This window comes from Variovorax sp. GW823-FHT04F07 (genome assembly GCF_058795995.1).
Window position 1 is genome coordinate 1 of record NZ_JBXAIG010000002.1, and the last position, 53,860, is coordinate 53,860.

Below are 53,860 nucleotides of genomic sequence, written 5' to 3' on the forward strand. Positions count from 1 at the left end.
CTCGCAGCTGTTTGAGCGAAGCGAGTTCTGCGAGACCCCGCGAAACGTGAGCACCGCAGGTTGCCCGTAGCGAAGCGGAGGGACGCAGACAGTGGGGTCGCCTTTTCTTTGCTTACTTTCTTTTGGCGAAGCAAAAGAAAGTAAGTCGCCCGCCGGGGCGAGTCCCGGCCTCGGAAAGCAAACCCACAACAGGAATTCAACGAGCCAGCAAAGCAGGCAAAGCCGAAGCCAACATAGCAACCCCAGACAACGTCAACAAGCTCAACACGATCTTGCGAAACGCCGCTTCACTGATCCCGATATACAACCGAGCCCCTAACAACACCGGCACTGCAACAGCCGCAGCAACGAGCACCAGCAACGGCACAACTGAACGCCCAATGCTCCCGCTAGCCACATGCACCGCAAAGGCCACAGCCAACATCGAGAGATTGAAGTTCTGGATCACAGCACGTTGCGTGTCGCGCTGAAAGCCGCGCAGCGTGCACCACAACGTCGGCACGACGCCCGAGAAGCCGCCGATGCCCGCCATCACACCGCCGATGGCACCCGCCACGCCGTCCGCTGCGCGACCGCCAAAAGTGATCTTCGGCAAGTGCTGCGACATCAGCATCGCCGGGCACCACAGCACCAACAGCGTGCCCAGGCACACCTTGAACAGCACGATGTCCAGGTGCGGCAGCAGCCAGACACCGAACGGCACGCCGACCAGGCCGCCGAGCACGAAGGGCCAGAGGATGCGCTTGTCGAAAGTCCGCCGCACCGTGAGCGCCGCGATCACCTGCCCCGTCAGCGCCCCGAACAGGGCGAGCACGGCGGCCAGTTGCGGCTCCAACGTCCAGGCCCACACAGACATCGCGACCATGCCGAAGGCAAAGCCCGACAGGCCCTGCACGAACCCCGCCAGCACAGCGCCGACGATCACATAGACATACAAGGCTTGCATGCGGCCGATGATAGGGGCCGCTGCCTCGCCCTCCGGGGGCTCAGGCCGACGCAGGCACCAGCGCCGTGCGCCGCACGCGCCGCACATTGAAGGCGCTGGCGATCAGCACGCCCTGCACCAACGCCAGCCCGACGATCACGCTCGTGTACTGGCCATGGTCCATCAGGCGGCCGAACACCAGCGGCGCCACGGCCTGGCCGATGTCCAGGCCCGCGTACACCACGCCGTAGACGCGCCCCGTCGCATTGGGCGGCGTCGACTTCTTCACCAGCAGGTCGCGCGACGGCCCGGCAACGCCCGAGACGAAACCCATCGCGCCGAACAGCACCGGCACCATCACCGGCGGAAACTGTGCAAAGGCCAGCACCAGCGCCAGCGCCGCCGCCACGCCGAAACCCGCGCCCACGATGCGCTCGCAGCGCGACGGGTCGGAGGCCAGGAAGCCCCCCACCACCATGCCGGCCGCGCTCGCCACCATGTAGACCGTGAGGCACACCGCCACCAGCGCCACCGGCACCGCATGCAGATGGCCTGCGGCCACGGGCGCGAAGGTCTGCACCACGCTGATCACGGCGGCGTAGAAAAAGAAGAAACCGAAGCACATCCACACAGCCGGGATGCGCAGGAAGTCGAACTCGCCGCCCACCGGCGCGGGCTCGCCGTGCCCCGTGGCCTTGTGCACGGCCGCTGCGTCGAGCGCCAGCACGCTGCGGTAGATCCACAGGATCAGCAGCACCACGATCGCCACCACACCGGCCGAGGCCAGCGCCACGCGCCACGAGAAGGCGATGGCGATCGGCACCACGAAGGCCGGCGCCAACGCCCAGCCCAGGCTGCCGGTGATGCCGTGCACGCTGTAGGCATGGCCCAGCCGCGTGGGCGCGACCTTGCGGTTGAACAGCGTGTAGTCGACCGGGTGGAACACGCCGTTGCCGATGCCGCCGACCACCGCGCACGCCAGCAGCATCCAGTAGCTCTGCGCCATGGCATAGCCGAAGGCCGCGAGCCCCAGCGCGCCCAGCCCGACGAACAGCACCGGGCGCGGACCCAGCTTGTCGACGATGAAGCCCGAGGCCGCCTGCACGATGCACGAGACCACGAAGAACACCGTGAGCACCGCGCCCAGCTCGGTGTAGCTCACGTTGAACGCGTCCTTCAGCCAGGGAAACAGCGGCGCCAGGATCAGCTGGCTGAAATGGCTCACCGCATGCGCCAGGCCGACCAGCCCGATCAGTTGGGCGTCGGTGCGCAAAGTGGTGGCGGGAACGGCTGTCGAGGAAGTGGATGACATGGATTGCTACAAAAAACCGGTGCGGGCACCGATGCTATGCGGCACCGACGCGGCAGAATGGCGATACAGCGACAACATTTGTCGAAACCATGCCAAGCGCCGTTCCCCCCCACGCTCCGCCCGCTCCCGAGCCCGCCTCCCCCGCCAAGGCGCGCGGAACGCCCACCGCGCCGACCAACAGCGTGGGCCCGCTCACGCCGCACCTGTACGCCCCCGACGCGGTGCGCCCGCTGCGCGCCAAGGAACACTTTCTGAGCGCCGACACGCTGGTCGAACTGCACGAGCACCCGTGGCCGCAGCTCACGTTCTCGACGCGCGGCGTGATCCGCCTGAGCACGCAAGATGGCAGCTACATCGTGCCGCCGTCGCGCGCGCTGTGGGTGCCGGCCAACATGCCGCACAGCATCACGTTGATCGAAGACGCCGAGCTGCGCACCGTCTACCTGCACGCCTGGATCGCGCCCACCTGGGAGAAGTGCGAGGTGCTCGAGATCAGCCCGCTGCTGCGCGCCCTCATGCTCGCGCTCGACACCACGCCCGACGGCCTGCCCCCGGCCGACCCGCATGCGCCGCAGCGCGAACGCATGATCGCGCCGCTGCTGGTCGACGAGGTCGAGCGCGCCACGCAGATCCGCATCGACGTGCCGCTGCCCTCCGACAAGCGCCTGCGCCAGCTGTGCGAGACGCTGCTGCGCAACCCGGCCGACCGCGCCACGCTGGCCGAGCGCGCCGCCGCCATCGGCGCCAGCGAGCGCACGGTGGCGCGGCTGTTTCGCGACCAGCTCGGCATGAGCTGGCAGCAGTGGCGCCAGCAGGCCGTGATGGCGCACGCGCTCCCGCTGCTGGCGCGCGGCATGGCCGTGAGCCAGGTGGCGTCGGCCAGCGGCTACGCCACCGACAGCGCGTTCTGCGCCATGTTCAAGGCGGCCACGGGGCGCTCGCCGACGTCGTTCCAGCACCGCAAGCGACCGGCCACCCTTTGATGCCGCAGGGCATGGACCGGGCACGCCATGGTGCTCTGGCAAGATCGGCGACCGACACCGACACCATGCACTCACCGATCCCCCTGCACATCGCGGCCGAGGCCAGGCCTGCAACGTGGACCGCCGACATCTGGCTGCGCATCCGCCGCCATTTCCTGCTGAAGGCGGTCGGCACCACGGCCTTCACCTGGCTGTTCTTCATCGGCTACTTCCACCTGCTGCGCAACCCGGCCTTCCCGGTCACGGTGATGCCGCTGACGCCGCTGGACCACCTGATTCCGTTCCAGCCCTACACGCTCGGCGCCTACCTGTCGCTGTGGGTGTACGTGGGCTTTGCGCCGGGGCTGCAGCTCACCTTTCGCGAGCTGGTGGTCTACGGGCTGTGGATCGGCGCGCTGTGCCTGAGCGGCCTGGGCCTCTTCTACTTCTGGCCGACGCAGATCCCGCCGCTGGACATCGACGTCTCGGGCTACCCCGGCTTCGCGATGCTGCAGGGCGTGGACGCGGCAGGCAACGCCTGCCCCTCGATGCACGTGGCGGTCGCCATCTTCACCGCCGTGCGCCTGGCCGACGTGCTGCGCGCGGCGCGCACGCCGTGGCTGTTGCAGGCGATCAACTGGGCCTGGTTTGCCGCCATTGCCTATTCCACGCTGGCGGTCAAGCAGCATGTGGTGCTCGACGCGGTGGCCGGCGCGCTGCTCGGGCTGGCCTTCGCGCTGCCCTCGTTGCGCTGGCGCCCCGGCCCCCGTTGATCCGGGGCCGCCCCGAGGATTTCCCTAAGGTCGAAGCGGATATCATCAATCACCATTGATCATCAACACAGGCCGAACGAGGAAGGGATCGACCCCGTGGCCCGCCACCCGCAAGGGACAGGCAGCCCATCGATCAACGGCGGCACAAGACGACAGGCATCGCAGATGAGTTCGCTGAAGGAATTGCAGGACCTGATCCACGAGAAGTACGGCATCGAACCGTCCAAGCTCGACCCCCACGCCTCGATGCGTGAAACCGGCGGACTCGATTCGCTGGCACTGGCCGAATTCCTGTTCGCCATCGAAGACCATTTCGGCATCACCATGCCCGACGACGACGCGAGCATCGACACCCTGGCCGAACTCGCGCAGCTGGTCGACAAGGTCCGGGCCGCCAAGACAGCGTGAGCACGTACGAAGTCGCCGTCACCGGACTGGGCGTCATGGCGCCGCATGGCGACGCGCCCGACGCACTGTTCGATGCGCTCTTGCAGGGCCGCTCGGCCATCGCACCGGTCTTTCCCGAACTCCCCAAACCCGCCGCCGCCGCCACGGTCGCCTTCGACGAGACGCGCTGGTTCACCAAGCTGCAGCTCGCGGGCGTCGACCGCGTGAGCCAGCTGGCCGTGGCCGCCGCCGACCTCGCCCTGCGCGATGCTGGCCTGGCGATGAGCGATACCGGCGTCGATGCCGAGCGCGTCGGCGTCTATGCCGGTTGCGGCATGGGTGGCGCCGCCGCGCTCGAAGCCGCCTACCGCGGCAACGGACGGGTCTCGCCGCTCACCATTCCCGCCTTCATGCCCAACGCGCCGGCCGCCCACGTGGCGATGCGCAACGGCGTGCTGGGCCCGGTGCTCACGTACTCGGTCGCCTGCGCCTCGTCGTCGGTGGCCATTGCCGAGGCCGCCAAGGCGGTGCAGCGCGGCGAGGTCGACATCGCCATCGCGGGCGGCAGCGAAGCGCTGATCGTCCCGGGTGTGGTGCTGGCCTGGCAAGCCATGCAGACGCTGGCCGGCTTCCAGCCCGGCGAAGCGGCCGGCGCGGTGCGCCCCTTTGCCACCGACCGCAGCGGCTTCGCACTGGGCGAAGGCTCGGCCTTCCTCATTCTCGAATCGGCCGAGCGCGCACGCGCACGCGGCGCCCGCCGCTACGCCACGTTGGCCGGCTGGGGCCTGAGCAGCGACGCCACCCATCTCACCAAGCCCGACGCACCGGGCCAGGCCCGCGCCCTGCGCGCCGCGCTGCGCCTGGCCGGCCTGCAGCCGCGCGACGTGGGCTACTGCAATGCGCACGGCACGGCCACGCGCATCGGCGACGTGGTCGAGCGCAACGCGCTGGCCGAGGTCTGGGGCAGCGATTTCGATGCCCTGCGGGTCAGCTCGACCAAGGCGCTGCACGGCCACATGCTGGGCGCAGCCGGGGCCATCGAGGCGCTGATCACCGTGCTGGCGCTGCACCGGCGCGAGCTGCCGCCCAACGCGAACTGCAGCGCCATCGACCCCGACTGCCAGATGAACCTCGTCGCCCTCGGCGACAGCGCCGCGCCCACGCTCGACGCCGCCATCAGCAACTCCTTCGCCTTCGGCGGCACGAACTCGGTGCTGCTGTTCCGCCGGGGCTGAGTGCTTTTGCGGGCCCTGCGCACCCCGTGCCGCTGTGCCCCGCGCGATAGAGACATTCCGGGCGCTCCGGTATGCTGGTGGGCGCTTCTCCCCCCATGTCCGTCCCAGGAGGCCACCATGCACGTTCGCTCCACATTCGTCGCCCTCGCCCTGCTTGCCGCAGGCGCCTCGGTGCAGGCCAACAACCTGCTCGACCAGCTGAAAGAACAGGCCGGCGCGGCAGTCAATTCGCAAGGCAGCAGTAGCAGCACCGGCAACAGCGGCGGTGGCTCTGCACTCAGCGGCCTCAGCCTCGGCGGCTTCAAGATGCCCGCCGTCGGCTCCAGCACCATCGGCAGCGCCGCCGGCGTGCTCGAGTACTGCGTCAAGAACAACTACCTCGGCGGCGATGCCGCCTCCGTCAAGGACAAGCTGCTGGCCAAGATCACCGGCCAGAAGAAACAGGAAAACGACTTCGCGAGCGGTGCCAAGGGCCTGCTCAAGGGCGGCGACGGCAAGTCGCTCAACCTCAAGGGGCTGTCGTCGAAGGTCAAGGAAAAGGCCTGCGACTACGTCCTGAAAAACGCGACCTCACTGATCTAGGCTCTTTCTCTCTCTCCCGCTCTCCGCGCGCGGCGTGCCCGCCGTGCGCGCGCCCCGCTTCATGAATCCGGCTTCCCCCTCCTCTTCCCCCGCACCGTCTCTTCGCCAGCGCCTCGCACGCTGGGTTCCCTGCCTTGGCTGGCCCCGACCGTCCGCCGCGCTGCTGCGCAACGAGGCCATGGCCGGCATCACCGTCGCGCTGATGGTGCTGCCGCAGGGCGTGGCCTACGCGGCGCTGGCCGGCATGCCGCTGGTCACGGGCGTGTACGCGGCGCTGTTCCCGGCGCTCATCGCCGTGATGTTCAGCTCGTCGCAGCGGCTGTCGGTGGGGCCGACCGCGCTCACCAGCCTGCTGGTGGGCGCGTCGCTCGCGCCGCTGGCGGTGGCGGGCAGCGACGAATGGGTGGCGATGGCGGTGTGGCTCACGCTGATGTCGGGCGCGATCCAGATCGTGCTCGGCGCGGGGCGCTTCGGCTGGCTGCTGCGGCTGGTCAATTCGCCGGTCCTGATCGGCTTCACGCAGGGTGCGGCGGTGCTGATCGCGATCTCGCAGCTGCCCGCGCTGCTGGGCTTCACGGGGCGCACCATTCCGCAGGTGCTGCAGGGCGGGCCGCTGCCCGACCTCACGGCCATCGCCTTCGGCCTGGGCAGCATCGCCGTGCTGTGGCTGGGCAAGCGCTGGGTGCCGCGCTTCCCGACCACGATGGCGCTGGTGGCCGGCGCCGCGGCCATCAGCTGGAGCATCAACTACGCGCTGCGCGGCGGCGCCGTGGTGGGCGCCCTGCCCTCGGGCCTGCCTTCGTTCTACTGGCCCGGCCTGCTGCCGGCGCACACCTTCAGCGCGCTGGTGCTGCCCGCGCTGATGATCACGCTGGTGAGCTTTCTCGAAACCGCGTCGAGCGCCAAGGTCGACAACGGCCGCGCCGGCACGCTGTGGAACGAAAACCAGGACCTGATCGGCCAGGGCCTGGCCAAGCTGGCCTCGGGCTTCACGGGGTCGTTCCCCACCAGCTCGTCGTTCTCGCGCTCGGCCATCACGCTCTACGCGGGCGCGCAGACCGGCTGGGCGACACTGTTCAGCGTGGCCGTGGTGGCCGGTGCGCTGCTGTGGCTCATGCCACTGCTGTACCACGTGCCCCAGGCCGTGCTGGCGGCGGTGGTGGTCACGGCCATCCTCGGGCTGGTGAAGCCGTCGAGCTTCACGGCGCTGTGGCGCATCTCGAAGCTGGAAGCCGGCATCGCCTTCGGCACCTTCGTGCTCACCATCGCCACCGCGCCGAGCATCTACTGGGGCGTGCTGGGCGGCCTGCTCGCCAGCCTGGCGCACTACATGTACCGCCACCTGCACCCGCGCATCATCGAAGTGGGCCTGCACCCCGACGGCAGCCTGCGCGACCGCCACCTCTGGAAGCTGCCGCCGCTCGCGCCGCAGCTGTATGCGGTGCGCATGGACGCCGAACTCGACTTCGCCTCCGCCTCCACGCTGGAGCGCGCGCTCACGGTCGCACTGGCCGAGCGCCCCGACCTGACCGACGTGTGCCTGTTCGCGCAGCCGATCAACCGCATCGACATCACCGGCGCCGAGGTGTTCGGCTCGATCCGCCGGATGATGGAATCCAAGGGCGTGCGCCTGCACCTGAGCGGCATGAAGCTGCCGGCCATGCAGGTGCTCGAACGCGCCGGCCTGCTCGCGCCGGGGCCGATGCTCTTCAGCTACCGCACCGACGCCGAGGCGCTGGCCGCGCTGATGCCGCGCATCGACATGCCCGAAGAAGCCGAAGCCGCGGCCTGACCGCGCGCGCCTCTTCCCCCACACGGGCGCCATGAAAACCACCATCGAAGAACTGGTCGCCTTCCGCGCCGTGGTGGACACCGGCTCGATCACCGCCGCGGCCGACCAGCTGGGCCAGACCGTGTCGGGCATCAGCCGCGCATTGAGCCGGCTCGAGCAGAAGCTCGGCACCACGCTGATGCGCCGCACCACGCGGCGGCTCGAACTCACCGAGGAAGGCGCCGCCTTCCTGCAGCGCACACGCGCCATCCTCGATGCGATCGACGACGCCGAGGAGCACATGGCCGCGCGCCGCCAGCAACCCGCCGGCCGCCTGCGCGTGAACGCGGCCTCGCCTTTCATGCTGCACGCCATCGTGCCGCTGGTGCCGGAGTTCCGCCGGCTCTATCCGCAGATCAGCCTGGAGCTCGACACCGACGACCTGCCCATCGACCTGCTGGAACGGCGCACCGACGTGGCGATCCGCATCGGCCCGCTGCGCGACTCCACGCTGCACGCGCGCCCGCTCGGCACGCACCGGCTGCGCGTGCTCGCGAGCCCCGCCTACCTCGAAGCCCACGGCAAGCCGCGCAAGGTCGACGAACTGGCCGGGCATGCGCTGCTGGGCTTCACGCAGCCCGAGTCGCTCAACCGCTGGCCGCTGCGCGGCGTGCACGGCGATGAATGGACCATCGCGCCCACCGTGGTCGCGTCGAGCGGCGAGACGCTGCGCCAACTGGCGCTGGCCGGCGTGGGCATCGTCTGTCTGTCGGACTTCATGACCGCCAGCGACCGCGCCAGCGGCGCGCTGGTGCAGGTGCTGCCCAAGGACACGGTGGACGTGCGCCAGCCTGTCAACGCCGTGTACTACCGCAACACGCAGCTGTCGGCGCGCATCACTTCGTTCCTCGATTTCCTGTCGCAGCGCATGGGCTGAATTCAGCCTGGTGGCATCCGCTCGAACTTCGGCAGCGCCGGGTCGAGGAAGTCCCAGGCGTGCCCGCGCACCGCGTACGTGACCGCCTGCGGCCGGTAGCGCCCCGGGTCGTCCAGGCTGGCGGCATGCACGGTGAAGACGCCGGGCATCGCCGCGAAGGTCATGTACACGGGCGAGCCGCAGGTCGGGCAGAACGCGCGCGTCTTCATGTTGCCGCTGTCGCCCTTGAGGCTCCACAGCGTGGCCTCGCCGGTCTGCTTCACCTCTGCGCCCGCGAAGCTGAGGTATGAGCCGTGGCCCGTGCCGCTCTTGTGCTGGCAGTCCAGGCACTGGCAGTCGTTCTGGAACACGGGTTCCCCTGAAATCTCGTAGCGGATGGCGCCGCATGCGCAACCGCCGGTGTAGGCCGGGTTCATGGTTCTTGTCCTTTTCGAAGTGGTGAAGGGCAATCTAGCCGCGCGAGGCTTGGAGCGGGGAGTAACAAGATCGTCGTGAATCCGGGACGCGCCAGAATCCGGCAGTCACGAAGACGCATCCCCAAGGAATTGCCATGCACGTCGATCTGGTGTCCGAAGCCCAACACGATTCGCTCATCGAGCTGCTGGCCGAGCTGCACGCCTTCTACAACGAAGGCGCGCGCGTGCCGCGCGAGCTGGTGCGCGAACACCTGCTGGGCAATCTCCTGGCGCCCGGCTCGCCGCACCAGCTCGTGGTGGCCTCGACAGACGCGCACACCGTGGTCGGGCTGGCCGCGATCACCTGGGTCTTCTCGCTGGTCGACTTCGCACCGGAGCAGCGCAGGCACTGCCAGCTCAAGGAGCTCTACGTGAAGTCGGGCCACCGCAGCGCCGGGGCGGGCCGCGCCCTCATGGCCTGGGTGGCGGCGCGCGCCGTCGCCCAAGGGTGCCACCGCATCGACTGGCCCGTGAAGGCGACGAATGCGCGCGGCATCGCGTTCTATGAAGGGCTCGGCGCGTTCCAGGTGACCGAGCGGCTGAGCTACCGGCTGCTGCAGCCGGCGCTGGGCGAACTGGCGGCCTTCACGGCCCCTGCGTGACCGCCACCCGCTCCACCGCCGCCGACGCGATCTCGTAGCCGCTCACGCCCATGTCGGCCGATGCGTAGCGCGCCGCCTTCAGCGTGCCGCTCACGCGCACCGTGTCCATGGCGTGCAGCCCCTTGACGGGCGCGGGCGCGATCACGTGCACGATCTGGTTGGCGGGCGGCGGCGGGGTGTGGATGCAGGCGCCGAAGTACGGCACCAGCAAGAACTCGCGGATGCCGTCTTGCGTGGCATCGAGCGGCACCACGAAGCCCGAGAGCGTGGCGGGCTTGCCGTCGAGCGCGACGTTGACCGGCGCGTTGTCCCAGACGGCGCGCATCTCGTCGAGCATCTGGATCGCGCGCGGGTCGTTGTCGCGCAGCGCCTCGAGGCTGATGTTGCGGTAGCGCTGGGTCGGGTCCCACTCCTTGGGCACCAGCGCGTCCCAGGCCATCTCCTGCGCGGCCGGCGCGCTGGCCACGCCCTGCCCCTGGGCCGCGTCCGGGCTGCAGGCGGACAGCAGGCTGCCCGCGACAGCCATCAGCAGCACCATTCCCGTGCGACGAACAAAAACACTCATGGCCCCGATTGTGCTTGCCGAAGGTGACACAGCGCTCGGGGCGGGCTGGAAGACCTGCCCTGAAACGAATGGGCACACATGGCAAAAAGGCGGGCGCCGCGCCAGAATGCCGCACCACGACCACGAGGAGATCCGCATGGCACCCACAGGATGGCTTGGATTGACGTCACTCGGCACGGTTCACACCGCGATCAGCCTGATCGCCGTGTTCGCAGGCATCTGGGCCCTGCTGCGCTACAAGGAAATCACCCTGCGCACCGGCCTGGGCCAGGTCTTCGTCTGGACCACGGTGCTGACCTGCCTCACGGGCTTCGGCATCTTCCAGCACGGCGGCTTTGGCAAGCCGCATGCGCTGGGCATCATCACTTTGGTGGCGCTGGCCGTCGGCGCGCTGGCGGGGTATGGGCGGCTCGGGCCGAAATCGCGCTACATCGAGGCGGTCGCTTATTCGGCGAGCTTTCTCTTCCACTGGATTCCGGCCTTCACCGAGACGCTGACACGGTTTCCGCTGGGCGCGCCACTGCTGCCGAACGCCGACGCGCCTGAACTGAAGGCGATCACCGCGGTGCTCGGCGCGCTGTACGTGGTCGGCGTGACGCTGCAGATCAAGCGGCTGCGCGGCGACAAGCCGGTCAGTCCTGCACCCGCCCGCGCAGGCTCTTGATCTGCGAGCGCTGGCTCTTGCCTTCGAGCCGGCGCTGCTTCGAACCGTAGGTGGGCTTGGTGGCGCGCCGCACGCGCGGCGGTGTGGCCACGCTGTCGATCACCGCCTGCAGCCGCGCGAGCGCGTCGGCGCGGTTCATCTCCTGCGTGCGGTGCTGCTGCGCCTTGAGCACGAACACGCCTTCCTGCGTGATGCGGCTGTCGCGCAAGGCGAGCAGCCGTTCCTTCACATCGGCGGGCAGTGAGCTGGCGTGGATGTCGTAGCGCAGGTGCACCGCGCTCGACACCTTGTTGACGTTCTGCCCGCCCGCCCCCTGCGCGCGGATGGCGCTGAAGTCGACCTCGTCGGGGTCGATCAGGAGTGGGGGGCGGAGCATGCCCGCGAGTGTGCTCTCAAACGCGCTCGAAGACGGCGGCAATGCCTTGGCCGCCGCCGATGCACATCGTGACCAGCGCGTAGCGGCCGCCGGTGCGGTGCAGCTCGGCGATGGCCTTCGTCGTGATGATCGCGCCGGTCGCGCCCACCGGATGGCCGAGCGAAATGCCCGAGCCGTTCGGGTTCACCTTGGCGGGGTCGAAGCCCAGTTCCTTGATGACCGCGCAAGCCTGCGCCGCGAACGCTTCGTTCGACTCGATCACGTCGAAGTCGCCGACCTTCAGGCCCGTGCGCTCCAGCACCTTGCGCGTGGCCGGCACCGGGCCGATGCCCATGTACGCCGGCTCGACGCCAGCGTGTGCATAGCCGACGAGGCGTGCCAGCGGCTTCAGGCCCAGCGCCTTCACGCGACCGCCTTCGGCCAGCACCACGGCGGCGGCGCCGTCGTTGATGCCCGAGGCGTTGCCGGCGGTGACGAGGCCGTCCTTCTTGAACGCGGGCTTCATCTTCGACAGCGTGTCGACGGTGGTGTCGGCGCGCACGTGCTCGTCGGTGTCGAACAGCACGATGCCCTTGCGCGTCTTCACCTCGACCGGAACGATCTGCTCCTTGAAGCGGCCCGCGGCAATGGCGGCGGCGGCACGCTGCTGGCTGGTCACGGCCAGTTCGTCCATCTGCTCGCGCGTGATGCCGTAGCGCGCGGCCACGTTCTCGGCCGTGATGCCCATGTGGATCTTCTCCCACGGGTCGTGCAGGATGCCCAGCATGTAGTCGACCAGCACCGCGTCGCCCATGCGTGCGCCGTAGCGGGCCGAGGTGTCGAAGTACGGGCCGCGGCTCATCGATTCGGAGCCGCCGCCGATGGCGATGTCGCAGTCGCCCAGCGCAATGGCCTGCGCCGCCGACACGATGGCCTGCAGGCCCGAGCCGCACAGGCGGTTCACGTTGAAGGCCGGCGTCTCGATGGGGCAGCCCGCATCGATGGCGGCCACGCGGCTCAGGTAGGCGTCCTTCACGTCGGTGGGGATCACGTTGCCCATGACCACATGGCCGATGGCGTCGGCGGCTAGGCCGCTGCGCTCGATGGCGGCCTTGACGGCGGTGGTGGCCAGTTGCGTGTTAGGCACGTCCTTGAGCGCGCCGCCGAAGGTGCCGATGGCGGTGCGGGCGGTGCCGACCACGAAGATGTCGCGTGAAGTCATGGGATGGATCTCCTGGATTGAAAAAACGAAAACAAGGAATTCTTCAGCGGCCCGTGAAGGCCGCGGGCTTCTTGCCGAAAAAGGCATCGAGGCCGATGCGGAAATCGGCGGTGGCCGCGCAGGACTGGAACGCGGCCGACTCGGCGTCGAGCTGGCTCGCCAGGTCGCGGTCGAGCGAGCCACGCATCAGCCGGCGCAGGTGGCCCAGCGCCACGGTCGGGCCCTTGGCCAGCCGCTGCGCGAGCGCCATGGCCTCGGCTTCGAGTTCGGCCGCGGGCACCACGCGGTTGATGAGGCCCATGCGTTCGGCGGCGGCGGAGTCGTAGGTGTCGCCGAGCATCGCGATCTCCAGCGCGCGGCGCATGCCGACCAGGCGCGGCAGCGCCCACGAGGCGCCGACGTCGCAGCTGGTGCCGACATTCACGTAGGCCAGGTTGAAGCGCGTGCCCTCGGCCGCGAGCACGAAGTCGGCCTGCAGCATCAGGCTCAGGCCTGCGCCGGCCGCCACGCCGTGCACCTGCGCGACCAGCGGCGCGTCCATGGCGTCGAGCACGGTCAGCGCCTCGTGCAGCGGGCCGATGAGGTCGGCCGCGCCCTGCTTCGGGTCGGCGCTCAGCACGCCGAGGTCGCCGCCGGCCATGAAGCCCTTGCCCGCGCCGCTCAGCAGCACGGCGCGCACGCTCTTGTCGGCAGCCAGGGTGCGCGCGGCGGCGAGGAAGGCGGTGGCCATCGGCACGTCGATGGCGTTGAGCGCGGCCGGCCGGTTGAAGCGCAGCGTGGCCACCGCGCCTTCGCGGCCCACCAGCAGGGGCGAAGAAGAAGTCTCTGAAGTCATGGGTTCACTCGGGTAGGGGCGCGCTGCAGCACGCCGTTGAGCAGCAGTTCGATGCCCTGGTCGGCGATCTGGTCGGGCGTGAGGTCGCCGTCGGGGCGGTACCAGCGGCCGATCCAACTCAGCGCGCCGGCCAGCATGAAGGCCGCCATCTTCGGGTCGCAGGGCGCCAGCGCGCCTTCGGCCACGCCCTCCTCGATGAGGCGGCGGAAATGCCCGTCGATGCCGGCCTTGAGGCGGCGCAACTCTTTCTTGAGCGGATCGGGCAGCGGGTCTTCGCCGATGCGGATCACGCACATGCCGAAGTCCTGCGTGACCACGCCCGAGTAGATGCGCATGCAGGCCTTGAGCTGGTCGATCGCGCTGCCGCCCGCGGCGCGCACCTCGCCGATGCCGGTCTGCATGAGGTCCAGCGCCATCTTCACGCACTCGAGCAGGATCTGGTCCTTGTTCTCGATGTAGTAGTACAGCGTGGGCTTGCTCACGTTGAGCCGCTCGGCAATGTCGTCGAGCGAGGTCGCGTGAAAGCCGCGCTCGTTGAAGAGCTGGGCGGCCGTGCGCAACACGGCCATGCGCTTGACCTCGCGCTGCTGCGCACGGCGGTCGGCGGGCGCCCACGGAGAGGTTGGCGCTGAAGCAGGAACGGCGGTGGAACGGGGCATGGGGTTTGTGCGGGCGGGGAAAGTCCCGATGCCGCGAACTGCGGCGAACACGGACATTACCGGCCAGTAGGAATTTTACGGGCCAGTAGCATTTCGCTGCTGGACACAAACCCTGACCTTGCGGCGCGCCCCTTAGCCATGCCTGACGAGACTCGACGGGATACCTCCATGTCCGCACCTTCCGCCACGGCCCCGGTGCTGCAGGCCGAGGCGTTGACGCTGGCATTCGGCGGCGTGAAGGCGCTCACCAACGTCGGCTTCAGCGTCGCGCCCGGCTCCATCACCGCGGTGATCGGGCCCAACGGCGCGGGCAAGACCTCGCTGTTCAACACCATCTCGGGCTTCTACAAGCCCTCGCAGGGCCGCGTGCTGTTCGAGGGCGCCGACATCACCCGCCTGCCCGCCCCCAAGCGCGCGGCGCTCGGCCTGGCGCGCAGCTTCCAGAACATCGCGCTGTTCCGCGGCATGACCGTGCTCGACAACATCAAGCTCGGCCGCCACACCCACCTGAAGACCAACGTGTTCGACGCCCTCTTCTACCTGGGCCGCGCGCGCCGCGAAGAGGCCGAGCTGCGCCGCGACGTGGAAGAACGCATCATCGATTTCCTCGAGATCGACCACATCCGCCACGCCTCCGTCGCCGCCCTGCCCTACGGCCTGCAGAAGCGAGTGGAAATGGCGCGTGCGCTGGCCATGCAGCCCAAGGTGCTGATGCTCGACGAACCCGTGGCTGGCATGAACCGCGAAGAGACCGAAGACATGGCGCGCTTCATCCTCGACGTGCGGCGCGAATGGGGCATCACGGTGCTGATGGTGGAGCACGACATGGGCATGGTGATGGACCTGTCGGACCACGTGGTGGTGCTCAACTTCGGCCAGGTCATCGCGCAAGGCACGCCGGCGCAGGTGCAGGCCGACCCGGAAGTGATCCGCGCCTACCTCGGCGCGGGCGACGTGGGCGAGCTGCGTCGTCGGCTGCGCGGCGAAGCTGCCGTGGGAGCCGCCTGATGGATTGGGCCTACCTCTTCGAGATCGCGCTCACCGGCATCGCCGGCGGCGGCCTGTATGCGCTGGCGGCGCTGGCCTTCGTGCTGGTCTACAAGGCGACGCGCGTGGTCAACATCGCCATCGGCGAGATGCTGATGGTCGGCGCCTACCTGTTCTTCACCTTCGCCGCGAGCTTCTCGCTGCCGATCTGGATGGCGGTGCTGGGCTCGGTGATCGGCACCGGCCTGCTGGGCGCGGTGATCGAGCGCACCATGATCCGCCCGCTGCTGGGCGAGCCGCCGATCTCGGTGTTCATGGTGACGGTGGGGCTGGCGTCGATCCTCGTCGGGTTGGTCGAGATCATCTGGACCGCCGACCAGCGCCGCCTGCCCGAGTTCCTGCCCAACACCCCCGTGATGATCGGCGAGGCCTTCCTGGCGCCCAAGATCGCTTATGGCGCGCTGATCGCGGTGGTGCTGATCGGGCTCGTGCTGCTGCTGTTCCGCTTCTGGCGCGGCGGCGTGGCGCTGCGGGCCACCGCTTCCGACCAGGCGGCGGCGTACTCGATGGGCATCCACGTGCCGCGCGTGTTCTCGCTGGCCTGGGTCGCCTCGGCCATGATCGCGGCGGTGGCCGGCATCATCGTGGGCGCCATCGGCGGCATCTCGTCGTCGATGGGTGTGTTCGGGTTGTCGGTGCTGGTGGTGGTGATCGTCGGCGGGCTCGACAGCGTGCTGGGCGCGCTCGTGGGCGGCGTGCTCATCGGACTGATCGAGGCGCTCGCAGGCTCCTACCTCGGCGGCGAGTACAAGCTGCTCGCCACCTTCATCGTGCTGGTGTTCGTGCTCATGGTGCGGCCGTACGGGCTCTTCGGCACGCACGAGATCGAGAGGCTCTAGCCATGCGCATCGGCACCCTCAAGCAAAGCTACATCGCCGACGCGGCGCTGTTCGATTCGCGCACGCAGAAGGTGTGGCTCGCGATCGGCGCGGCGCTGCTCGTGCTGTTCCCCTTCATGGCCAGCGACTACTGGCTGTACCTCGCGTGCCTTGTCGCCATCAACGTCGCGAGCGCCACGGGGCTGAACATCCTCACGGGCTACACGGGCCTCGTGAGCCTCGGGCAGGCCGCGTTCATGGGGCTGGGCGCCTACACCGTCGCGATCATGCAGACGCGGCTGGGCACGCCCTTCTTGCTCAACATCCTTGCGGGCGGCGTGGTCGCGATGCTCGGCGGGCTGGTCGTCGGCATTCCGTCGCTGCGCGTGAAGGGCCTGTACCTGGCCATCGCGACCATCGCCGCGTCGTTCATCACGCACTTCCTGTTCGCCAACCTCAAGCTCACGGGCGGCACCACGGGCATCTCGCTGCCGCCCGCGCAGCTCTTCGGCCTGCCGCTGGACACGTCCTTTCGCCTGTACTGGGTGATTGTTCCGGTGATGGTGCTCATGGTGCTCGGCGCGGCCAACCTGTTTCGCACGCGCGTGGGGCGCGCCTTCATCGCCATCCGCGATCGCGACATCTCGGCCGAGGTGCTGGGCATTCCGCTCTTGCGCTACAAGCTGCTGTCGTTCGGGCTGTCGTCGTTCTACGCGGGCGTGGCGGGTGGCCTGTGGGCCTACTTCTTCCGCGTGGTCACGCCCGAGAGCTTTCCGCTCCTGATGTCGATCTTCTTCCTGGCCGCCATCATCGTCGGCGGCATGGGCACCATCCTGGGCGGCATCTTCGGCGCCGTGTTCATGACCATGGTGCCCGAGCTGCTCAAGCTGGTGGTCGACCTGCTGCCGGGCGGCGTCGAGATGACCGTGTTCCTCTCGCCGGTGCGCACCGTCGTCTTCGGCCTGCTGATCGTCGGATTTCTGGTGTTCGAGCCGCACGGGCTCGCAGAAGTGTGGCGGCGCCTGCGCCGCTTTTTCCATCTATGGCCGTTTCGTAACTAGAACCAGGAGACACACATGCCCAAGACAACGAAGAAGCCTTCTCACCAGCGCCGCGCCCTGCTGCTCGCAGCCGGCCTGGCCGCCACCGTGCCCTTCGCCGCGCACGCGCAAGCCAACGAAGACATCGTCATCGGCGGCTCGATCCCGATGACCGGCGTGTTCGCCTTCGCGGGCGTGGGCATCAACGCCGGCATTGCCGATTACGTGAAGATGGTCAACGACGCGGGCGGCATCAAGGGCCGCAAGCTGCGCTACGTACCGGAAGACACGGGCTACAAGGTCGACGTGTCGGTGGCGGCCTTCAAGAAGATCACGAGCCAGAACAAGGTCAACCTCTACTACGGCGACTCCACCGGCTTCTCCAAGACCATCAACCCCGAGCTGGACCGCGGCGGCCAGATCCTGATGGCGGGCGCCTCGTTTGCCACCGAGCTCAACGACCCGGCCAAGTACCCGAACCAGTTCCTGGTGGGCCCCGACTACACCGAGCAGATCGGCATCCTGCTGCGCCACATCGCCAAGGAAAAGCCGGGCGCGAAGGTGGCCTTCGTGTACTCCGACTCCGAATTCGGCCGCGACCCCATCGAGGCCAGCGAAGCCGCTGCCAAGAAGCTGGGCCTGAGCGTGCCGGTGAAGCTCATGACGCCCGCGGGCAGCGTCGACGTGTCGACCGAGGTCATCAAGCTGCGCCGCGCCGCGCCCGACTACACCATCTTCCACGGCTACATCCTGGCGCCCATTCCCGAGTTCGTGCAGCAGGGCAAGCAGATGGGCATGACCAGCAAGTGGATGGGCACCTTCTGGACCATGGACAGCTCCACCGTCATGAAGATGGGCGAAGGCGGCGACGGCTTCATGGGCGTCATGCCCTACCGCTACTACTACGACACCTCGGCCAAGGCGCCGATGCTCGACAAGATCCGCGCGCTGCGCCCCGAGTACCAGAGCACGGCCTACACGCAGGGCTTCCTCACGGCGATGCTGTTCACCGAGGCCGCCAAGCGCACGCTCGACGCCGGCAAGCCGCTCGATGGCAAGAACCTGAAGGCCGCGCTCAACACCATCAAGGACTTCGACACCGGCGGGATCATCGGCACGCCGATCACCATCAAGGGCAACTCCATCCCCGTGGGCCGCGTCTACAAGGCCGACATGAAGGCGCAGAAGATGGTGCCCGCGTCGGACTGGATCGCACTGAACTGACCGACACGATGGACGCGCGCGCGGCACCGCCCGACCTCGTGCTCGAGGTCAACAACATCGAGGTGGTCTACAACAAGGTCGTGCAGGTCTTGCGCGGCCTGTCGCTGGCCGTGCCGCGCGGACAGATCGTGGCGCTGCTGGGCAGCAACGGCGCGGGCAAGTCGACCACGCTGAAGGCGGTGTCGGGCCTGCTCGCGCTGGAAGACGGCGAGGTCGAGGCCGGACGCATCGTGTTCGATGGCGCACCGACCGAGCGGCTCGCGCCGCAGCAGCTGGTGCGGCGCGGCCTGAGCCATGTGATGGAAGGCCGGCGCGTGTTCGAAGACCTCACGGTCGAAGAGAACCTGGTCGCCGCGACCTACGCGCTGACGGGCCGCACGGGCGTCGCGCCCGCGTCGCGCAACTTCGACGACGTCTATGCCTACTTCCCTCGCCTGCACGAACGCCGCAAGGGCCTCGCGGGCTACCTCTCGGGTGGCGAGCAGCAGATGCTCGCCATCGGGCGTGCGCTGGTGGCGCAGCCCCAGCTGATCCTGCTCGACGAGCCCTCGCTGGGCCTGTCGCCCAAGCTGGTCGAGGACATCTTCACGATCATCGCGCGCATCAACGCCGAGCGCGGCACCTCGATGCTGCTGGTGGAGCAGAACGCCAGCGTGGCACTGGCCATCGCCCACACGGGCTACATCATGGAAAGCGGCAAGGTCGTGATCGACGGCAGCGCCGAGCGCCTCGCGGCCGACCCCGACGTGCGCGAGTTCTACCTGGGCGTGGGCGGCAGCGGCGAATCGCGCAGCTTCCGCGAGCTGAAGCACTACAAGCGCCGCAAGCGCTGGCTGTCATGACGACGAACCCGCTCCCTTCGCTCACGCTGCCGCAGATGCTGCGCGAGCAGGCACGCCTGCAGCCGCAGCGCATCGCGATCCGGCAGAAGGATTTCGGCATCTGGCATCCGCTGGACTGGGCTGGCTACCTGCAGCGCGCCAGCCGCTTCGGCCTGGGCCTGCACGCGATGGGCCTCGCGCCCGGCGGGCACCTGGGCGTGATCTCGGAGAACCGCGTCGAGTGGCTGCTCGCGCAGATGGGCGCGGGGCTCATCGGCGCCGTGACCGTGGGCGTGTACCCCACCAGCCCGAGCAACGAGGTCGCCTACGTGGTCGGCCATGCGGACATCGAGGTGATCGTCTGCGAGGACCAGGAGCAGACCGACAAGGTGCTCGACGCCCTCGACCAGCTGCCGAGCCTGCGCAAGATCGTCGTGATCGAGACCAAGGGCCTCGCGAGCTACCCGCCCGAGGTGCGCGAGCGCATCGCGACCTTTGCGGAGGTCGAGCAGGCCGGCGCCGAGGTGCTGGCACGCGACGGCACCGCATTGATCGACGCCGCGCTGCAGCGCCAGACGCTGGCCGACATCGGTTTGATGATCTACACCTCGGGCTCCACCGGCAAGCCCAAGGGCGCGATGATTTCGTACCGCAACATCCGCGGCGTCGTGCCCGGCATCGTCGATCGGCTCGGGCTCGACGGCAGCACCACGCACCTGTCGTACCTGCCGCTGTGCCACGTGGCCGAGCAGATGCTCACGGCCTTCGTGCCGCTGTACCTGGGCTCGCAGGTCAACTTCGGTGAATCGATACGCACCGTGCAGGAAGACCTGCGCGAGGTGGCGCCCACCATGTTCCTCGGCGTGCCGCGCATCTGGGAAAAGCTGCACGCGGGCATCAGCATCAAGATGCAGGAAACCGGGCGGCTGCAGCGCGCGCTGTTCCACAAGGCCATCGAGGCCTGCGCGCCGCTGGCCGAGAAGCCGCGCAGCGCCTGGACGCTGGCCGAGCGCGGCCGCTTCGCCCTCGCCTACTGGACCGTGCTGCGCGCGCTGCAGAACTTCATCGGCCTGCGCCGCGCGCGCATCGCGCTCACGGGCGCGGCGCCGATTCCGGCGGACGTGGTGCGCTTCTTTCGCACGCTGGGCGTGCCGCTGGTCGAGGTGTACGGGCTCACCGAATCGACCGGCATGGTCTCGGGCCACCGCGCCGACGCCGTGACCATCGGCACCGTCGGGCCGCCCACGCAGGGCACCGAGCACCGCGTGGGCGCAGCCGGCGAGCTGCTGGTGCGTGGCGACATGGTGTTCGAGGGCTACTACAAGAACCCCGAGGCCACGGCCTCATCGATCCGCGATGGCTGGCTGCACACGGGCGACGTGGTGCGCGAGGAAGCCGGCGGGCAGCTGCGCATCGTCGACCGGCTGAAGGACATCATGATCACCGCCGGCGGCAAGAACCTCACGCCCTCGGAGATCGAGAACACCATGAAGGGCAGCCCCTTCATCAAGGAATGCATCGTGGTGGCGGACGGCCGCAAGTTCGTCGGCGCGCTGCTGCAGATCGACTACGAGACAGTCGGCAAATGGGCCGAGGCGCAGCGCCTGCCCTTCACGCATTTCCGCTCGCTGGTGGAAGAACCCAAGGTGCGCGCGCTGATCGAGGCCGAAGTGGCGCGCGGCAATGGGAAGCTGGCGCAGGTGTCGCAGATCAGACGTTTTCATCTGCTCACCAAAGAGTTGGACCATGACGACGGTGAAGTCACCGCGACCATGAAGGTGCGGCGCTCCAGCATCTACAAGGCCTACGCCAACGAGATCGAGGCGCTGTACAGCGCCTGATCGGGAAGAAAAAGGATCAGTCGCCGCGCACGGGCCGGGCCCGCACGTCGGTCACATCGTCGGCCGGGCCCAGCACGACCGGGCTGCGCACCGACTCGCCGCGCGCACGGGCGCTGACCACATCGGCCGCCGTCGGCTCGGCCGGCTGTTGTGCCGCATGGCGAAATCGGTCGAAGCCCGAGCGCGGGTTGAAACGCATGACCCAGGGCGTCACGGGCTTGCCCGTGAGACGCCCCCAGGCGTAGCGCACACCCCACACCGCCGCCAGCAGCAGGGCCGCCACGGCCAGGCTGGCCGCGAAGACCAGCCCCAGAAGCAGAAGAATGACGCGAAGAATGAAGTTCATCATCCGACTTTAGGCCGATGCAGCCGCCGTTGGTTCCCCGCCCTTGCGGAACGAGAACTGGCCCGGCGACTGGATCGGGTCGGTTTCGACCTCGATCGTGTCCTTCGGCCCGAAGCTGCCGTCCAGCAACAGCTTCGAGAGCGGGTTCTCGATGCGCTGCTGGATGGCGCGCTTGAGCGGACGGGCACCGAACACCGGGTCGAAGCCGACCTTGGCGATCTCGGCCAGCGCCGCAGGCGACACCTGCAGACCCAGGTCCATCTTCGCCAGGCGCGCCTGCAGCACCTTGAGCTGGATCGCGGCGATCGATTCGATGTTCTTCGCGTCGAGCGCGTGGAACACGACGGTCTCGTCGATGCGGTTCAGGAACTCGGGGCGGAAGTAGTTCTTCAGCTCGTCCCACACCGCCTCTTTGATCTCTTCGCTCGGCTGGCCCACCATCGACTGGATGATCGGCGAACCGATGTTGCTGGTCATCACGATGACGGTGTTCTTGAAGTCCACGGTGCGGCCCTGGCCGTCCGTGAGGCGACCATCATCGAGCACCTGCAGCAGCACGTTGAACACGTCGGGGTGCGCCTTCTCGACCTCGTCGAGCAGCACCACGCTGTAGGGCTTGCGGCGCACGGCTTCCGTGAGGTAGCCGCCCTCTTCATAGCCCACGTAGCCCGGCGGCGCGCCGATGAGGCGAGCAACCGAATGCTTCTCCATGAACTCGCTCATGTCGATGCGGATCAGGTGGTCTTCGCTGTCGAACAGGAAGCCCGCGAGTGCCTTGCACAACTCGGTCTTGCCCACGCCCGTGGGGCCGAGGAACAGGAACGAACCCGTGGGGCGGTTCGGATCGCTCAGGCCCGAGCGCGAGCGGCGGATCGCGTTCGCGACCGCACCGATGGCCTCGTCCTGGCCGACCACGCGTTCGTGCAGCTTGTCTTCCATGACGAGCAGCTTGTCGCGCTCGCCTTGCATCAGCTTGGCGACCGGGATGCCGGTGGCACGCGCCACGACCTCGGCGATTTCTTCCGAACCGACCTGCGTGCGCAGCAGCGTGGGCGCGCTGGACTTGCCCTTGCTCGCCTCGCTCTCCTCGGCTTCCTTCAGGCGCTTTTCGAGCGCCGGCAGCTGGCCGTATTGCAGCTCGGCGACCTTGTTGAAGTCGCCCTTGCGCTTCCACTCTTCGATCTGGAACTTGATCTTGTCGATGTCTTCGCGCACGTGCGCGCTGCCCTGGGCCTGGGCCTTCTCGGCCTGCCAGATCTCGTCGTAGTCGGCGATCTCTTTTTGCAGCTTGGTGATCTCGTCCTCGATGAGGCCGAAGCGCTTCTGCGAGGCCTCGTCCTTTTCGCGGCGCACGGCTTCGCGTTCGATCTGCAGCTGGATCAGGCGGCGGTCGAGGCGGTCCATGACCTCGGGCTTGGAGTCCATCTCGATCTTGATCTTGGCCGCGGCCTCGTCGATCAGGTCGATGGCCTTGTCGGGCAGGAAGCGGTCGGTGATGTAGCGATCAGACAGCTCGGCCGCGGCCACGATGGCCGGGTCGGTGATCTGCACGCCGTGGTGCACTTCGTACTTCTCCTGCAGGCCGCGCAGGATCGCGATGGTGGCCTCGACGCTGGGCTCGCCCACGATGATCTTCTGGAAGCGGCGCTCCAGTGCAGCGTCCTTCTCGATGTACTTGCGGTATTCGTCGAGCGTGGTCGCGCCCACGCAGTGCAGCTCGCCGCGCGCGAGCGCGGGCTTGAGCATGTTGCCCGCGTCCATCGCGCCTTCGGCCTTGCCGGCGCCGACCATGGTGTGCAGCTCGTCGATGAAGACGATGGTCTGGCCTTCGTCCTTCGCGAGTTCGTTGAGCACGGTCTTCAGGCGCTCTTCGAATTCACCGCGGAACTTGGCGCCGGCCAGCAGCGCGGCCATGTCGAGCGACAACACCCTTTTGCCCTTGAGCGACTCGGGCACCTCGCCCGCGACGATGCGCTGGGCCAGGCCTTCGACGATGGCGGTCTTGCCCACGCCGGGTTCGCCGATGAGCACGGGGTTGTTCTTGGTGCGGCGTTGCAGCACCTGGATGGCGCGGCGGATTTCCTCGTCGCGGCCGATGACCGGGTCGAGCTTGCCCAGGCGGGCGCGCTCGGTGAGGTCCAGGCAGTATTTCTTGAGGGCTTCGCGCTGGCCTTCGGCGTCGGCGCTGTTCACGCCCTGCCCGCCGCGCACGGCCTCGATGGCGGCCTCGAGCGACTTGCGGCTCAGGCCGTTGTCCTTGGCGAGCTTGCCGATGTCGGCCTTGCTGTCGGCCACGGCGAGCAGAAAGAGTTCGCCCGCAATGAACTGGTCATTGCGCTTGATGGCTTCCTTCTCGGTCGCCTGCAGCAGCTTGCCCAGCTCGGGGCCGACCTGCACGATGTCGTGGCCCTGCACCTGGGGCAGTTTCTTGATGGCGCCTTCAGCGGCCTGCAGCAGCCCGGGCACGTTGACGCCGGCACGCTCCAGCAGGGCGCGCGGGCCGTCGTCCTGGCGCAGCATCGCGACCAGCAGGTGCGCCGGTTCGATGTAGGCGTTGTCGCTGCCAAGGGCGAGCGACTGGGCGTCGCTCAGTGCTTCCTGAAATTTGGTGGTGAGTTTGTCTTGTCGCATGGTGGTATTCCTGCATCCAAAATAGGGCTGTTCGGGCACGATTCAAGGTTGCGAATCGGATTTGCACCCTGGGCACGGGTATTGCACCGGGCCCCGCACCGTCCTGCCGTAGGCATTTCTCTCTTTCTTCGAATGGAGTCGATCATGGTTTTTTCAATGCAGCGCGTCCAACCGATGCGCCGCGCGTTCAGCGTGGGTCTCTTGGCTGCGGCCATGGGCATGGCCGGCCTGGCGCAGGCCCAGAGCGGCACGCCGGTGCGCCTGCTGGTGGGCTTTCCCGCCGGCGCGGGCACCGACGCCATTGCCCGCACCCTGGGCGAAAAGCTCAAGGACGTGCTGGGCGTGCCCGTGGTGGTCGAGAACCGCGCGGGCGCGGGCGGCCAGATTGCGGCGCAGGCGCTGAAGGCCGCGCCGGCCGACGGCCACACGCTGTTCCTGTCGCATGACCACTCCATCTCGATCCTGCCGCAGGTGGTGAAGAACCCGGGCTTCAACCCTGCGACCGACTTCGTGCCCGTGGCCGGCTTTGCCACCTTCGCCAACGTGCTGGCGGTGTCGGGCGGCACGCCGGCCAAGAGCATCGACGAATACGTGAAGTGGATCCGCACGCAAAAGGGCGGCAAGGAAACCATCGGCGTGCCGGCACCGGCGTCGATCCCCGAGTTCCTGGTGAAGATGATCTCGGACAAGTACAAGATCGACGTGCAGCCCGCGCCCTACCGCGGCAGCGCGCCCATGACGGCCGACATGCTGGGCAACCAGATCACCGCAGGCATCGCCTCGGTGCCCGACTTCATCGAGAACCACCGCGCGGGCAAGGTGCGCATCGTGGCCTCCATCGGCGCCAAGCGCCAGGCGCTGCTGCCGAACGTGCCGACCTTCACCGAGCTGGGCTTTGCGAACCTGGAAGACCTGCCCTACTACGGCATCTTCGCGCCGGTGGGCACGCCGCAAGCCGTCATCGACAGGTACGGCGACGCGCTGCAGAAGGTGCTGGCCATGCCCGACGTGAAGCAGAAGCTCACCACCATGGGCCTGACGGTCGGCTACGAGCCCCAGGGCCAGTTCGCGGGCCGCGTGCGCACCTACACGCAGACCTGGGAAAAGATCATCCAGGCGAGCGGCTTCAAGCCCTGAGCTGCGCGGCCTGAGACGGCCGTCACATGAGTGATCTTCGGCCCGGTGGGGTCCCTCTACGATGGGACCTCACCTTCCAACAACAAAGCCGGAGACACATCCCTCATGCGATTCACGACCCTCGCCGCCTCGCTGGCGGCCGCGCTGCTGCTCGGCGCCTGCGGCAGCACCGCGCCCATTTCTCCTGCCGAAGTCGGCGAATTGCGCCCGGGTTCGGGCTACCTCAAGGGCTACCTGCCCGCCGCCGAACTGCCCGACAGCCTCGCCCTGCTGCCGGCGCCTCCGGCCGAGGGCTCGGCCGCGCTGGCGGCCGACGGCGCCACCTTCCGCGCGCTCACGGCCCTGCAGGGCACGCCGCGCGGCGCACTGGCGGTGCAGGACGCCAACCTCAAGTTTCCGAAGGCCGCCGAGGTGTTCTCGTGCGCGCTGGGCATGCCGATCTCCGAGCAGGCCACGCCGAACCTGAACATGCTGCTGCGCCGCACGCTGGCCGATGCCGGCACGGCCACCTACAAGGCCAAGAACACCTACAACCGCACGCGCCCCTTCGTGGCGTTCAAGACCGGCAGCTGCACGCCCGCCGAAGAAGCCTCGCTGGCCAAGGACGGCTCCTACCCCTCGGGCCATTCGGCCGTGGGCTGGGCCTGGGCTTTGGTGCTGACGGAACTCGCGCCCGAACGCGCCGATGCGCTGCTGCAGCGCGGCCGGGCCTTCTCGCAAAGCCGCGCGATCTGCGGCGTGCACTGGCAGAGCGACATCGAGAACGGTCGGCTGGTCGGCGCGGCGACCGTGGCCAGGCTGCACACAAACCCGGTGTTCCAGGCGCAGATGGCAGGCGCCCGGTCGGAGATTGCGAAGGCACGCACGGCGGGCGCAGTGCCCGCTCAGGACTGCAGTGCAGAAGCCAAGGCGCTCGCCACCTCGGCGCTGATCGCACCGTAAGTCTCGAACGCCCCGCTCAGGTGGCGCTATTCGAAGCAGCGATGCCCCAGCGCGCCAGCGCCTCGTCGTCGGTCACGCGGGCATCGACCCAGCGGGCGCCTTCGGGCGTCTGCTCCTTCTTCCAGAACGGCGCCTGCGTCTTCAGGTAGTCCATCAGGAACTCGCAGGCCTGGAAGCTCTGGCCACGGTGGGCGGACACCACCGCCACCATCATGATCTGGTCCAGCGGCTGCAGCAGCCCCACGCGGTGGATCACGCGCGCACCCAGGATGTCGAAGCGCTTGTGGGCCTCGTCGATCATGGCCTCGATGGCCTTCTCGGTCATGCCGGGGTAGTGCTCCAGCTCCATCGAGGCGATGGTGCTGCCGTCATTGCGGTCTCTGACCGTGCCGATGAAGCTGCAGACAGCGCCGACGCGCGCGTCGGCCGCGCGCAGGGCGGCGATCTCGGCACCGGCGTCGAAGTCGGCCGTCTGGATGGAAACGCGAGGGAGCGAGGACATGCCCAAATTGTGGCACTGCCGCCCTACACTGCGCCGATGCCGGCCCCCACGTCGCAGCCCCTGACACCCGACGATGTCGAGATGCTGCGGCGCGTCGACCTTGCCGCGCGCACCCCGGCCGCCGGCCTGGCGGTGCTCGCCGTACTGCTGGCGGGCTGCGCCCTCGTCTTCGTGGTGATCGGGCGGCTGCCCGGCGCCCCGGCGGGCCTGGCCCTGGCGATGAACGCGGCGGCACTGGTCACCTTGCTGCTGGACGTGTGGCTGTTCACCCATCGGGCGCGGATCGACCGGCGCCTGGCCCAGGCCACCCGCAAGGCCCTGGCGAAGAACAGCAAGTTCACCGTGGCCGGCACCGTGGACCACGTGGCCGCCCTGCCCGGCGGCGCGCTGCGCTACACGGTCGACGGCCAGTTCCATGTCGACGTCGTGCCGGTGCTGGGCCTGGACGCGCCTCGCAGCCACGCCACGGGCCGGCCGCTGACGGCGGTGCGGCACTTGGCGCAGGCGCCCGTCGAGATCGAATGCGTGGCGCGCGACAACGCCGTGCATCTGCTGCTGCGCACGCGTTATCCGATGGCGCGCCAGGCTACGCGCACCGAGCGGCCGGCCACCTCGCGCGACCGTCGGCGCGCCGGGCGCTCGGACCGCCGCTTCATGGGCGTCGTGCTGGCGGGCGGCGCGGTCCTGGCGATCGGGACGGCGTGGGCCGACGGTTTTCGCCCGGGCTTCGGCCTGTTCATGGCGGGGTACGCGGCCGCCATCTGTGCGCTGGTGTTCGCGGTCGGCGTGCTGCCGCCGCTGCTGCGCGCACGCCGGTTCACGCACCTGCACACGGTGAGCGGGCCGGTCACCGAAATCCTCACGGCCCAGGTGCCGCAGGGCAAGCACACGGCCGAGGTGCGCTGGTTCCGGGTCGACGGCCAGCTGTTCGGCGCACTCGACCTCAAGACCGACGCGCAGCTGGGCAACCAGGTCACGGTCGAGCTCCTGGGCAATGCCCGCGCCGCCGAGGGCGGCCGTGTCGTGAGCCTGCAACGCAGCGCCACCGCACCGCCGGCCTAGGCGCGACAATGCAGCCCATGCCTTCGCGCCGCACGTCCATCCGCCTCTCGCCTTCGTTCGAAGGCCAGGCACGCGCGCGCCAGGGCAACAAAGCCAAAAAACCAAAGCTCGTCTGACCGGAGCCGAGGTTCCGTCGTCGGATGAGCGACGGAACCTGCCAAGGCTTTGGCCCCTCTTGGGTTGCGCGCGCATCGGACGGTGGTTCTTTCCATCGGTCGATTCCTGAAAGGAAGCCTGCGTGCCACATCAACAACCAACCGCCGACACCGCCACCGATTTCTCGGGCCTGTGGGTCGCCCTCGTCACCCCGTTCCGCGACGGCGCGGTCGACCACACCGCGCTGGCCGCGCTCGTGCGCCGGCTCGCCGACGACGGCGTGACCGGCTTCGTGCCCTGCGGCTCCACCGGCGAGGCCGCCGCGCTCGACGAGGCCGAGCAGCTGGCCGTGCTCGATACCGTGCTGACCGCCGCGGGTGGCCTGCCGGTCGTGATGGGCGTGTCGGGCTACCACCTGGGCAAGGCCACGGCGTGGGCGCGCAAGCTCTCGGAACGCCCGCTGGCGGGCCTGCTGGTGGCCGCGCCGCACTACATCCGCCCGTCGCAGGCCGGCGTGCTCGAGTGGTTCCACGCCATCGCCGATGCCAGCACGGTGCCCGTGCTGGTCTATGACATCCCCTACCGCACCGGCGTGACGATCGCGCGCGAAACGCTGCTGACGCTGGCCGAGCACCCGCGCATCCGCGGCATCAAGGACTGCGGCGGCGACATGGCCAAGACGCGCGCGGTGATCGCCGACGGCCGGCTGCAGGTGCTCACGGGTGAAGACCACCAGATCTTCGCCACCATGGCCGAAGGCGGCGTGGGCGCCATCGCGGCCAGCGGCCATGTGCAGACGAAGCGCCTCGTGCGGCTGGTGCGCCTGCTGGCCGAGAACCGGCTGGCCGAGGCGCGCGCCGAATGGCAACCTCTGCAACCGCTGCTGGAGATGCTGTTCGCCGAACCCAACCCGGGCCCACTGAAGGCCTTGCTGGCGCATGCGGGTGAACTGCGGGACGAGCTGCGCTCGCCGATGACGCGCGCGTCGGACGGCCTGCGCGAGCGCCTCGTGGCGCTGGACGCGCGGCTCAGCCGCCCGTGACGGGCGGAAAGAACGCGACTTCGCAGTCGTCGCGCAGGGCGGCGGCTTCGTCGCTCATGGCCTGGTCGAGCGCCATGCGCACGGCCTTGCCGCGTGCGAGCGCGCTGGCGTAGGCGCCGCCGCGGGCGATGAGTTCGTCGCGCAGGGCGGCCAGCGTGCCGGCGGCCGTGTCGACGGTTTCACCGCTGCTGGACAGTGCCTCGCGCACGGAGGCGAAATAACGGATGCGGACCTTCATGGGAGATTCAGCCGAGCAGCGATGCGAGAGGAATGAAGTTCACGGTGTCGCCGGACTGGATGGTCCGGCCCGCCGGGTTGTCGACCAGGCCGTCGCCCCAGACCATCGAGGTGAGCACGCCCGAACTCTGGTTGGCGAACAGGTCGAGCCCGCCCGCCGCGTTGCGCCGCACGCGCAGGAACTCGCGGCGCTTGTCGGCGCGTGGCCAGTCGAAATCGGCGCGCAGCGGCACGGCTGCGGGCGCCACGCGCGTGGCCCCCTGCAGCGCGAGCAGGAAGGGCCGCACCAGCATCAGGAAGGTCAGGAAGCTCGACACCGGATTGCCGGGCAGCCCCGTGACATGGCAGGCGCCCTGCCCGTTCCTGCGTGCGATGGAGCCGTAGGCGAAGGGCTTGCCGGGCTTCATCGACAGCGACCACAGCTGCAGCTCGCCCAGCGACTGCAGCGCGGCGCGGATGTGGTCCTCTTCGCCGACCGAGACCCCGCCGGTGGTGATGATCAGGTCGCTCGCCTCGGCCGCCTCGCGCAGCGCGGCGATGGTGGCTTCGCGGTTGTCGGGCACGATGCCCAGGTCGTTCACTTCGCAGCCCAGGCGGTGCAGCAGCGCGCGCATGAAGAAGCGGTTCGAGTTGTAGATCGCGCCGGGCTTCATCGCGTCGGGCGCGACCTCGCCGGGCATCACCAGCTCGTCGCCGGTGGAGAGCATGGCCACGCGCGGCTTGCGCGCGACCTGCAGCTTGTCGAAGCCGACGCTGGCGGCCAGGCCGAGCGCGGCGGGCGTGAGGCGTTCGCCGCGCTGGAGCACCACGTCGCCCGAGGCCACGTCTTCGCCTGCGCGGCGCACCCACTGGCCGGCCACGGGCTCGATGGCGATGCGCACGGCACCCAGGCCACCTTCCTGCGGCGTGGCGGTCGTGTCTTCCTGCATGACGACCGCGTCGGCGCCTTCGGGAATCTGCGCCCCCGTGAAGATGCGCGCCGCCGTGCCGGCCGCGAGCGGCGTGCCGACGGTGCCGGCGGGAATGCGCTGCGTCACCGCCAGCTCGGTGCCGGGCGTGGCGCAATCGGCCGCGCGCACGGCGTAGCCGTCCATCGCGCTGTTGTCGCGCGGCGGCACGGTGAGGCCCGAGACGAGGTCCTGCGCCAGCACGCGTCCGTCGGCGTCGAAGGTGCCGACGCTTTCGGCCGGCAGCAGCGGCCGGGCCTTGGCGAGCAGCACCGCGATCGCTTCATCGAGCGGCATCAACGGCGGGCGCGAGGACGAGGCGGCGAAGGGAACGGGAGAGGAATCAGCCATGGTGTCCGGGGTTGTAGTCGAAGCGCTCGCCGCTGTCGATCAACCACGTGGCAATGGCCTCGGCGTCGTTGAGGTCGAGCACCGGGCGCGCCGTGGCCTCGGGCAGGCCGTCCGGCGCATCGGTGGCGATGGCGGTGACAAAGGGGTCGTCGATGTAGAGCGCGGGGCGCGGCGCCTCGCCGTCGCCGCTCGGGCGCCAGACCTCGATCTTGAGCACGTCGCTGTGCCGGAAGCCCTCGACCAGTGCCCAGTCGACCGCCGGATGCAGCTCGGCGAGCAGCTGGTGCACCGTGAGCTCGACCGGCACCTCGAATTCGCGCATCAGCGCCAGCCGCTGGTCGGACGCGACGACCACCTCGAAGGCCCCGGCCTGCCGGTGGCGCCAGGTGTCCTTGCCGACGTGGTCGATGTCGAAGCGGTGGTGCGCATGCTTGACCACCGACACGCGCAGCCCGCGCTGCTTGAGCACGGGAATCAGGCGCTCCACCAGCGTGGTCTTGCCTGCGCCGGAATACCCGGCGAAGCCGACAACCTTCATGCCGCGGACGCTCCGGTCAGTCGCAGTGCTGGGCGATGTAGGCCTTGACGGCCTCGGCATCGGCCGGCAGCTGGACCACGCGCTTGGGCAAGGCTTCGATGCCTTCGAACTTCTTCGGGCGCGCGGGCTCCTCGCCCAGCGCCTCGACCACCGTGGCCGCGAACTTGATCGGCAGCGCGGTCTCGAGCACCACCATCGGCACGCCGGGCGTGAGCTGCTCGCGCGCGGCCTTGAGGCCGTCGGCGGTGTGCGGGTCGATCAGCGTGGCGAAGCGCTTCTCGGTGTCACGGATCATCGCGAGCCGGTCGGCGTGCGTGCTGCGGCCGCTGCGAAAGCCGAAGCGCTCGGCGGCCTGCTTGAAGGCCGGGTCGGCGCTCAGGTCGAAGCTGCCCGTCAGGCCCAGGTCGTCCACGAACAATTGGCGCAGGCGGTCTGCATCGCGGCCGACCAGGTCGAACACGAAGCGCTCGAAGTTGCTGGCCTTGCTGATGTCCATCGACGGGCTGGAGGTTTCGTGCGTGTCGACCGCCGCGCGCACGCGGTACACGCCGGTGCGGAAGAACTCGTCGAGCACGTCGTTCTCGTTGGTGGCGACCACCAGCGTCTGGATCGGCAGGCCCATCATGCGCGCCACGTGGCCCGCGCAGACATTGCCGAAGTTGCCCGAGGGCACGGTGAAGCTCACGGGCTTGTCGTTGCTCGCGGTGGCCTGGAAGTAGCCCGCGAAGTAGTAGACGACCTGCGCCAGCAGGCGCGCCCAGTTGATCGAGTTGACCGTGCCGATGCGGTACTTGCGCTTGAAGCCCAGGTCGTTCGACACCGCCTTGACGATGTCCTGGCAGTCGTCGAACACGCCGGTGATGGCGATGTTGTGGATGTTGGCGTCCTGCAGGCTGAACATCTGCGCCTGCTGGAACGGGCTCATGCGCCCGTCTGGCGAGGTCATGAAGACGCGCACGCCCTTCTTGCCGCGCATGGCGTACTCGGCCGCGCTGCCGGTGTCGCCGCTGGTGGCGCCCAGGATGTTGAGCTCGGCGCCGCGGCGGGCCAGTTCGTACTCGAACAGGTTGCCCAAGAGCTGCATCGCCATGTCCTTGAAGGCCAGCGTGGGGCCGTTGGACAGGGCTTCGAGGTACACGCCGTCTTCGAGCTCGCGCAGCGGCACGATCTCGTCGGTGCCGAACACCTCGGCCGTGTAGGTCTTCGCGCAGATCGCCTTCAGGTCGGCCGCGGGAATGTCGTCGATGTACAGCGAGAGGATTTCGAAGGCCAACTCGGCGTAGGGCAGCGTGCGCCATTTGGCGAGCGTGGCGGTGTCGACCTGCGGGTACGTCTCGGGCAGGTACAGGCCGCCATCGGGCGCCAGGCCTTCGAGGAGGATTTCGCAGAAGCGCTTGCGGTCGGCGTGACCGCGGGTGCTCAGGTAGTTCACTTCAACTCTTCCTTGCGGATGCGCACGATGGGCTCGAGCACGGTCGGCAGCGCTTGCAGTTCGGCCATGACGTCGTTGACGGTGCCTTCGCGCGCGTCGTGCGTGAGGATGATGAGGTCGGTCTGCGTCGAGCCTTCGCCGCCCACTTCGTCGGCTTCGCGCTGCAGCACGGCGTCGATGCTGATGCCGGCGGTGGCCAGCAGGCCCGTCACCTTGGCGAGCACGCCGGCCTGGTCGGCCACGCGCAGGCGCAGGTAGTAGCTGGTGACGACCTCGGCCATCGGCAGCACCTTCAGGTCGCTCATGGCGTCGGGATGGAACGCCAGGTGCGGCACGCGGTGTGCGGCGTCGGCGGTGTGCAGGCGGGTGATGTCGACGAGGTCGGCGATCACGGCGCTGGCGGTCGGCTCGCTGCCGGCGCCCTTGCCGTAGTACAGCGTGGTGCCCACGGCGTCGCCGTGCACGACCACGGCGTTCATGGCGCCCTCGACGTTCGCCAGCAGGCGCTTGGACGGCACGAGCGACGGGTGCACGCGCAGCTCGATGCCCTGGGCGGTGCGCTTGGTCACGCCCAGCAACTTGATGCGGTAGCCGAGCTGCTCGGCGTACTTGATGTCCTGCGCGGCAAGCTTGGTGATGCCTTCGACGTGAGCCTTGTCGAACTGCACCGGAATGCCGAAAGCGATGGCGCTCATCAGCGTGACCTTGTGCGCGGCGTCGACGCCTTCGATGTCGAAGGTGGGGTCGGCTTCGGCGTAGCCCAGGCGCTGGGCCTCCTTCAGCACGGTGGCGAAGTCCAGGCCCTTGTCGCGCATCTCGGACAGGATGAAGTTGGTCGTGCCGTTGATGATGCCGGCCAGCCACTGGATGCTGTTGGCCGTGAGGCCTTCGCGCAGCGCCTTGATGATCGGGATGCCGCCGGCCACCGCGGCCTCGAAGGCCACCATCACGCCCTTGGCGTGCGCGGCCGCGAAGATCTCGGTGCCGTGCACGGCGAGCAGCGCCTTGTTGGCCGTGACCACGTGCTTGCCGGCCGCGATGGCCTCGAGCACCAGTTGCTTGGCGATGCCGTAGCCGCCGATGAGCTCGATGACGATGTCGATGTCGGGGTTGGCGATGACTTCGCGCGCATCGGCGACCACCTTCACGCCTTCGCCGGCCACTTCGCGGGCACGGGCGGTGTCGAGGTCGGCCACCATGGTGATCTCGATGCCGCGGCCTGCGCGGCGCTTGATTTCTTCCTGGTTGCGCTGGAGCACCTTGAAGGTGCCGCTGCCGACCGTGCCTGCGCCGAGCAGGCCTACTTGGATGGATTTCATGGGAGGGGTCGCGTTCATGGTTTGGATGAGGTGAGAGACGGTGCTGCGGCGTCCACGAGGCGGCTGACATAGCGCGGCAGGCTCCAGGCGCCGCCCGCGAAACCGCGGCACATGCCGTCGCCGGCCGCGCCGGTGCGCACGAAGGTCGTGCCGTTGAAGTGCCAGGTTTCGCTCGACCAGCAATCGCCGATGCCGCGGCCCTTCATGGAAGAGGTGACGCTGGCGTCCTTGTCGTCGAACTCGCCGCTTGCCTCGAGCGACATGGGTGTATAGGGCGGCTTGTCGTTGGCGGTCCAGAGCAGCGTGGTGTAGTTGTACGCGCCCACGCCGCAGCCCAGCGCCAGCAGCACCTTGCGGTCGTTCAGGCGGTGAACCTCCACCGACCTGGCGTTGACCTGGTCCTGGTTGTTGCACCGCTCGCGCGCGTCTTTCAGGTCGAGCGACGGAAAGACGCGTGCGGCCAGCGCGTCGTCGCCAGGCCGCGCCCTCGGCGGCTTGACCACATGGACGATGGGCATGGGCACCGGCGGCAGCACGGAAGATTCGGGCTTGGCGCCCTTGCGCACCAGCGCACCCGGGGTGCCGACGCGGCCTTGTGCTTCGTCCATTTTCAGCAGCACGGCGTTGAGGCCGGCGAGCGACAGCGTCCACTTCTTGCCGCCGTTGGCCGTGACGGTGGCGTCGTCGCTCTTGAGCAGTTCGGGCAGCACGGCACGGATCTGGCCCTGGTCGAAGCTGGCGGTTCCCGCGTCGAGGCCGGACAGGGCGGCCTTGCCGACCTTGAAGCGCAGCGGCCCCTTGGCACTGCCGTCATCGCCGATCTGCAGCTGGACGTCCAGGGCCGTGTTCGGCCCGGCCGCGCGGGTGATCAGCATCGACACCTGCTGGTGCTCCCCGCCGTCCGCCTGGTAGCCGGCGGCGCGGCAGGTCAGCGTGTTGTCGCAGACCAGCTCCCAGTCGTTGTGCGAGAACGAGACCGGCTCTTTCTTCCCGGCCGCGCCGACAGACAGTGCGCCCAGCAACAGCGCGGCAGCGACGCAGGCGGATTTCATGGTCCCGTCTTGCGACGCAACCGGTACTGCTCCAGGAACCTGGCGATGCGGTTGATGGCCTCGCGCAAGTCGTCTTCGTGGGGCAGGAACACGATGCGGAAGTGGTCCGGCGTGGCCCAGTTGAAGCCGGTGCCCTGCACCAGCATCACGCGGGTTTCCTTCAGCAGCTCGAGGAAGAACTGGCGGTCGTCCGCGATCGGATAGACCGCGGGGTCGAGCTTGGGAAACATGTAGAGCGCGGCGCTGGGCTTGACGCAGCTCACGCCCGGGATGGCGGTGATCAGCTCGTAGGCCAGGTCGCGCTGGCGGCGCAGGCGCCCGCCTTCGCACACGAGGTCGTTGATGCTCTGGTAGCCGCCGAGCGCCGTCTGGATCGCCCATTGGCCCGGCACGTTGGCGCACAGGCGCATGTTCGAGAGCATGTTCAGGCCCTCGATGTAGTCACGCGCGCTGCGCTTGTCGCCCGACACCACGAGCCAGCCGGCGCGGTAGCCGCACGAGCGGTAGCTCTTGGAGAGCGAATTGAAGGTCAGCGTGAGCACGTCGGTCGACAGGCTGGCGATGGCCGTGTGCTTGACGCCGTCGTACAGCACCTTGTCGTAGACCTCGTCGGCGAAGATCACGAGGCCGTGCTCGCGGGCGATCTCGACGAGGCTCTTGAGCAGCTCGTCGGAATACAGCGCACCGGTCGGGTTGTTCGGGTTGATGACCACGATGCCCTTGGTGCGCGGCGTGATCTTGGCGCGGATGTCGGCCAGGTTCGGCATCCAGCCGTTGTCCTCGTCGCACAGGTAGTGCACCGGCGTGCCGCCCGACAGACTCGTGGAGGCGGTCCACAGCGGGTAGTCGGGGGCCGGCAGGAGCAGCTCGTCGCCGTCGTTGAGCAGCGCGTTGGTGGACATGGCGATCAGCTCGCTGGCGCCGTTGCCCAGGTAGATGTCGTCGAGCGTGACGCCCGCGATGCCCTGCTTCTGGGTCTCGTGCATCACGGCCTTGCGCGCCGCGAAAACGCCCTTGCTGTCCGAGTAGCCCGCCGAGGTCGGCAGGTTGCGGATCATGTCCTGCTGGATCTCCTCAGGCGCATCGAAGCCGAACACGGCCAGGTTGCCGATGTTGAGCTTGATGATCTTCTGGCCTTCTTCCTCCATCTGCTTGGCGGCGTCCATGATGGGACCGCGGATGTCATAGAGGACGTTGGCCAGCTTGGCCGATTTCTTGAGCTGCTTCAAAGGGGCCCTCCCGGGCGGGTTTACTCGAAGGTCAAAGGCCCCTGCGGGCCTCGTGTCACTAGGGAAAACCTATAATTTGACCACAGTTCCCAGTGCCCCGATGAAGCTCCAGCCCGACAAATCCGACGTCCAGACCCTCACCGCACACGGCCCCGGCTGGGTCGCGATCAACAACGAAAAGGTGGAGGGCAGCGTGGTCGTGGGTTCGCGTGGCGAACGCTTTGCCTGGGATTGCACGCGCTTTGACCAGCTGGGCCCCGAACAATTCGCGCAATTGGCGTCGTTGGGCGCCGAATTGGTCATTTTCGGCAGCGGCAACCGCATCCGATTTCCCCAGCCCGCATGGCTGCAGCCCCTGATGGCGCAACGCACCGGCGTGGAGACCATGGACACCCCTGCGGCCTGCCGCACCTACAACATCTTGGCCGGCGAAGGCCGGCACGTCATCGCCGCCCTGCTCGTCGAGAGCCCGGCGGGTGGCTGAGAGAGGGGTTTTCGAGGTAAAATACCGGGTTGCGAACCGGCCAGCTACCCCAAGTTAGCAACGACCAATCCTCCGTTCATCGAGCAAGCCCGAAAAAGGCTGAGAGGGCTCGGAGAACGGAATCTAACGGAGAAAACAAGTTTCATGGCGATCGTTGTCAACAAACCCATTCCTGAATTCGACGCCAACGCCACGGGCGGCATCAAGGTTTCGAACACCTCGCACCTCGGCCACGTCATGGTCATGTATTTTTACCCGAAAGATAACACTCCGGGTTGCACGACCGAAGCGATGCAGTTCCGCGACCACTACAAAGACTTCGAAAAAGCCGGTGCCACGGTCTTCGGCGTCTCGCGCGACAACATGAAGTCGCACGACGAATTCAAGGCCAAGCTCGAACTCCCCTTCGAACTCATCGCCGACACCGAAGAAAAAATGTGCCACATGTTCGGCGTGGTCAAGAACAAGATCATGTACGGCAAGAAGGTCAAGGGCATCGAGCGCAGCACCTTCCTGATCGGCGCCGACGGCATCCTGAAGGCCGAATGGCGCGGGCTCAAGGTTCCGGGCCATGTCGAAGACGTCCTCAAGGCCGTCAAGGCACTCAAGAAGGCCGCCTGATCGCGCCGCAAGGCACCGGGCGTGCGCTTTTGCATCAAGTCGTGGGAATTGCCCCACGCAGTGTGCAAAGAGCCTCTGGTGCGTCTTTTGCGGTGTGCATAATGGCCTCATGCCGTTGAGCTCCACGACCGCATCCTCCGAACGAAGCCGCCTGGGTCTACAGGCGGCTTTTTCGTTTTCCGGCCCTCCTCTTTCTTCCTTGCGAGCGACCTGACCCATGCCATTGCCTCCCGCCCCCACAAAACGCGCCGCATTGCTCTCGCCGGATGCCATCGACGCACCCGCCCGTCCCTCGCACAGAAACTCGCGCCGTTCCGGCGATTCGCGCGACGACGCCCCCGCCAAGAGCGGACCGCAGCCGCTGGAGCTGTTCGACAACCTCGGCACGGAAGGCGGCGGCGAAGCGCCTGTCGCACGCCCGGCACGCCGCTCGAAGACCAAGGCTGCACCCGCCCCGGCACCCACGTCGGCACCGGTGAGCGCACCGCAGCAGCAACAACAACCCGCGATGGTGCAGGTCGAGACGCGCGTGCCCACGCCCGCCCCGGCAGCCGCCTCGCCCGTCGCGGCGCCCCAGCAGACCCCGGCACGCCCCAAGCGCAAGTCCACCGGTCCGGCCAAGCTGTTCGTGCTCGACACGAACGTGCTGCTGCACGACCCGATGTGCCTGTTCCGCTTCGAGGAACACGACATCTTCCTGCCGATGATCGTGCTGGAAGAGCTCGACGGCCACAAGAAGGGCACGACCGAAGTCGCGCGCAACGGCCGCCAGACCAGCCGCACGCTCGATGCGCTGGCCGCCGCGCAGGACGCCGACATCGACAAGGGCCTGAAGCTGGACACCACCGGCCACCGTGAAGCCGGCGGGCGCCTCTTCTTCCAGACCGCCCCGCTCGACTACTCGCTGCCGATCAGCCTGCCCCAGGGCAAGGCCGACAACCAGATCCTGGGCGTGGTGCACGCGCTGCGCGACGAGTACGCCAAGGACCGCCCGGGCAAGCCGAAGCAGGAAGTGGTGCTGGTGTCCAAGGACATCAACATGCGCGTCAAGGCGCGCGCGCTGGGCCTGGCCGCCGACGACTACCAGAACGACAAGACGCTGGAAGACGGCGACCTGCTCTACGCCGGCTCGCTCGCCCTGCCGCCCGATTTCTGGACCCGCCAGAGCAAGACCGTCGAAAGCTGGCAGAGCGGCAGCAACACCTTCTACCGGATCAGCGGCCCGCTGGTGCCCAACCTGTACATCAACCAGTTCGTCTTCTTTGAGGCACCCGGCGAGCCGAGCATGTACGCACGCGTCACCGAGATCCGCGACAAGACCGCGGTGCTCAAGACGCTCAAGGACTACAGCTCGGGCAAGAACGCGGTGTGGGGCGTGAACACGCGCAACCGCGAGCAGAACTTCGCGATGAACCTGCTGATGGACCCCGAGATCGACTTCGTCACGCTGACCGGCACCGCCGGCACCGGCAAGACGCTCATGGCGCTGGCCTCCGGCCTCACGCAGGTGCTCGACGACCGGCGCTACACCGAGATCATCATGACCCGCGCCACCGTGAGCGTCGGTGAAGACATCGGCTTCCTGCCCGGCACCGAGGAAGAAAAGATGGGCCCCTGGATGGGCGCGCTGGACGACAACCTCGAGTTCCTGGCCAAGGGCGACGGCGGCGGTGCCGGCGAGTGGGGCCGCGCGGCCACCAACGAGCTGATCCGCAGCCGCATCAAGGTCAAGAGCATGAACTTCATGCGCGGACGCACCTTCCTGAACAAGTACGTGATCATCGACGAGGCACAGAACCTCACGCCCAAGCAGATGAAAACGCTGATCACCCGCGCCGGCCCCGGCACGAAGATCATCTGCATGGGCAACCTCGCGCAGATCGACACGCCCTACCTCACCGAAGGCTCGTCGGGCCTCACCTTCGCGGTCGACAAGTTCAAGGGCTGGCCGCACGGCGGGCACATCACGCTGGCGCGCGGCGAACGCTCGCGCCTGGCCGACTTCGCAAGCGACGTGCTCTAGATTCATCGGCTCTGGCCGACACAAGCCCGCGCATGCTCCCGGAGCATCGCGGGCTTTTTTTCGCCCGCCATGACAGGCTACTGACAAGACGTTGTCAGGAGGCGGCTCGCACCATCCAGGCTCCTTCCAACGCAACGAACGAAAGAGAGCTCTTCATGACCACCCATGCCATCACCTGGTTCGAGATTCCGGTCGCCAACCTGGACCGCGCCCAGGCCTTCTACGAAACCGTGCTCGCGCGCAAGCTGCGCCGCGAAGACTTCGGCGGCAATCCCCTGGCCGTGTTTCCCTACGACGACCCCGCCACCGGCGGCGCGCTGAAGCCCGGCGCCAACACCAGTGCGCAGGCCGGCAGCGGCATCCACGTGTACCTCGACTGCATGCCCAGCATCGATGCCGTGCTCTCGCGCGTCGAAGCGGCCGGCGGGCAGATCGTGGCCCCCAAGTCGGCGCTGCCGCCGGGCATGGGCTTCATCGCCCACCTGCGCGACACCGAAGGCAACGAAGTCGGCCTGCACGCCCCGGCCTGAGACACCATGGCACAACGCAACTGGATTGCGGTCGCCAGCGCCGAGCACGCCCGGCGCGGTCGGGACCACCGGCCGCTCGGGTTCATGCAGGTGGGCCACGGCAAGCTCGCGCCGCTCAAGCGCGTGGCGGCGGGCGATCGCGTGGCCTACTACGCGCCGGCCACGGTGTTCGGCGGCACGGACAAGCTGCAAAGCTTCGTGGCGCTGGGCATCGTGCAGCCGGGCGATCCGTACGAGTTCGACATGGGCAACGGCTTCGTCCCGTGGCGCCGCGACGTGGCCTACGTCGCCGCGCACGAGGCGCCCATCGCCCCGCTGATCGAACGCCTCGCCTTCATCGAAACCCCGAAGCAATGGGGCTACAAGTTCCGCTTCGGCCTGTTCGACATCGCCGACATCGACATGAAACTGATCGCGCAGACGATGAAGGCCGAACCGAAGGCGCTCTTGTTTTGAGCGCTTTCGCCCTCCTCATCCGCCACTTCCGGAGAAACAACGCATGGACCCCATCCGCCAACACCACGACGCCTTCCGCGTCTCCGGCCTCACGGTACGCACCACCAACCGCGAAGAGATCGACCCCGCCACCGCACGCATCGGCGCGCTGTGGAACCGCTTCTTCGGCGAACAGACCTACGAGTCGACGCCCCACCGCACCAGCGACACACGCATCTTCAGTGTCTACTCCGCCTACGAATCGGACGCGCACGGCGCCTTCGACATGACGGCCGGCGTGGCCGTCTCGGATGGCGCCAACAGCGTCGCCATCGAAGCCGGCGACTACCTCGTGTTCACCGGCCGCGGCGAGATGCCGCAGATGGTGATCGCCACCTGGCAGCGCATCTGGCAGTATTTCGAGGCGCACCCGGAAATCGTGCGCCGCTACCGCAGCGATTTCGAAGCCTACGAGGGGCCGGACGCAGTGGCGATCCACATCGGAGTCTCATGAGCACACGCAAGGGCTGGCGCGACAGGCTGGCCGGCTACCCGAACCTGCCGAACGTGAAGGCCATCCCCCCGGCCATGCGCGCGCGGCACGGCGAGGGCACCATCGCCACGCCCTCGCCGGCCGAAGTCGAGGAAGCCATGCGCGGCGTGCCCGAAGGTCGGCTCGCGACCGTGCTCGGTATCGGCGAAGACATCGCGGCACGCCACCAGGCCACCATCGGCTGCACCGTGACCACGGCCATCTTCGCCCACATGGTGGCCCACGCCACCGAGGAAGCCATGATGACGGGCGCCGGTCGCACGCCAGGCACGCCGTACTGGCGCACGCTCAAGATCGGCGGCGAGCTCAACCCGAAGTACCCGGGTGGCATCGAGGCCCTGATGTCGCGGCTCGAGGCCGAAGGCCACACGGTGGTCCAGCGCGGCAAGCGCTACTTTGTCGAGGACTTCGCCAGGAAGCTCGTCGGAACGCGTTGATGCGCCGCGCCGACCGCCTCTTCCAGCTCGTGCAGCTCATCCGCGGCCGCCGGCTCACCACGGCCGCCTTCCTGGCGCAGCGCCTGGAGGTGTCGGAGCGCACGGTGTACCGCGACGTGGCCGACCTGCAGCACCAGGGCGTGCCGATCGAGGGCGAGGCCGGCGTCGGCTATCGGCTCGGCGCGGGCTTCGAGCTGCCGCCGCTGATGTTCACGCAGGACGAGGCATCGGCGCTCGTGGCCGCCGCACGCATGACCCAGAGCTGGGTCGATCCGGCGATGGCGCGCAACATCGAGACGGGCCTGGGCAAGATCCTGTCGGTGCTGCCGCCGGCGGCGCGCGTGTCGGCGGAGGCGCTGGCGCTGTATGCACCTGCGCTCGGCCTCGACGACGCCCTGCGCACCCGGCTGCAGACGCTGCGCGAGGCCGTGCAGGCGCACCAGAAGCTGCGGCTGCACTACCGCGACGTCTCGGGCGATGCCAGCGAGCGCACGGTGCGTCCACTGGGCTGCTTCTACTGGGGCAAGGTCTGGACGCTCTCGACGTGGTGCGAGCTGCGCAACGATTTCCGCGGTTTCCGGGTCGACCGCATGGAGGCGGTGGAGGTGCTCGCGACGCGCTTCCAGGACGAACCCGGCAAGACGCTGGCCGACCTGCTGCGGCAGGTGAAGGCCGAGGCACAGCGCCACAAGGTGTGGGAGCAGAAGCCGCCGGCCTCGACGTCCGAGCCCGGCGGCGATGCCGGCTGACGAGCTGCCCTGCGGTCAGTACTCGTCGTTGTTGCTGTAGCCCACCAGGTTCTCGAACTTGGTGATCGGCTTCAGGAAGGCCAACTTGACCGTGCCTGTGGGGCCGTTCCGGTGCTTGCTGATGATCACCTCGGCCACGCCCGGCTCCTTCGACTCCTTGTTGTAGTAGTCGTCGCGGTAGATGAACATGATGATGTCCGCATCCTGCTCGATGGCGCCGGATTCGCGCAAGTCGCTCATCATGGGGCGCTTGTCGGTACGCGCTTCCACGCCGCGGCTGAGCTGCGACAGCGCGATCACCGGGCACTTCAGCTCCTTGGCCAGCATCTTCAGGCCACGCGAGATTTCGCCCACGGCCGTGGCGCGGTTCTCGTCGCCCGAGCTGCTGGTGGACATGAGCTGCAGGTAGTCGACCACGATCAGGCCCAGGCGCCCGTACTGGCGCGCCAGTCGGCGCGCATTGGCGCGCAATTCGCTGGACGAGAGGCCTGGCGTCTCGTCGATGTGCAGCGACACCGTGCGCAGCTTCTCGATGGCCTCGGTCAGGCGCGGCCACTCCTCGTCGCTGAGCTTGCCGGTGCGCAGGTGGCCCTGGTCGATGCGGCCAATGGAACCCACGATACGCACCGCCAGCTGGGCGGCGCCCATTTCCATCGAGAACACCGCCACCGGCAGCCCCTCTTCGAGCGCCACGTGCTCGGCGATGTTGATCGCCAGCGAGGTCTTGCCCATCGAGGGACGCGCGGCCAGCACGATCATGTCGCCCGGCTGCAGGCCCGAGGTCATCTTGTCGAAGTCGTTGAAGCCCGTGCGCACGCCCGTGATGTCGTTCGGGTTCTCGGCCATCTCGGTCACGCGGTCGAGCAGCTCGACCACCAGGGAATCCATGCTCTGGAAGCCCTGCTTCATCCGCGTGCCTTCTTCGCCGATGTTGAAGATCTTCTGCTCGGCTTCGTCCAGGATCTTGTCGACCGGCTTGCCCTGCGGATTGAAGGCGTTGGTGGCGATCTCGTCGGCGGCGGTCACGAGCTTGCGCAGGATGGAGCGCTCGCGCACGATCTCGGCGTAGCGCCGGATGTTGCTCGCACTCGGCACGTACTGCGCAAGCGAGTTCAGGTAGACCAGTCCGCCGATGTCGTCGGCCTTGCCGAGGTTCTGCAGCTGCTCGAAGACCGTGATCACGTCGGCCGGCTTGCTGGCATTGATCAGCCCGCCGATGGCCGCGTAGATCAGCTTGTGCTCATGGCGGTAGAAGTCGCCGTCGACCAGCAGGTCGCCCATGCGGTCCCAGGCCCCGTTGTCCAGCAGCAAGCCCCCCAGCACACTGGATTCGGCCTCGATGGAATGAGGCGGAATGCGCAATTGCGCGATCTGGCGGTCGGCCGACGAATCATTGTCGGCATAGGAGAAAACGGCGGACATAGACTTCCCTTGCAACCCTGCATGCTAAGCCGCGCAGGGCGCGGCGTGTGTGGACAAGGTTGTTAATAAACAGTGAACTTCCGGTGCGGCGAGGTGGACAACTCGCGCGCAGAAAAGAAAAAGCCGCCCGAAGGCGGCTTTCTTGCGTCAGCGCACCGGGCGCTGCGAACGATCAGGCGGTTTCGCCGTAGACCGTGACGGTGATCTCGACGACCACGTCGGTGTGCAGCGAGACGCTCACGGTGTTGTCGCCAACAACCTTGATCGGGCCGTTGGGCAGACGCACTTGCGACTTGGCAACCTTGTAGCCTTGCTTGTTCAGCTCTTCGGCGATGTCGCCGTTGGTGACCGAACCGAACAGACGGCCGTCCACGCCAGCCTTTTGGGTCAGCTTGACGGTCGAGCCGGCGAGCTTCTCGCCCTGGGCTTGCGACTCGGCCAGCTTGGCGGCCGCAGCCTTTTCGAGTTCGACGCGCTTGGCTTCGAATTCGGCCTTGTTGGCAGCGGTGGCGCGACGGGCGCGGCCCGAGGGGATCAGGAAGTTGCGTGCGTAGCCGTCCTTGACCTTGACGATGTCGCCCAGGCCGCCGACGTTCAGAACCTTGTCCAGAAGAATGATTTGCATGGTGTGTGCTCCTTCTTAGACGCGGTGCTGGTCGCTGTACGGCACCATGGCCAGGAAGCGCGCGCGCTTGATGGCGGTGTTCAGCTGACGCTGGTAGATCGCGCGCGTGCCGGTCAGGCGTGCGGGGATGATCTTGCCGTTTTCGCTGATGAAGTCACGCAGCGTGTCGATGTCCTTGTAGTCGATTTCTTCGACGCCAGCGACGGTGAAACGGCAGAAGCGCTTGCGCTTGAACAGCAGCGACTGGGTGTTGCGCTTCGGGCGCTTGTCTTTGTTGAATTTCTTGAACGTGGCCATTGGGGGACCTCTTGTCGAAAATTAATCTTGCTGAAAATCCTGGATGTGCAGGACCGGATGCTTGCCGTTGCCCGGTGTCGCGAGAAACCCCTGGAATCGCCAGAGACTTCCCATCGACTGCGCTGCGAGCCGCTCGGCGATGGCGCCGAACGCAACGGCCTTGAGGGCCGTCTTCACCTGCCGGGGCTTTCCCGCCTCCTGGAGCGTCGACTCATGGTCGAGCTTCAGATCGAGGGCGGGCAGGCCGGCTGGCGTGTATCGCAGGGTTCCGAGTTCGGCGACAGAGGCGGTCAGCAGAAGCTGGTTGACCCCGGTCGCCGCAGCGGCAGCCGTCACGCCATCAGTTGTTGTTGGCGGCGTATTCGGCCTGCTGGGCCTTGCGGGCCTCTTCGCGCTCGACCGTCTTCATCATCGACGAAGGACCGGTGTCGGCCTTCTTCTTCTGAACGGTCAGGTGACGCAGCACGGCATCGTTGAACTTGAACGCGTGTTCCAGTTCACCCATCACGGCTTGTTCAGCTTCGATGTTGACGCACAGGTAGTGGGCCTTGTTGAGCTTGTTGATCTGGTAAGCCAGCTGACGGCGGCCCCAGTCTTCAACGCGGTGGACCTTGCCGCCGCCGGCCGTGATCAGGCCCTTGTAACGCTCCAGCATGGCCGGAACTTGTTCGCTCTGATCCGGGTGGATGAGCAAGATGATTTCGTAGTGACGCATGGCACTCCTTGTGGATTCTTCCGTGGAAGAGGAAAAGCCACCCGCAGCGTCGGGCGCGGTATGGCAAGGCAAAGCCGGCGATTATAGCCCTGTGTTGCGCGATCCGGCAAGGCACCTCAGTCGTTGAGGGCCTTGTCGAGGGCCGCGGCCTTCTCCGCGCCAACGGCGGCGCGGATCTTGGGTGCCAGTGCCAGGAGGTCTTCGTAGCTGGTCGTGCCTTCGACCTGGAGGTTGAGCCGGAAGCCCATCAGGCCCAGGCTGCCGGTCAGCTGGGTGGCGATGGGGTACGCGTCCTTGTAGCGCTGCTGCCGGCTGCGGCCGGAAGATGCAGCAGGCGCTGGGGCGGCCGAAACTGCGGGCGCCGCGGCTGGCGGCTGGCCGGCCAGAGGCGCCAGCAGGCCCAGGGCGACCATCTGCTCGACCTCCTCGCGCCCGATGCCCAGCCCTGAGGCCAGCACGTCGTCGATCGAGCGCTTGCCGTCGAACTGGATGAAGGCCGAGCGCTGGCGCGGCGTCAACGGCACCGAGCGGTCCTTGAGGACCTGCTGTCCGGCTTCCGTCTTGACAAGAATCATGGGGGTCTCCGGCGAAGTGCTGACACAGGCCCTGACGGGCCCACATCACCTCAGGCAGGCAGCCGGATTGCGCCGCCTGCGAATGTCACGAGTCTGACACCGGAAACGCACTTTGTTTCATTTGCACAGGCGGGCACGGGGGAATCCCCCATGGGGATTTCCGCCATTCGCCGCGTGGCATCACGCGGCGGTGCATGCCCGCCGCGCGCTGGCTCAGCCTCTTTGGGCCAGCTGCTGCCAAGTGTCGATCACGCTGTCCGGGTTCAGCGAGATCGATTCGATGCCCTGCTCCGCCAGCCACAGCGCGAAGTCCGGGTGGTCGCTGGGGCCCTGGCCGCAGATGCCGACGTACTTGCCTTCGGCCTTGCAGGCCTTGATGACACGGCTCAGCAGTGCCTTGATGGCCGGGTCGCGCTCGTCGAAGTCGGCCGCCAGCAGCTCGAGGCCGGAGTCGCGGTCCAGGCCCAGCGTGAGCTGGGTCAGGTCGTTCGAACCGATCGAGAAGCCGTCGAAGAACTTCAGGAACTCTTCCGGCAGCACGGCATTGCTCGGCACCTCGCACATCATGATCAGCTTGAGCGCGTTCTCGCCGCGCTTGAGGCCATGCTCGCCCAGCAGCGTGGTCACGCGCTCGGCCTGGCCCAGCGTGCGCACGAAGGGCACCATGATCTGCACGTTGGTCAGGCCCATGTCGTTGCGCACGCGCTTGAGTGCCTCGCACTCCATGGCAAAGGCCTCGCCGAAGTCAGCGCTCAGGTAGCGCGCGGCACCGCGGAAGCCCAGCATCGGGTTTTCTTCTTCGGGCTCGTAGCGGCTGCCGCCGATCAGCTTGCGGTACTCGTTCGACTTGAAGTCCGAGAGGCGCACGATGACGGGCTTGGGCCAGAACGCGGCGGCGATGGTCGCGACGCCTTCGGTGACCTTGTCAACGTAGAACGCACGCGGCGAGGCGTGGCCGCGGGCCACCGATTCGACGGCCTTCTTCAGGTCGTTGTCGACGTTCGGGTAGTCGAGGATCGCCTTCGGGTGCACGCCGATGTTGTTGTTGATGATGAACTCCAGGCGGGCCAGGCCCACGCCGTGGTTCGGCAGCTGCGCGAAATCGAAGGCAAGCTGGGGGTTGCCCACGTTCATCATGATCTTCAGATCGATCTCGGGCATCACGCCGCGCTGCACTTCGGTCACTTCGGTCTCGAGCAGGCCGTCGTAGATGAAGCCGGTGTCGCCCTCGGCGCAGCTCACGGTGACGAGCGTGCCGTCCTTGAGCAGGTCGGTGGCGTCGCCGCAGCCGACCACGGCCGGAATGCCGAGCTCGCGCGCAATGATGGCCGCGTGGCAGGTGCGTCCGCCACGGTTGGTAACGATGGCGGCGGCGCGCTTCATCACCGGTTCCCAGTTGGGGTCGGTCATGTCGGTGACGAGCACGTCGCCGGCCTGTACCTGGTCCATTTCGCTGATGTTGTGCACGATGCGCACGGCACCGGTGCCGATCTTCTGGCCGATGGCACGGCCTTCGGCCAGCACGGCGCCCTTGCCCAGCAGCTTGTAGCGCTGCTCGGCCTTGCCCTGTTGCTGGCTCTTCACCGTTTCGGGACGCGCCTGCAGGATGTAGAGGTGGCCGTCGGTGCCGTCCTTGCCCCATTCGATGTCCATCGGTCGGCCGTAGTGCTCTTCGATGACCAGCGCGTAGCGGGCCAGCTGCTCCACGTCGGCGTCGCTCAGCGAGTAGCGGTTGCGCTGCTCGGCCTTGACGTCGGTGGTCTTCACCAGCTTGCCGCTCGCCTTTTTCTCTTCGGGCGTGGCGAACTCCATCTGGATCAGCTTGGAGCCGAGATTGCGGCGGATGACGGCCTTCTTGCCGGCCTTGAGGGTCGGCTTGTGCACGTAGAACTCGTCGGGATTCACCGAACCCTGCACCACCGTTTCACCCAGGCCGTAGCTCGAGGTGATGAACACGACTTGGTCGAAGCCCGACTCGGTGTCGATGGTGAACATCACGCCGGCGGCGCCGAGGTCGGAGCGCACCATGCGCTGCACGCCGGCCGAGAGCGCGACCACATCGTGCTCGAAGCCCTTGTGCACGCGGTAGCTGATGGCGCGGTCGTTGTACAGGGAGGCGAACACCTCCTTCATCTTGTGCAGCACGTCGTCGATGCCGACCACGTTCAGGAAGGTTTCCTGCTGGCCGGCGAATGAGGCGTCGGGCAGGTCTTCGGCGGTGGCCGAGGAGCGCACGGCGAACGAAGCGGCGGGGTTGCCGGCGCTCAGCGTGGCGAAGGCCTCGCCGATGGCTTTTTGCAGGTCGGCCGGGAATGGCTGGGCCTCGACCATGGCGCGGATCTCGGCACCGGCCGCGGCCAGGGCGCGCACGTCTTCGGTGTCCAGCGCGGCAAGGCGCTTGCTGATCTTGTCGGCCAGGCCGTCGTGCGCCAGGAACTGGCGGAACGCGTGGGCCGTGGTCGCAAAACCGGTCGGCACGCGCACGCCCTGTGGCAGCTGCGAGATCATTTCGCCGAGGCTGGCGTTTTTGCCGCCAACCGACTCGACGTCGGTCATCCTCAGGTTTTCAAATGGCACGACCAGTGCGGTCGCCTCGAAAAGTGCAGACATGGGGAAGCTCCAGAAGTTGAAACCGGCGCTGCATGCAGACGGCGCAGCACGATCGTTGTCGTTGCTTTGGGTGCGGTCGCGGTGTGCATGGAAAGAATTCGAGGGGGTGGGGAAAGCGGATTCCCGATAATGGCCCGGATTGTAGGCGTGGCAGGTCGCGCGCGCCGCAGGACTCCGCCGCAAAAGCAACACCATGCATACACGCACCGTTTTCTTCGTCTCCGACGGCACCGGCATCACCGCCGAAACCTTCGGCAATGCCGTCCTGGCCCAGTTCGAGATGAAGCCGCGCCACGTGCGGCTGCCGTTCACCGACACGGTCGACAAGGCGCACCAGGCGGTGCGGCAGATCAACCACACGGCCGAAGTCGAGGGCGTTCGGCCCATCGTCTTCACCACGCTGGCCAACATGGACGTGCTGGGCGTGATCGAAACCGGCTGCAAGGGCATGCTGCTGGACATGTTCGGCACCTTCGTGCGGCCGCTCGAAATCGAGCTGGCCATGAAGTCGAACCACCGCATCGGCCGCTTCAGCGACGTCAGCAAGAGCAAGGCCTACAACGACCGCATCGCGGCCATCGACTTCAGCCTGCAGCACGACGACGGCCAGAGCCACCGCGACCTGGAAGGCGCCGATGTGATCCTGGTCGGCGTGAGCCGCAGCGGCAAGACGCCCACTTCGCTCTACCTGGCGATGCAGCACGGCCTGAAGGCGGCCAACTACCCGCTGATTCCCGAAGACTTCGACCGCCGCCAGCTCCCGCCGGCGCTGAGCCCGCACCGCAAGAAGATCTTCGGCCTGACGATCCAGCCCGAGCGGCTGAGCGAGATCCGCAACGAGCGTCGGCCCAATTCGCGCTACGCCAGCCTGGAGAACTGCCGCCACGAAATCAGCGAGGCCGAGGCCATGATGCGGCGCGCCGGCATCCGCTGGCTCTCGACGACCACCAAGTCGATCGAGGAAATCGCGACGACGATCCTGCAGGAGCTGCGGCCGGAGCGGTTGGTCTACTGATCTGCTAGCTTTTCAGTAGCAAGCACCGCCCGCCCGACGGGCTATCCGAACAGATACTGCGTGACGCCGTCCGCGCCGGTCACAGGCTGGCAGGGCATGCGCCAGACGGCCTCGATCAGCGCGGGCTGCAGCACCTCGGCGGTCGCCCCCTGGCGCAGGCCGCCGGGCGCCCCCAGCACCACGACCTCATCGGCATAGCGCCGCGCCAGATTCAGGTCGTGCAGCACGGCCACCACGCCCACGCCCCGCGCCGCCCAGGCGCGCAGCAGGCGCATCGCCGAATGCTGGTGCGCAAGGTCGAGCGCGGCGGTCGGCTCGTCGAGCAGCAGCCAGCGGCTTGCGCCGTCGGGGCGCGGATGCCAGAGCTGGGCCAGCGCCCGCGCCAGGTGGACCCGCGCCTTCTCTCCGCCCGACAGCGTGTTGAGGATGCGTGGCGCCAGCGCCGTGACGTCGGTCAGCGCCATCGCCTCGGCCATGATCGCGTCCTCGTCGCGGGTCGGCGCGCGACGGTGCGGGTAGCGGCCGAGCGCGACGATGTCCTGCGCCGTGAAGTCGAAGGCGACCGCGCTTTCCTGTGGCATCAGGGCCCGGCGCAATGCCAGCGTGGGCATGCCGTGGTCTGACAGCGGCCGGCCGTCGAGCGTCGCCCTGCCCTGGGTCGGCTCGCGCTGGCCGGCCAGCACCGACAGCAGCGTCGACTTGCCCGCGCCGTTCGGGCCGAGGATCGCGGTCACGCGGCCCGGCGCCAGTTCGACCGAGGCATTCGCCAACAGCGTCTTCGCGCCGATGCGCACCTCGACAGCGGCGCACGCCAGCGCTCCGCGTCCCTTCGCCGCCGTCATATGCGCCCCCTGAAGTGCCGCAGCATCAAGAGGAACATCGGCACGCCGATGAAGGCCGTGAGCACGCCCAGCGGCAGCTCGGCCGGCGCCATCACGGTGCGCGCCACCGTGTCGGCCGCGAGCACCAGCGCCGCGCCCAGCAGCGCCGAGGCCGGCAGCACGATGCGGTGGTCGGGCCCGGCCACCATGCGCACCCAGTGCGGCGCGATCAGGCCGATGAAACCGATGATCCCGGTCGTGGCCGTCACCGCGCCCACCGCCACCGCGGTGATGACCACGGCACGTCGCTTGGTGCGTTCCACGTCCACACCCAGCAGCGCCGCCTGCGCCTCGCCGAGCGCGATGGCGTTCAGGGGCGAAGCGAGCGACGCCGCGGCCCAGCATGAGAGCAACACCGCCACGCCCACCAGGATGACCGCGCTCCAGCGCGCGCCGCCCAGGCTGCCCAGCAGCCAGAACTGCAGGCTGCGCAGTTGCTCGTCGGTCGCCATCACGCTCAAGAGGCCGAGGCCGGCGCCGGCCAGCGCGTTGATCGCGATGCCCGCCAGCAGCATCAGCGCCATGCGCGTGCCTCCTTCGCTGCGCGACAGGCCGTAGATCAGCAAGGTCACGACGAAGCCGCCGCCGAAGGCCATGAGCACCAGCGTCCAGCTGCCGAGCGTGCGCGGCAGCATCGGCCAGAACGAGGCGCCCAGCACGATGGTGATGCCGGCCGCCAGTGCCGCGCCGCTGCTGATGCCGATCAGCCCCGGGTCAGCCAGCGGATTGCGGAACAGCCCCTGCATCAGCGTGCCCGCCATGCCGAGCCCCGCACCCGCCGCCACGCCGAGAACCAGGCGCGGCAAGCGGATGTTGAGGAACACGAGGTGCTCGGGCGATTGGCTGCTTGCGCCCTGCCCCAGCGAGGTCAGCACGTTCCACAGTTGCGAAAGACTGATGGCGTAGGCACCCGACACGGCGCCCACCGCGAAGGCCGCGACGAGCAGCACCGCGCTGCCGCAAAGCACGGCACGCGCCCCGAAGCGCTGGCTCATTGAGTAGCCTTCGCGCTTCGCGCTGCGGTATTCGCCTTGGGAGCGGCCCGGCGGCTCATGCGAGCGCGGCCCGGAACTTGTCGTGCAACTCGCCGATGGCGGCCGGCAGGCGCGGGCCAAAGCCCAGCAGCAGCAAGGCGTCCTGCGAGATGAGCGCGCGCTTCTTGTAAGCCGGCGTCAGCGCCAGTTCGGGCCGCTCCCAGAACTTGTCGACGCCGCCGTGCGCCTCGATGCTCTGCGTGCTCGTGAGGATGATGTCGGGCGCCGCGCTGGCCATGGCCTCGGCCGTCATCGGCCGATAACCGTGGAAGCCGCCCAGCGCATTCACGCCACCCGCAAAGCCGATCACCGCATGCGCCGCGGTCTTCTCGCCGGACACCTGCGGACTCGCACTGTGCGACAGCACGAACAGCACCTTCGGCTTGCGCCCCTTCGCGCCGCCGATGCGCTGCAGCACCTGCGCCCATTCGGCATCGAGCCGGGCCAGCAGTTCGCGCGCCTGTGCCTCCTTGGCGGCAGCGCGGCCCACGGCCTGCACCTTGCGCTGCACTTCACCCCAGCTGTGGTCGGCCTCGATGATCTCGACCTTCACGCCGGCCGTGCGAATCTGGTCGAGCACGACGGTCGGGCCCGACTCGTTGGTGGCGATGATCGCGTCGGGCTTCAGCGAGAGCAGCCCTTCGGCCGACAGCTGACGCATGTAGCCCACCTTGGGCGTGGCACGCGCCGCAGCGGGAAACAGGCTGGTCGTGTCGGTCCCGACCAGCTGGCCTTCGGCGCCGAGCGCATAGACCACCTCGGTGATCGCGCCACTGACCGTGACCAGCCGCGGCAAGCGCTTGCTGTCCTGCGCGAACGCGGGCCACGCGCCCGCGCCGAGCGCTGCAGCAGACAGCAGGCGCAGCGCATCACGACGACGCGGCACGGAAGAAGAAAGAAAAGAGGAATCTCGTTGTTCAGTCATGGGGTCACGGACAGCGAAAGAGAAAGATGCGCGTCAGCCGCGCCGGGGAATGTTGTGCGCGATGCGCCAGAGCACGCCGGTCGGGTCGGTCAGCGTGAAATCGACCATGCCCCACGGGCGCTCGGCGGGCGGCGTGGTCTGCACGGCGTAGCGTTCGGTCAGCCGCTGCGCCTGCACGCGGTCCCACCAGGCCAGCGCGTCATCGACGAGCAGATGCATCATGAAATTCTCTGCATGGGTCTGGACGTAGAAGTCCTGCAGCAGGAAGCTGCTCTCGCCACAGAAGAAGTACGCAATGCCGTCCTCGTTCGAGGCCAGCGTGAAGCCCAGGTCCTGGTAGAAGGCAATGGAGAGCGCGAAGTCCTTCGCCGGCACGAAGGCCTTGATCTCGACCACGCCCGGAAAGGTGTCAGCACTCATCGCGCTGGCGCTTCCGAGGTGGCCAGGCGCGAGAGCTTGGCCACGAGCTGGCGCCACTCCGCGCGCTCGGGCACGCCCGGCTTGCGCGCACCGAAGAACATCGCCATCAGCTCGCCCTCGCCATCGAAAGCCTCCACCGAGGTCACGATGCCGTCGCTGGTCGGCTTCTGGACGATCCACACGCTCGCGATGCGGTCTTCGCGCAGGTGCAGGTTGAAGCCGGGATCGAGCACGTTGAGCCACTGCATGCCGTGCATCTCCATCGGCTCGATGCGCACGACGGGCCCCGAGTGGATCTGGATGCAGCCGGGGCTGCCGACGAACACCATGATCGGCGTGCCGTCGAACGAAGCCTCGACCAGCAGCTCGCGCACCGCGCCCGTTTCGGCCCGCTGCGTGAACTCGCCTTCGGTGAGGCGAAAGCTCTGCTGGCGCTCCACATCGAACTTGTTGAGCAGGCCGAAGAACTCATGCGTGTCCTGCATGCCGCGCCAGGCGTCGGCCAGCGCGACCGCATCGATGGCGCTGTCGTCGCGCGGCGCCGCCTTCTTCTCGGCGGGCGCGAACTGCACGGGTTCGTCGGGCGCGGCGGTGTAGGTGTCGATGACCGACTGGAACGCATCACGGTCGGTCGCGTCTCGCACGAAGATCTTGTGCACCGCCACGCCCTGCGGGTTGAAGAACTGCAGGCTCAGCGACGGCGGCACGCCGGCATTGGCCGCCGCCTCGCTGACCGCAAACCCCGCATGCCAGCAGCTGAAGAACAGGCGCAGGTCGATGACCTCGCCCAGCGCGAGCCCCATCGCGTCGCTGCCGGACACCTTCTCGTAGACGCCGGTCTTCTCGTGCACCGTGGTCTCGTTGCGCGTGAGCGCGAGCACGGGGCCGCACAGCTCCAGCGCCTGCAGCAGTTCGACCCACGGGCCCTTCAGCCGTGTGGCGCGCAGCGCCTTCTCGTGCGGGCCCGTGTGCGCCGCAATGGCAGCGCCTTCGCTCAGGCCCATGGCCGCGGCCGCGTCCTTGTGGCGCATGCCCTTGGCGCGCAGTTCGGCGAAACGGGTGCGGATGTCTTCGGCATTCATCGGGTGTCCTTTGTTTTGAGGGCGAATCAGAAGTCCCCCACGAGCGAGACGTTGAAGCTGCGGCCCGGCTGGGTGTAGGCGTCGCGGATGGCCGAGGTGGTCGTCACGCCGCGCACATCGCTCCACATCCAGTAGCGCTTGTTGGTGAGGTTGGTCACCGACGCGTTCAGGCGCAGATCCTTGCGGATGCGCCACTGCGCGCTGATGTCCAGCGTGGTGGCCGCCGGCGTGCGGAACTGCAGGCCCGTGGTCACTTCGCTGCGATCGACGTCTTCCCACTCCTTGGCGCCATGATGGACCGCATCGAGGCGCACGCTCCAGGCCGGCGCCTGGTACTTGAGTCCGGCGCTGAACTTCTGCGGATCGATCGAGTTGAGCGGCCGGTTGTTGGTGCGGTCGCGGCCCTGCGTGCGGCCGTAGGCAAAGGGCACGGAGAAACCGTTGCCGTTCTCTGTGAAGTCGAGTTCGCCCTTGATCTCGAAGCCGCTGATGCGCGCGCGCCCGACGTTGACGGTCTGGTAGATCAGCGGGT

59 protein-coding genes (1 of these 59 cut by a window edge) are annotated in these 53,860 nt (G+C 68.0%); 28 read left to right on the forward strand and 31 right to left on the reverse strand.

Going from position 1 to position 53,860, the window contains the following annotated elements; translation table 11 throughout:
* Positions 1-196: 196 nt before the first annotated feature.
* Both AC1RAA_RS08965 and AC1RAA_RS08970 read right to left on the reverse strand, forming a co-directional pair.
* Positions 197-946 carry a sulfite exporter TauE/SafE family protein gene (locus AC1RAA_RS08965; protein ID WP_492732408.1) on the reverse strand — a complete coding sequence of 250 codons (750 nt, stop codon included), beginning with the start codon at positions 944-946 and terminating at the stop codon, positions 197-199.
* 40 nt (positions 947-986) lie between these two features.
* A complete protein-coding gene (locus tag AC1RAA_RS08970; RefSeq protein WP_492732410.1) occupies positions 987-2,237 on the reverse strand; it encodes an MFS transporter in 1,251 nt (416 codons plus the stop codon).
* A gap of 89 nt (positions 2,238-2,326) precedes the next feature.
* Here AC1RAA_RS08970 and AC1RAA_RS08975 point away from each other — a divergent pair, with 89 nt between their 5' ends.
* From AC1RAA_RS08975 to AC1RAA_RS09005, 7 genes are all read left to right on the forward strand, one after another.
* Positions 2,327-3,220 carry an AraC family transcriptional regulator gene (locus AC1RAA_RS08975; RefSeq protein WP_070059575.1) on the forward strand — a complete coding sequence of 298 codons (894 nt, stop codon included), beginning with the start codon at positions 2,327-2,329 and terminating at the stop codon, positions 3,218-3,220.
* A 65-nt stretch (positions 3,221-3,285) separates the two neighbouring features.
* Positions 3,286-3,972, forward strand: a complete 687-nt coding sequence (locus AC1RAA_RS08980) for a phosphatase PAP2 family protein (RefSeq protein ID WP_095950754.1) — start codon at positions 3,286-3,288, stop codon at positions 3,970-3,972.
* Positions 3,973-4,137: 165 nt separating this feature from the next.
* On the forward strand, positions 4,138-4,380 hold the full coding sequence (locus AC1RAA_RS08985) for an acyl carrier protein (protein WP_062472943.1): 243 nt from the start codon (positions 4,138-4,140) through the stop codon (positions 4,378-4,380).
* Positions 4,377-5,594, forward strand: a complete 1,218-nt coding sequence (locus tag AC1RAA_RS08990; RefSeq protein WP_492732412.1) for a beta-ketoacyl-[acyl-carrier-protein] synthase family protein — start codon at positions 4,377-4,379, stop codon at positions 5,592-5,594. The genes AC1RAA_RS08985 and AC1RAA_RS08990 overlap by 4 nt, the downstream gene beginning before the upstream one ends.
* A gap of 117 nt (positions 5,595-5,711) precedes the next feature.
* Positions 5,712-6,176: a DUF2501 domain-containing protein gene (locus tag AC1RAA_RS08995; RefSeq protein ID WP_492732414.1), complete on the forward strand. Its 465-nt coding sequence runs from the start codon at positions 5,712-5,714 to the stop codon at positions 6,174-6,176.
* A gap of 61 nt (positions 6,177-6,237) precedes the next feature.
* Positions 6,238-7,968: a SulP family inorganic anion transporter gene (locus AC1RAA_RS09000; RefSeq protein ID WP_062473056.1), complete on the forward strand. Its 1,731-nt coding sequence runs from the start codon at positions 6,238-6,240 to the stop codon at positions 7,966-7,968.
* 31 nt (positions 7,969-7,999) lie between these two features.
* A complete protein-coding gene (locus tag AC1RAA_RS09005) occupies positions 8,000-8,884 on the forward strand; it encodes a LysR substrate-binding domain-containing protein (RefSeq protein WP_492732416.1) in 885 nt (294 codons plus the stop codon).
* Between the two features lie 2 nt (positions 8,885-8,886).
* On the opposite strand, the gene AC1RAA_RS09010 is transcribed toward AC1RAA_RS09005, so the two are convergent.
* Positions 8,887-9,300: a GFA family protein gene (locus AC1RAA_RS09010; protein ID WP_307586142.1), complete on the reverse strand. Its 414-nt coding sequence runs from the start codon at positions 9,298-9,300 to the stop codon at positions 8,887-8,889.
* A gap of 134 nt (positions 9,301-9,434) precedes the next feature.
* On the opposite strand from AC1RAA_RS09010, the gene AC1RAA_RS09015 reads away from it, so the two are divergent.
* On the forward strand, positions 9,435-9,941 hold the full coding sequence (locus AC1RAA_RS09015; protein WP_492732419.1) for a GNAT family N-acetyltransferase: 507 nt from the start codon (positions 9,435-9,437) through the stop codon (positions 9,939-9,941).
* Here AC1RAA_RS09015 and AC1RAA_RS09020 read toward each other — a convergent pair.
* Entirely contained in the window at positions 9,925-10,506 is a 582-nt protein-coding gene (locus AC1RAA_RS09020) for a DUF3299 domain-containing protein (RefSeq protein ID WP_492732421.1), read from the reverse strand. The genes AC1RAA_RS09015 and AC1RAA_RS09020 overlap by 17 nt on opposite strands.
* Before the next feature lie 136 nt (positions 10,507-10,642).
* Here AC1RAA_RS09020 and AC1RAA_RS09025 point away from each other — a divergent pair, with 136 nt between their 5' ends.
* Complete coding sequence (locus AC1RAA_RS09025; protein WP_492740561.1) at positions 10,643-11,170, forward strand: DUF2306 domain-containing protein; 528 nt, start codon at positions 10,643-10,645, stop codon at positions 11,168-11,170.
* Here the strand turns inward: AC1RAA_RS09025 and arfB are convergent.
* From arfB to AC1RAA_RS09045, 4 genes are read right to left on the reverse strand one after another with little or no spacing between them, the layout of a single operon-like run.
* Positions 11,139-11,546 carry an alternative ribosome rescue aminoacyl-tRNA hydrolase ArfB gene (gene arfB, locus AC1RAA_RS09030; RefSeq protein WP_095744721.1) on the reverse strand — a complete coding sequence of 136 codons (408 nt, stop codon included), beginning with the start codon at positions 11,544-11,546 and terminating at the stop codon, positions 11,139-11,141. The genes AC1RAA_RS09025 and arfB overlap by 32 nt on opposite strands.
* 16 nt (positions 11,547-11,562) lie before the next feature.
* Complete coding sequence (locus tag AC1RAA_RS09035) at positions 11,563-12,747, reverse strand: acetyl-CoA C-acyltransferase family protein (RefSeq protein ID WP_492732425.1); 1,185 nt, start codon at positions 12,745-12,747, stop codon at positions 11,563-11,565.
* A gap of 43 nt (positions 12,748-12,790) precedes the next feature.
* Positions 12,791-13,582, reverse strand: coding sequence for an enoyl-CoA hydratase/isomerase family protein (locus AC1RAA_RS09040; protein WP_492732427.1), 792 nt, complete (start codon positions 13,580-13,582; stop codon positions 12,791-12,793).
* On the reverse strand, positions 13,579-14,241 hold the full coding sequence (locus AC1RAA_RS09045) for a TetR/AcrR family transcriptional regulator (RefSeq protein ID WP_492732429.1): 663 nt from the start codon (positions 14,239-14,241) through the stop codon (positions 13,579-13,581). Before AC1RAA_RS09045 ends, AC1RAA_RS09040 begins: the two co-directional genes overlap by 4 nt.
* 168 nt (positions 14,242-14,409) lie before the next feature.
* Between AC1RAA_RS09045 and AC1RAA_RS09050 the strand changes: the two genes are divergently transcribed.
* Genes AC1RAA_RS09050 through AC1RAA_RS09075 form a run of 6 tightly spaced genes read left to right on the forward strand, consistent with a single transcriptional unit; the run spans position 14,410 to position 21,032 of the window.
* Complete coding sequence (locus AC1RAA_RS09050; protein WP_139140279.1) at positions 14,410-15,249, forward strand: ABC transporter ATP-binding protein; 840 nt, start codon at positions 14,410-14,412, stop codon at positions 15,247-15,249.
* Positions 15,249-16,127 (forward strand): branched-chain amino acid ABC transporter permease, encoded by an 879-nt coding sequence (locus tag AC1RAA_RS09055; RefSeq protein WP_062472963.1) that lies wholly within the window; start codon positions 15,249-15,251, stop codon positions 16,125-16,127. The genes AC1RAA_RS09050 and AC1RAA_RS09055 overlap by 1 nt, the downstream gene beginning before the upstream one ends.
* A 2-nt stretch (positions 16,128-16,129) precedes the next feature.
* The gene (locus AC1RAA_RS09060) at positions 16,130-17,167 is read left to right on the forward strand and encodes a branched-chain amino acid ABC transporter permease (protein ID WP_070059585.1); all 1,038 of its coding nucleotides are present in this window, start codon (positions 16,130-16,132) and stop codon (positions 17,165-17,167) included.
* A 15-nt stretch (positions 17,168-17,182) separates the two neighbouring features.
* On the forward strand, positions 17,183-18,370 hold the full coding sequence (locus AC1RAA_RS09065; RefSeq protein ID WP_492732430.1) for an ABC transporter substrate-binding protein: 1,188 nt from the start codon (positions 17,183-17,185) through the stop codon (positions 18,368-18,370).
* Between the two features lie 8 nt (positions 18,371-18,378).
* The gene (locus tag AC1RAA_RS09070; protein WP_095744716.1) at positions 18,379-19,212 is read left to right on the forward strand and encodes an ABC transporter ATP-binding protein; all 834 of its coding nucleotides are present in this window, start codon (positions 18,379-18,381) and stop codon (positions 19,210-19,212) included.
* Entirely contained in the window at positions 19,209-21,032 is a 1,824-nt protein-coding gene (locus tag AC1RAA_RS09075) for an AMP-dependent synthetase/ligase (protein WP_492732432.1), read from the forward strand. The genes AC1RAA_RS09070 and AC1RAA_RS09075 overlap by 4 nt, the downstream gene beginning before the upstream one ends.
* Positions 21,033-21,048: 16 nt before the next feature.
* Here the strand turns inward: AC1RAA_RS09075 and AC1RAA_RS09080 are convergent, their stop codons facing one another.
* Positions 21,049-21,378 carry a hypothetical protein gene (locus AC1RAA_RS09080; protein WP_223301262.1) on the reverse strand — a complete coding sequence of 110 codons (330 nt, stop codon included), beginning with the start codon at positions 21,376-21,378 and terminating at the stop codon, positions 21,049-21,051.
* Positions 21,379-21,387: 9 nt separating this feature from the next.
* Positions 21,388-24,009: an ATP-dependent chaperone ClpB gene (gene clpB / locus AC1RAA_RS09085; RefSeq protein ID WP_369632197.1), complete on the reverse strand. Its 2,622-nt coding sequence runs from the start codon at positions 24,007-24,009 to the stop codon at positions 21,388-21,390.
* 156 nt (positions 24,010-24,165) lie between these two features.
* Between clpB and AC1RAA_RS09090 the strand changes: the two genes are divergently transcribed.
* Both AC1RAA_RS09090 and AC1RAA_RS09095 read left to right on the forward strand, forming a co-directional pair.
* Positions 24,166-25,146 carry a Bug family tripartite tricarboxylate transporter substrate binding protein gene (locus AC1RAA_RS09090; RefSeq protein WP_307694197.1) on the forward strand — a complete coding sequence of 327 codons (981 nt, stop codon included), beginning with the start codon at positions 24,166-24,168 and terminating at the stop codon, positions 25,144-25,146.
* A gap of 105 nt (positions 25,147-25,251) precedes the next feature.
* Positions 25,252-26,088: an acid phosphatase gene (locus AC1RAA_RS09095; protein ID WP_492732433.1), complete on the forward strand. Its 837-nt coding sequence runs from the start codon at positions 25,252-25,254 to the stop codon at positions 26,086-26,088.
* 16 nt (positions 26,089-26,104) lie between these two features.
* Here AC1RAA_RS09095 and AC1RAA_RS09100 read toward each other — a convergent pair whose 3' ends face one another.
* Positions 26,105-26,590, reverse strand: coding sequence for a molybdenum cofactor biosynthesis protein MoaE (locus AC1RAA_RS09100; protein ID WP_447743081.1), 486 nt, complete (start codon positions 26,588-26,590; stop codon positions 26,105-26,107).
* A gap of 36 nt (positions 26,591-26,626) precedes the next feature.
* On the opposite strand from AC1RAA_RS09100, the gene AC1RAA_RS09105 reads away from it, so the two are divergent.
* A complete protein-coding gene (locus tag AC1RAA_RS09105) occupies positions 26,627-27,652 on the forward strand; it encodes a hypothetical protein (protein WP_492732434.1) in 1,026 nt (341 codons plus the stop codon).
* A 238-nt stretch (positions 27,653-27,890) separates the two neighbouring features.
* On the forward strand, positions 27,891-28,790 hold the full coding sequence (gene dapA, locus AC1RAA_RS09110; protein ID WP_492732435.1) for a 4-hydroxy-tetrahydrodipicolinate synthase: 900 nt from the start codon (positions 27,891-27,893) through the stop codon (positions 28,788-28,790).
* Here the strand turns inward: dapA and AC1RAA_RS09115 are convergent.
* The 7 genes from AC1RAA_RS09115 to AC1RAA_RS09145 are packed head-to-tail and all read right to left on the reverse strand — an operon-like array spanning position 28,777 to position 35,895.
* Positions 28,777-29,028 carry a MoaD/ThiS family protein gene (locus tag AC1RAA_RS09115; protein WP_070059592.1) on the reverse strand — a complete coding sequence of 84 codons (252 nt, stop codon included), beginning with the start codon at positions 29,026-29,028 and terminating at the stop codon, positions 28,777-28,779. The two genes, dapA and AC1RAA_RS09115, sit on opposite strands and share 14 nt — an antisense overlap.
* Positions 29,029-29,035: 7 nt before the next feature.
* Positions 29,036-30,325, reverse strand: a complete 1,290-nt coding sequence (locus AC1RAA_RS09120; RefSeq protein WP_492732437.1) for a molybdopterin molybdotransferase MoeA — start codon at positions 30,323-30,325, stop codon at positions 29,036-29,038.
* A complete protein-coding gene (gene mobB / locus AC1RAA_RS09125) occupies positions 30,318-30,863 on the reverse strand; it encodes a molybdopterin-guanine dinucleotide biosynthesis protein B (protein ID WP_095744706.1) in 546 nt (181 codons plus the stop codon). Before mobB ends, AC1RAA_RS09120 begins: the two co-directional genes overlap by 8 nt.
* A 16-nt stretch (positions 30,864-30,879) precedes the next feature.
* Complete coding sequence (thrC, locus tag AC1RAA_RS09130) at positions 30,880-32,295, reverse strand: threonine synthase (RefSeq protein WP_492732439.1); 1,416 nt, start codon at positions 32,293-32,295, stop codon at positions 30,880-30,882.
* The gene (locus tag AC1RAA_RS09135) at positions 32,292-33,614 is read right to left on the reverse strand and encodes a homoserine dehydrogenase (RefSeq protein ID WP_062472989.1); all 1,323 of its coding nucleotides are present in this window, start codon (positions 33,612-33,614) and stop codon (positions 32,292-32,294) included. The genes thrC and AC1RAA_RS09135 overlap by 4 nt, the downstream gene beginning before the upstream one ends.
* A gap of 14 nt (positions 33,615-33,628) precedes the next feature.
* On the reverse strand, positions 33,629-34,666 hold the full coding sequence (locus AC1RAA_RS09140; protein ID WP_492732441.1) for a DUF1176 domain-containing protein: 1,038 nt from the start codon (positions 34,664-34,666) through the stop codon (positions 33,629-33,631).
* Complete coding sequence (locus AC1RAA_RS09145; RefSeq protein WP_492732443.1) at positions 34,663-35,895, reverse strand: pyridoxal phosphate-dependent aminotransferase; 1,233 nt, start codon at positions 35,893-35,895, stop codon at positions 34,663-34,665. Before AC1RAA_RS09145 ends, AC1RAA_RS09140 begins: the two co-directional genes overlap by 4 nt.
* 100 nt (positions 35,896-35,995) lie before the next feature.
* Between AC1RAA_RS09145 and AC1RAA_RS09150 the strand changes: the two genes are divergently transcribed.
* From AC1RAA_RS09150 to AC1RAA_RS09185, 8 genes are all read left to right on the forward strand, one after another.
* Positions 35,996-36,379: an Mth938-like domain-containing protein gene (locus AC1RAA_RS09150; RefSeq protein WP_062472996.1), complete on the forward strand. Its 384-nt coding sequence runs from the start codon at positions 35,996-35,998 to the stop codon at positions 36,377-36,379.
* A 144-nt stretch (positions 36,380-36,523) separates the two neighbouring features.
* The gene (locus AC1RAA_RS09155) at positions 36,524-37,000 is read left to right on the forward strand and encodes a peroxiredoxin (RefSeq protein WP_062472998.1); all 477 of its coding nucleotides are present in this window, start codon (positions 36,524-36,526) and stop codon (positions 36,998-37,000) included.
* A gap of 217 nt (positions 37,001-37,217) precedes the next feature.
* Complete coding sequence (locus AC1RAA_RS09160; RefSeq protein ID WP_492732445.1) at positions 37,218-39,023, forward strand: PhoH family protein; 1,806 nt, start codon at positions 37,218-37,220, stop codon at positions 39,021-39,023.
* 155 nt (positions 39,024-39,178) lie between these two features.
* Positions 39,179-39,553: a VOC family protein gene (locus AC1RAA_RS09165; protein WP_492732447.1), complete on the forward strand. Its 375-nt coding sequence runs from the start codon at positions 39,179-39,181 to the stop codon at positions 39,551-39,553.
* Positions 39,554-39,559: 6 nt separating this feature from the next.
* Positions 39,560-40,009: an EVE domain-containing protein gene (locus AC1RAA_RS09170; protein ID WP_492732449.1), complete on the forward strand. Its 450-nt coding sequence runs from the start codon at positions 39,560-39,562 to the stop codon at positions 40,007-40,009.
* Positions 40,010-40,052: 43 nt separating this feature from the next.
* A complete protein-coding gene (locus AC1RAA_RS09175; RefSeq protein WP_492732451.1) occupies positions 40,053-40,502 on the forward strand; it encodes a GyrI-like domain-containing protein in 450 nt (149 codons plus the stop codon).
* A complete protein-coding gene (locus AC1RAA_RS09180; protein WP_492732453.1) occupies positions 40,499-40,978 on the forward strand; it encodes an MGMT family protein in 480 nt (159 codons plus the stop codon). Before AC1RAA_RS09175 ends, AC1RAA_RS09180 begins: the two co-directional genes overlap by 4 nt.
* Entirely contained in the window at positions 40,978-41,727 is a 750-nt protein-coding gene (locus AC1RAA_RS09185; protein WP_369647647.1) for a helix-turn-helix transcriptional regulator, read from the forward strand. Before AC1RAA_RS09180 ends, AC1RAA_RS09185 begins: the two co-directional genes overlap by 1 nt.
* A gap of 15 nt (positions 41,728-41,742) precedes the next feature.
* Here AC1RAA_RS09185 and dnaB read toward each other — a convergent pair whose 3' ends face one another.
* From dnaB to ppsA, 7 genes are all read right to left on the reverse strand, one after another.
* Complete coding sequence (dnaB, locus tag AC1RAA_RS09190) at positions 41,743-43,149, reverse strand: replicative DNA helicase (protein WP_062473012.1); 1,407 nt, start codon at positions 43,147-43,149, stop codon at positions 41,743-41,745.
* A gap of 172 nt (positions 43,150-43,321) precedes the next feature.
* A complete protein-coding gene (gene rplI, locus AC1RAA_RS09195) occupies positions 43,322-43,774 on the reverse strand; it encodes a 50S ribosomal protein L9 (RefSeq protein WP_056583114.1) in 453 nt (150 codons plus the stop codon).
* Positions 43,775-43,789: 15 nt separating this feature from the next.
* On the reverse strand, positions 43,790-44,071 hold the full coding sequence (gene rpsR, locus AC1RAA_RS09200) for a 30S ribosomal protein S18 (RefSeq protein ID WP_007830781.1): 282 nt from the start codon (positions 44,069-44,071) through the stop codon (positions 43,790-43,792).
* A gap of 21 nt (positions 44,072-44,092) precedes the next feature.
* Positions 44,093-44,407: a primosomal replication protein N gene (gene priB / locus AC1RAA_RS09205; RefSeq protein ID WP_062473014.1), complete on the reverse strand. Its 315-nt coding sequence runs from the start codon at positions 44,405-44,407 to the stop codon at positions 44,093-44,095.
* Positions 44,408-44,411: 4 nt separating this feature from the next.
* A complete protein-coding gene (gene rpsF / locus AC1RAA_RS09210) occupies positions 44,412-44,786 on the reverse strand; it encodes a 30S ribosomal protein S6 (protein WP_062473016.1) in 375 nt (124 codons plus the stop codon).
* A 116-nt stretch (positions 44,787-44,902) separates the two neighbouring features.
* Positions 44,903-45,361: a hypothetical protein gene (locus AC1RAA_RS09215; protein WP_492732455.1), complete on the reverse strand. Its 459-nt coding sequence runs from the start codon at positions 45,359-45,361 to the stop codon at positions 44,903-44,905.
* A 213-nt stretch (positions 45,362-45,574) separates the two neighbouring features.
* Positions 45,575-47,971 carry a phosphoenolpyruvate synthase gene (gene ppsA / locus AC1RAA_RS09220; protein WP_062473021.1) on the reverse strand — a complete coding sequence of 799 codons (2,397 nt, stop codon included), beginning with the start codon at positions 47,969-47,971 and terminating at the stop codon, positions 45,575-45,577.
* A gap of 193 nt (positions 47,972-48,164) precedes the next feature.
* Between ppsA and ppsR the strand changes: the two genes are divergently transcribed.
* Positions 48,165-48,986 (forward strand): posphoenolpyruvate synthetase regulatory kinase/phosphorylase PpsR, encoded by an 822-nt coding sequence (gene ppsR, locus AC1RAA_RS09225; protein ID WP_062473023.1) that lies wholly within the window; start codon positions 48,165-48,167, stop codon positions 48,984-48,986.
* Positions 48,987-49,027: 41 nt separating this feature from the next.
* Here ppsR and AC1RAA_RS09230 read toward each other — a convergent pair whose 3' ends face one another.
* The 6 genes in view from AC1RAA_RS09230 to AC1RAA_RS09255 are tightly spaced (at most 55 nt apart) and all read right to left on the reverse strand, a layout consistent with a single transcriptional unit that may run on beyond the window.
* Positions 49,028-49,828 (reverse strand): heme ABC transporter ATP-binding protein, encoded by an 801-nt coding sequence (locus tag AC1RAA_RS09230; protein ID WP_492732457.1) that lies wholly within the window; start codon positions 49,826-49,828, stop codon positions 49,028-49,030.
* Positions 49,825-50,862 carry a FecCD family ABC transporter permease gene (locus tag AC1RAA_RS09235; protein WP_492732458.1) on the reverse strand — a complete coding sequence of 346 codons (1,038 nt, stop codon included), beginning with the start codon at positions 50,860-50,862 and terminating at the stop codon, positions 49,825-49,827. Before AC1RAA_RS09235 ends, AC1RAA_RS09230 begins: the two co-directional genes overlap by 4 nt.
* Positions 50,863-50,917: 55 nt before the next feature.
* Positions 50,918-51,826 (reverse strand): heme/hemin ABC transporter substrate-binding protein, encoded by a 909-nt coding sequence (locus AC1RAA_RS09240; RefSeq protein WP_492732460.1) that lies wholly within the window; start codon positions 51,824-51,826, stop codon positions 50,918-50,920.
* A gap of 33 nt (positions 51,827-51,859) precedes the next feature.
* On the reverse strand, positions 51,860-52,246 hold the full coding sequence (locus tag AC1RAA_RS09245) for a VOC family protein (protein ID WP_354347170.1): 387 nt from the start codon (positions 52,244-52,246) through the stop codon (positions 51,860-51,862).
* Complete coding sequence (locus tag AC1RAA_RS09250; protein ID WP_492732461.1) at positions 52,243-53,328, reverse strand: hemin-degrading factor; 1,086 nt, start codon at positions 53,326-53,328, stop codon at positions 52,243-52,245. The genes AC1RAA_RS09245 and AC1RAA_RS09250 overlap by 4 nt, the downstream gene beginning before the upstream one ends.
* Positions 53,329-53,354: 26 nt before the next feature.
* Positions 53,355-53,860: the 3' end of a TonB-dependent hemoglobin/transferrin/lactoferrin family receptor gene (locus AC1RAA_RS09255; RefSeq protein WP_492732463.1), read on the reverse strand. Its footprint extends 1,711 nt past the window's final position; only the last 506 of its 2,217 coding nucleotides appear in the window; its start codon lies beyond the right edge, outside the window — the gene reads right to left on this strand; it ends in the stop codon at positions 53,355-53,357.

Excerpts from the sequence above, each read along its gene's own strand:
- AC1RAA_RS09100 (WP_447743081.1), bottom strand. The coding sequence starts at position 26,590 with ATGTCCTCGCTCCCTCGCGTTTCCATCCAGACGGCCGACTTCGACGCC.
- AC1RAA_RS09240 (WP_492732460.1), bottom strand. The coding sequence starts at position 51,826 with ATGACTGAACAACGAGATTCCTCTTTTCTTTCTTCTTCCGTGCCGCGT.
- AC1RAA_RS09080 (WP_223301262.1), bottom strand. The coding sequence starts at position 21,378 with ATGAACTTCATTCTTCGCGTCATTCTTCTGCTTCTGGGGCTGGTCTTC.
- AC1RAA_RS09245 (WP_354347170.1), bottom strand. The coding sequence starts at position 52,246 with ATGAGTGCTGACACCTTTCCGGGCGTGGTCGAGATCAAGGCCTTCGTG.
- AC1RAA_RS09070 (WP_095744716.1), top strand. The coding sequence starts at position 18,379 with ATGGACGCGCGCGCGGCACCGCCCGACCTCGTGCTCGAGGTCAACAAC.
- AC1RAA_RS09175 (WP_492732451.1), top strand. The coding sequence starts at position 40,053 with ATGGACCCCATCCGCCAACACCACGACGCCTTCCGCGTCTCCGGCCTC.
- AC1RAA_RS09095 (WP_492732433.1), top strand. The coding sequence starts at position 25,252 with ATGCGATTCACGACCCTCGCCGCCTCGCTGGCGGCCGCGCTGCTGCTC.
- AC1RAA_RS09150 (WP_062472996.1), top strand. The coding sequence starts at position 35,996 with ATGAAGCTCCAGCCCGACAAATCCGACGTCCAGACCCTCACCGCACAC.
- AC1RAA_RS09185 (WP_369647647.1), top strand. The coding sequence starts at position 40,978 with ATGCGCCGCGCCGACCGCCTCTTCCAGCTCGTGCAGCTCATCCGCGGC.
- AC1RAA_RS09015 (WP_492732419.1), top strand. The coding sequence starts at position 9,435 with ATGCACGTCGATCTGGTGTCCGAAGCCCAACACGATTCGCTCATCGAG.
- AC1RAA_RS09135 (WP_062472989.1), bottom strand. The coding sequence starts at position 33,614 with ATGAAATCCATCCAAGTAGGCCTGCTCGGCGCAGGCACGGTCGGCAGC.
- AC1RAA_RS08970 (WP_492732410.1), bottom strand. The coding sequence starts at position 2,237 with ATGTCATCCACTTCCTCGACAGCCGTTCCCGCCACCACTTTGCGCACC.
- AC1RAA_RS09105 (WP_492732434.1), top strand. The coding sequence starts at position 26,627 with ATGCCGGCCCCCACGTCGCAGCCCCTGACACCCGACGATGTCGAGATG.
- ppsA (WP_062473021.1), bottom strand. The coding sequence starts at position 47,971 with ATGTCTGCACTTTTCGAGGCGACCGCACTGGTCGTGCCATTTGAAAAC.
- AC1RAA_RS09230 (WP_492732457.1), bottom strand. The coding sequence starts at position 49,828 with ATGACGGCGGCGAAGGGACGCGGAGCGCTGGCGTGCGCCGCTGTCGAG.
- AC1RAA_RS09090 (WP_307694197.1), top strand. The coding sequence starts at position 24,166 with ATGCAGCGCGTCCAACCGATGCGCCGCGCGTTCAGCGTGGGTCTCTTG.
- AC1RAA_RS08995 (WP_492732414.1), top strand. The coding sequence starts at position 5,712 with ATGCACGTTCGCTCCACATTCGTCGCCCTCGCCCTGCTTGCCGCAGGC.
- AC1RAA_RS09065 (WP_492732430.1), top strand. The coding sequence starts at position 17,183 with ATGCCCAAGACAACGAAGAAGCCTTCTCACCAGCGCCGCGCCCTGCTG.
- AC1RAA_RS09010 (WP_307586142.1), bottom strand. The coding sequence starts at position 9,300 with ATGAACCCGGCCTACACCGGCGGTTGCGCATGCGGCGCCATCCGCTAC.
- AC1RAA_RS09235 (WP_492732458.1), bottom strand. The coding sequence starts at position 50,862 with ATGAGCCAGCGCTTCGGGGCGCGTGCCGTGCTTTGCGGCAGCGCGGTG.
- dnaB (WP_062473012.1), bottom strand. The coding sequence starts at position 43,149 with ATGTCCGCCGTTTTCTCCTATGCCGACAATGATTCGTCGGCCGACCGC.
- rpsR (WP_007830781.1), bottom strand. The coding sequence starts at position 44,071 with ATGGCCACGTTCAAGAAATTCAACAAAGACAAGCGCCCGAAGCGCAAC.
- AC1RAA_RS08975 (WP_070059575.1), top strand. The coding sequence starts at position 2,327 with ATGCCAAGCGCCGTTCCCCCCCACGCTCCGCCCGCTCCCGAGCCCGCC.
- AC1RAA_RS09115 (WP_070059592.1), bottom strand. The coding sequence starts at position 29,028 with ATGAAGGTCCGCATCCGTTATTTCGCCTCCGTGCGCGAGGCACTGTCC.
- AC1RAA_RS08965 (WP_492732408.1), bottom strand. The coding sequence starts at position 946 with ATGCAAGCCTTGTATGTCTATGTGATCGTCGGCGCTGTGCTGGCGGGG.
- AC1RAA_RS09000 (WP_062473056.1), top strand. The coding sequence starts at position 6,238 with ATGAATCCGGCTTCCCCCTCCTCTTCCCCCGCACCGTCTCTTCGCCAG.
- AC1RAA_RS09005 (WP_492732416.1), top strand. The coding sequence starts at position 8,000 with ATGAAAACCACCATCGAAGAACTGGTCGCCTTCCGCGCCGTGGTGGAC.
- mobB (WP_095744706.1), bottom strand. The coding sequence starts at position 30,863 with ATGAAGGTTGTCGGCTTCGCCGGGTATTCCGGCGCAGGCAAGACCACG.
- AC1RAA_RS09165 (WP_492732447.1), top strand. The coding sequence starts at position 39,179 with ATGACCACCCATGCCATCACCTGGTTCGAGATTCCGGTCGCCAACCTG.
- AC1RAA_RS09140 (WP_492732441.1), bottom strand. The coding sequence starts at position 34,666 with ATGAAATCCGCCTGCGTCGCTGCCGCGCTGTTGCTGGGCGCACTGTCT.
- AC1RAA_RS09155 (WP_062472998.1), top strand. The coding sequence starts at position 36,524 with ATGGCGATCGTTGTCAACAAACCCATTCCTGAATTCGACGCCAACGCC.
- AC1RAA_RS09040 (WP_492732427.1), bottom strand. The coding sequence starts at position 13,582 with ATGACTTCAGAGACTTCTTCTTCGCCCCTGCTGGTGGGCCGCGAAGGC.
- AC1RAA_RS09120 (WP_492732437.1), bottom strand. The coding sequence starts at position 30,325 with ATGGCTGATTCCTCTCCCGTTCCCTTCGCCGCCTCGTCCTCGCGCCCG.
- AC1RAA_RS09055 (WP_062472963.1), top strand. The coding sequence starts at position 15,249 with ATGGATTGGGCCTACCTCTTCGAGATCGCGCTCACCGGCATCGCCGGC.
- AC1RAA_RS09180 (WP_492732453.1), top strand. The coding sequence starts at position 40,499 with ATGAGCACACGCAAGGGCTGGCGCGACAGGCTGGCCGGCTACCCGAAC.
- rpsF (WP_062473016.1), bottom strand. The coding sequence starts at position 44,786 with ATGCGTCACTACGAAATCATCTTGCTCATCCACCCGGATCAGAGCGAA.
- AC1RAA_RS09215 (WP_492732455.1), bottom strand. The coding sequence starts at position 45,361 with ATGATTCTTGTCAAGACGGAAGCCGGACAGCAGGTCCTCAAGGACCGC.
- AC1RAA_RS09060 (WP_070059585.1), top strand. The coding sequence starts at position 16,130 with ATGCGCATCGGCACCCTCAAGCAAAGCTACATCGCCGACGCGGCGCTG.
- AC1RAA_RS09050 (WP_139140279.1), top strand. The coding sequence starts at position 14,410 with ATGTCCGCACCTTCCGCCACGGCCCCGGTGCTGCAGGCCGAGGCGTTG.
- clpB (WP_369632197.1), bottom strand. The coding sequence starts at position 24,009 with ATGCGACAAGACAAACTCACCACCAAATTTCAGGAAGCACTGAGCGAC.
- AC1RAA_RS09020 (WP_492732421.1), bottom strand. The coding sequence starts at position 10,506 with ATGAGTGTTTTTGTTCGTCGCACGGGAATGGTGCTGCTGATGGCTGTC.
- AC1RAA_RS09160 (WP_492732445.1), top strand. The coding sequence starts at position 37,218 with ATGCCATTGCCTCCCGCCCCCACAAAACGCGCCGCATTGCTCTCGCCG.
- rplI (WP_056583114.1), bottom strand. The coding sequence starts at position 43,774 with ATGCAAATCATTCTTCTGGACAAGGTTCTGAACGTCGGCGGCCTGGGC.
- AC1RAA_RS09025 (WP_492740561.1), top strand. The coding sequence starts at position 10,643 with ATGGCACCCACAGGATGGCTTGGATTGACGTCACTCGGCACGGTTCAC.
- AC1RAA_RS09035 (WP_492732425.1), bottom strand. The coding sequence starts at position 12,747 with ATGACTTCACGCGACATCTTCGTGGTCGGCACCGCCCGCACCGCCATC.
- AC1RAA_RS09250 (WP_492732461.1), bottom strand. The coding sequence starts at position 53,328 with ATGAATGCCGAAGACATCCGCACCCGTTTCGCCGAACTGCGCGCCAAG.
- arfB (WP_095744721.1), bottom strand. The coding sequence starts at position 11,546 with ATGCTCCGCCCCCCACTCCTGATCGACCCCGACGAGGTCGACTTCAGC.
- ppsR (WP_062473023.1), top strand. The coding sequence starts at position 48,165 with ATGCATACACGCACCGTTTTCTTCGTCTCCGACGGCACCGGCATCACC.
- AC1RAA_RS09170 (WP_492732449.1), top strand. The coding sequence starts at position 39,560 with ATGGCACAACGCAACTGGATTGCGGTCGCCAGCGCCGAGCACGCCCGG.
- AC1RAA_RS08985 (WP_062472943.1), top strand. The coding sequence starts at position 4,138 with ATGAGTTCGCTGAAGGAATTGCAGGACCTGATCCACGAGAAGTACGGC.
- AC1RAA_RS09075 (WP_492732432.1), top strand. The coding sequence starts at position 19,209 with ATGACGACGAACCCGCTCCCTTCGCTCACGCTGCCGCAGATGCTGCGC.
- AC1RAA_RS09045 (WP_492732429.1), bottom strand. The coding sequence starts at position 14,241 with ATGCCCCGTTCCACCGCCGTTCCTGCTTCAGCGCCAACCTCTCCGTGG.
- AC1RAA_RS08980 (WP_095950754.1), top strand. The coding sequence starts at position 3,286 with ATGCACTCACCGATCCCCCTGCACATCGCGGCCGAGGCCAGGCCTGCA.